Below are 57,671 nucleotides of genomic sequence, written 5' to 3'. Positions count from 1 at the left end.
CGCAAAAAGGCCATGGATAATCGGATGCAATGATGTCACATTCAAACAGGTAATGGTCATCAAATTCAAATAGCTTAGCGACTGAAGCACCGTTTTGGCTGCTGTCAGTGATAATATATTCTGGAAAACTGCTGTTTACATCAATTAGCAAGCTTTTGTTGAGGAAATATCGATGCAAAAACAGCACGCTAATCGTTATCAAGATTAACAAGACAATAACCAGATTATCTTTACCTTCTCTTTGCATAAAACTCACCTATATCGCAGGTAACCGCCACGATAGTAACAATGCAATTAGCTTAAGCTTAGTTGAGCATGCTCAAAGCGACAAAATGTGTTCTTAGCTGCGGCTGAATTTTTTTGTGGGCAATTATAGTGATGAAAATGATATCAATGGTTAAGCACAATTCTCATGGATGATGCTTAAAATGCCGCTTCCCGACAGCGAGTTAATAAGTGTTGGTGCGTTAGTGGTTATTTGAGTTTAGTGGGTAGTAGTGAATAACAACATCACTAAGGTTCAAGGCAAAGCGGCGATAAAGCTAGGCCTTCATGATATAGAGGAGCTATTTTGTCCATTAGCTTGACATTCTCACCTTATTTTCAAGCTGTTAGGTCGACGAATCAGAGTGTTATTTTTCGTAAATCATTGTTTATCTACGACTAATGTCTGAGTCCTAAAATGCGTTTATTGGTCGCTATGCCTGCGTCCTTCAGTTAAGGTGCCTCTAATCTATTTTGTAGTCCACTCGGTTGCGGGTGAGTAATAGGGTTGATATGAGCAGTACTTCTGAGTCAGTAGGTGCGCCAAATGGTGCAGCGAATAGCGCGGGTGACGATCATAGCGCGGGTGACGATCAAAGTTATCAGCAGCAACATCGTGCCAGTTCAACATTTGAATCCCGTGAGGCGTACTTAGAGCATGAGCTAACTATCATGCAGCCTAAGCGTTGGCGAGCTAACCTGCCTGGGCGAGATTATCGCTTTGAGCCTGAAGACTCGATTGCGGCGATGGCGGCCACCATTGGTAAAGTGGTAATGGTTGGGGCAATTGCGACGACCTTTGCGACATCGCTAGGGCTACAAGAAAGCTTTATTTTAGAAAATGTCCGTTATGAGTTGATCATTGCTGCATTTTTTATCGTGGTGTTTTCTGGTTTTATCCTACCCACTGCTAACTTAGCCGGTACCCACGGCCCGCTTATTCCGATTATTCCGATTGTGGTTGCCGCTGGTGGCCACCCGATGGCATTTGGCCTGCTGATTGGTGCGCTTGGGTTAATACTGGCCATTAGTAAGGGGGGCAGTTTACTGGCTAATTTGACCAGTAAAGGGGTATGTGGAGGCTTACTGCTTTACCTCGGCTTTGTGGGGACGGCCTCACAGGTGAAAAAGCTGTATGCGTGGGCTGAAAGCATTGAGATGGCGCATATCGCCTTTGTCGTGATATTTTGCACTATCATTTTGTATGCCTTGCTTGAACACTGGCGTAAACGTTGGCTGGCTGTGCCATTGAGCTGTTTGCTCGGCGGCACCTTAGCATTTGCTATGGGCGCTCCCTTTGAGTTTCAAACCGCGCCGGGTTTACCAAACATGAATCCGATGTATTGGTGGGGGGAAGACTCAGGTTGGATGTTAGGCTTACCCACGATTGAGAGTTTTATGGTGGTGTTGCCGTTTGCGATTTTAGCCGTTGCTATGTGGTCACCTGACTTTCTAGGCCATCAGGTGTTTCAAAAAATCAATTATCCACCGCGCACTGAGCGAGTGCATATGAGTATTGATGACACTATGACCAGTGCATCGTTCCGTCAAACTGTCGGCTCTTTACTTGGTGGGGCTAACTTCACTTCGTCATGGGGCACCTATATTGTGCCAGCGGCAATTGCTAAGCGACCCATTCCAGCTGGCGCCTTATTAACGGCACTGTTTTGTGTTATCGCTGCACTGTGGGGATATCCAATGGACTTGGCTATCTGGGAGCCGGTGTTATGTGTTGCGCTGGTGGTGGGGGTGTTTATTCCGCTACTTGAAGCGGGGATGGAGATGACCCGCGAGGGCAAAACGACGCAGTCTGCCGCGATTGTGGTGTTCTCATCGGTGTTGGTTAACCCTGCTTTTGGCTGGTCATTGACCATGCTGTTAGACAATTTAGGCTTAATTGGTTGTAAAGACCGGAGTGCAAAACTGACCAAGATGAATCGTTGGATAGTGCCGAGTATTATGTTTGTCATCCTCACTAGCGTGATGGCGATGGTGGGCTTATTACCCGGCATACCTGCGCTGATCTCAGGCTTAAATTAGTAATGATGATCCACGGTTAACCTGTTGGGTTTACTTCAAGTTATAAAATGTAACTTTATAAAATATAAGTAGTAAAGCCTTACTGTTATTTATTGCTGTTAGAATAATTGTTTGAATTTAATAAGCATTGGTTTAGGTTTTATTGTTCTTGTTTTGTAGCCGTGGTGGTTATTTTTATAATTTTTTCCTAATTTAGCTTGTTTTTAAGGTGTAGGTAGCTAGGTTATTAACGCTTTAAAAAGGCCGTTGGCAATATTCTTATTACCATTGGCCTTTTAAAAGAGATTTAAACAGATTTGTAAATTAACTTGTTCAGAATTTATACTATTTCAATGTCGCCATGGCTACAAAAGAAAGGTTTCTATCACTTGCGGAACCATTTCCACCGCCAGTTTTTATTTTACATTTAGTATTGTTTATCGCAATTAAGGTACAGTTGTCTTCGGTACTGCCACCTGAGCTTGAAAAATCAGACCAGCCAGGATAATTTTGTGTTGCAATGACTGCAGGTGATGAACTAAATGTACCTGAGTTAAACGCGCAACTATATTCACCTGTATCATCGTGAATTGCGATAAAACCATCACCTGAGTGTATGGTGCCGTCAGCATTGATATCACCTGTTGCCATTTTTCTTGTCGTGCTCGTTGACGCAAAGGATGGGTCGCAAGCAATAAAGCAAAAATTTCTATCTGATGCTGAACCATTGCCGCCACCTGTTTTAATCAGCACTTGTTGTTTTTTTACTGCAACAACGACAGCGTTATCATGGGTGCTGCCACCATCACTATTAAACTGGTCCCACTCTGGGTAATTCTGCAATACTGTAATCACCGGAGGCTCACTAAAAGGTTGGCTGAAGGTGATTAAATAAAGCCCTGTGTCAATTTTGGTTGTGAAAAAGTCCGGGTAATCATCAACATTGGTGCCATCAGCATTAACAAGACCTGAGACTAAACCGACATCAGTTTCAGTTTCTCGAGAGTCGATTGCTAGGATAGAGAAATTTCTATTAGAGACCTCCCCACTGCTATTACCAGTTTTGACTTTAACTTTGGTTTTATCGACGGCTATAATTGTGCAGTTATCTATGGTGCTTCCCCCTTTGGAGCTAAAATCACCCCAGCTGGGGTGGTTTTGTGTTAACAAAATACTTGGTACTTTTGAAAATGCTTCGGCGAAAGTAATCTCGTATATCCCAGTGCTTTCTTTAATTACCGAGACGTAGTTACCTGAGTAGAGTGTTCCATCAGCATTAATGTTACCACCAATAATAGTATTCATAATTTAGTGCTCTCCTTTTCAGTTTTATTTAAGCCACTTTGATTTTTATTCAATGTAGCCGTCGGGATCCTGTGTTAAATTTTTTAGCCTTGTTAAAGTATGGCTTGTAAATTTTCTTGATTAACTTTTTGTGGGCGTCATTTTAAAGTAGATTGTCAATTTTGTTATTACAAGTTTTTAATGTTTTAATGTTTTAATGTTTTAATGTTTTATGATTGGTGGAAGTTGGTGTTTTTGTTATTTATATTTTTTCTGTGATGATGATGTTGTCTGGTTATATTGGTTTTGGTTTAAAACTTTTTTGTTAGCTGTAACGGATTTTGTTGGTCTTTAGTCTTATCCCATTTAATATATGCTTCAATATGTTCTCGCATTGTTTCGTATTATTAGTGGGTTTCTACTTGGCCACTTGTCAACATTGCTTAACATTGAGATTCGGCTAAAAAGTCAGTTTATTTGAACAGTTTCCATCGAATACTGGTTGCGGGCTAGTTTTATTTTTCCCTTATAGAGTGAAAAACTGAAGAAGTACATGCTATATCCACTATTAGTCGTCTCTAATAGTGTTATGGCCAAAGATAATATTGAACCCGTCCCAGAAGTGACCGATGACATTGAGCGTATTCAAGTTAAACGCTTATGGTAACCCTATCGTGATAGTGAGCCACTGATTGATACACCGCAAGCGATAGATAGAATGCCCGCTGATACGCTAGATAAAGAAGGTATTATCCGCGCTATAAATGCACTGGATAGCTTACCGACGAGTACTGTCAGCTAGAATAGTTAAACCCCTGTGTTTGACTATTACTAACGGCGCTATGGCGATAGCTGTTTTACTCGCATAGCATCAGTGCCGATCCTTTGCAGTTGTTACTCACTGCACACTCAATTAAAGAAATGCGCTTACTGATATCGATGTGATATGTTATAACGTATTGTGTTGGGGTGTAGCTTGATCTTTTGGCGGATGCTACTTAGGTAATGAAAGCGCTAATTGGGAGGAATTATGGGGGTTGTGTTAACTAAGCCGACAAAGCAAGTAGCAGTGATGGCGCAAAGCCAACTGCAAACATGCAGCAAGGCAAAGCTGCCGAAGGTGTTGACCGATATTTATCAAGACAAAATTAATATTGCATTATGGCAACGCAGCTTTAGTGATGACATGGCCGCTGCCATTACTGAGTTTGTCGCCGGCAATCCGCGATTTAGCAAATCAATGACAGTCAGTGCTGACAGCGTCTACCAGCTGTTGGATGAAGCCACTGATGGCAGCGCACCGGAATCGTTGCTCGCTGATATTACTGAGTTAGTTGATATGTTCTGTTGCTTGTTTGAACTCAACCAAGTTGGCCTTCGCATTGCGGTTATTGAGGGGGTGATGTGCCCTCGTTTTCATGTTGATAAAGTGCCTTGTCGGTTAGTGACGACTTATCATGGAGTTGCCACTGAATGGTTGCCAAATCACGCTGTAGATAGAAGTAAGCTAGGTCATGGCAGTAACGGTTTAGCCGATGCAGAATCGGGTCTCTATGGCGCGGATTGTCAGATTGAGCAACTGAGTTATGGTGATGTGGCCTTGCTTAAGGGGCAATCTTGGTTAGGCAATGAAGATACCGCTCTAGTGCATCGCTCACCAATTAATACAGCTGGTGGCGCAAGGCTATTGATGACACTCGATTTTGCTTAAAGCTCAAAATATAAAAAAAACGCGGCCCAGTGTCCTGAGCCGCGTTTTTATTGGTTAGGTGTATGGTTATTTTATAAAGCCAATAAACAGGTAGGCTGCCAGAATTACAGCGACCCATAGAACCATGTTACCTGAAGGGTAGGCGCTGGAGATAAAGCTGCCATTGCCTTTATGTTGGCGGGCCAAAAATGCTTGGCATTGGCTCAGTTTACCCAATGCAGCTTGGCGTAGTTGACCATCAACTTTCCAGATACCGGCAAATATACGCTGCACGATATTAGGCACTAGACGACGGTATACCCAGTCCACATCCAAATGGGTTGAGCGCAGCTCTGGTGGATACATGTTCTTTAAGTTTAACCATACAAACGCCAACGCTGAGAACAGTAACAGCTGAGTCTGTGCCAGCACGTGTGTCGCATCGTAAGGGTTGTATCCGGTATCGTAGGGGAGCAGCGAGTAGAGTGCTGCTGGATAGATACCAATACCAATACATAAACACGCCGCAATAAACATCGCCCACAGCATATTGCTTGGGGGATCATTCGCCCGAATACCTGAGTCATGGGCGAAGAAAGCAAAGTAAGGGATCTTGATTCCTGCGTGGTGGAATACACCGGCAGAAGCAAATAGCAGCATCAACCAAACCCAATCATGTCCACCTTCAATGGCGGCTGACATCACCATCGATTTACTGACGAAGCCACTAAATAGCGGGAAGGCGGAAATGGAGGCCGCGCCGACAATACATAAAATGGTGGTTTTGGGCATGGTCTTATACAGACCGCCAAGATCAGAGCCATTAATACGGCCGGTCATATGCAGTACCGCCCCCATGCTCATAAACAGTAAGCCTTTAAATATCACATCGTTAAATGCGTGAGATACCGCGCCGTTAAGTGCAAGAGCAGTACCAATACCAATCCCTACCACCATAAAGCCAACTTGGTTAATTAAGCTGTAGGCAAGTACGCGACGAAGATCGTTCTCGATAACCGCAAAGAAGATCGGGAAACAGGTCATTGCCGCGCCGATGTAGATGAGTAGCTCAGTACCGGGATAGCCGCGAGCTAATGCATAAACTGCCACCTTGGTGGTGAATGCGCTTAGCAGCACAGTACCGGTAGGGGTTGATTCCGGGTAGGCGTCGGTAAGCCAAGTGTGAGCGAAAGGAAACGCACATTTGATACCAAATGCGATAAAGATTAACCAGCCCGCAACGCCCTCTAAGCCAATAAAGTCAAAGCTGATGCTGCCGGTTTCGCCCACATAGAAAAGCGCGCCAATTAACAAAATGACACCGGAAAGCACTTGCATGATGAGGTATCGCATACCGGCGCTATATGCACGCTGAGTGCGGCGAGCCCAAATCAAAAATACTGAGGTAAAGGCAAGCAATTCCCAAAACACGAATAGGGTGATCAGATCACCAGCAAACACTGCACCAATAGCGCTACCAGCATAAAGCATGGCAGCGACTTGCTGTACAGTATCTTTCACATGCAAAGAGTAGATAATCGCGATTAGCGCGGCAATATGGAAAATATAACCGAACATCAAGCTAAGCTTGTCAGCGCGGTAGGGGACTAACTCATAGTCCAAGAACATCATCTGTAGATGGATACCTTCAGGTACGGTCCACAGATGTAAGCCACTTAGAATAGGAATTGCGATCATCAATGCGCCACGCAGTTTGCCACGTGTTGTCGCTGCAATCAGGCCGCCGATTAAAAACAGTACAAATGGCGGTAGCTCAAGCATCCACATTGCGGTCACCTATATGAGTAGAGTTAACTTGGTTAACGTTAGCGTTATCTGAATCGGTCGTAGAGTTAGAGTTTGTTGTATCTAGCTCTTCAACGTCATCGTAATAATCTTCCGGGCGCATTAAGAAGGTACGCATCCATTTGGCGATTAACACCAAGATGACGCAGCCGACGAAACCATAAATGGGATAGAAAATCGGTAGATTTTCCCAGCTATGGTAAACGTGACGGTGGATGACAAAATCAAGTACCACAAGCAGGCCACAGCAGGCGTATAGCAAATATAAAATACGCTGAATATTTTTGGGGTTATCAAAGAAGTATTGCTTCTCATTGTCCATGGCTGACTCCTGATACAGTCAAGATAGCTTTCGCCAGTTCATAAAAGGGCTGTGGATGAATGAACATAATCAAGCAGCCTAGCGTGGTAATGGTTAGCGCAATTAGCGAAGGCAATGGCGCTTCTTTTATGCCGCCAGCGGGCGGAGTGAAGCCTTTACCTGGGAAAAACGCATGATATGGAATGGGTAACAGGTAGGCGATGTTGAGCAAAGAGCTCAGCATTAGTGTTGCCATAATCACCCAGTGGCCAGTTTCCATGGTGCCCATCAGTAAGAACCATTTGCTCCAGGTACCGCCAGTAGGGGGCACGCCAATAATGCTCAGGCTGGCAATGAAAAAGGCCGCCATGGTGATTGGCATGGTGTAGCCAAGGCCACGCATTTCACTGATTTTTGATTTGTGGGCGGCAACTAAGATTGCGCCGGCACAAAAGAACAAGGTGATTTTGCCAAAGGCATGTGAGGCAATGTGCATTGAGCTGCCAATCACCCCTGACGAATTGGCCAGCAGTGCGCCAATGGTGATATATCCAAGTTGACTCACTGTTGAATAAGCTAATCGGGCTTTCAAATTATCCTGTTGCATGGCAACAACCGATGCCATTAGCACTGAAAATGCTGCTAAATACAGTAAAAAGTCGGTGGTTGGCAGTTTAGGTAGTAAGTCTAGACCAAAGATAAAGATACAGACTTTGAGTACCGTAAATACCCCGGCTTTTACAACGGCAACCGCATGAAGTAATGCACTGACTGGTGTTGGCGCGACCATCGCAGCTGGCAACCAACGGTGAAAGGGCATAATGGCGGCTTTACCAATACCAAATATAAACAGCACCAATATCGCCCCTGCAATAGTCGGGCTGACATTGGCATCAAATACCCCGCCGGCTTTAAATTCTAGGCTGCCACCGACTATCCAAGTCAGGATAATAGCGAGTAAGAAAAAGGCGATTGAAGTGCTGAGCAAGATCCCGAGGTAAACGCGTCCACCTTGCTTGGCTTTATCGCTACCTGCATGGGTGACTAGCGGGTAGGTTGATAGGGTCAATACTTCATAAAACACAAACAGAGTAAACAGGTTCGCAGAAAAGGCCAACGCCATTACCGCACTGATGGCCAGTGCGAAACAGATATAGAAGCGGGTTTGGTTATCTTCATTATGACCACGCATATAGCCTATGGCGTAAATGGTGGTAATGATCCAAAGAAAGCTGGCGATTAACGCAAATAGCATTCCTAGTGGCTCAACAACAAAGCTTATCTCTAAGCCTGGCATAAGCTCCCACCAGGATACTTCAATGCTCGCACCCGCTTGCAGTGCTTGGTAAAGATTGATCACGCAGTATAGCACCACAAGACTGATACTTATGGTTACCGCTTCTCGAAGGTTAGGTTTGCTTCCTGTTACGGCAATGGCTGCTGTGGCAAGCAAAGGTAATAGGATCGTTAGCTGTAACATCAGCGTCAAAGAAAGATTCATGGGTTAATTCCAAACAAACTTTGAGAAGCCGCCTGTGCTACTTGCACACTCAGGCGAGTATCAATACCAAAATAGATATTAGCGATGACCAGAGCCCAAATTGGACCGAGGAAAGACCAAGGCGCCTCTTTGACTTCACGTCCAGGAATTGGTGGTCTGAAGTAGGCGGTTTCGACGATTCGCCAAATGTAGACCACAGCTAATAAAGAACCGAGCAAGATCAGCGCAGCCACAGGCCACATGCCTGCTTCAACGGTGGCAATAAGTAAGTACCACTTACTGACAAAGCCCACAGTTAATGGCACACCAATCAAGCTTAATCCACCAACAACAATGGCTGACATGGTGAGTGGCATCTGTTTTCCTAAGCCTTGGAACTGACTTAGCTGAACGGTGCCGATGCGATACATCACCGCACCTAGGGCTAAAAACAATGCGCCTTTCATTAACGCGTGGTTAAACAGGTGCAGCAAGGTGGCCATCACGCCTGTACTGGTATTGATGGAGTAACCAATGATCATATAGCCCACTTGCGCGATACTGGAGTAGGCTAAAATATGCTTCACATTCTTTTGATAAATGGCGGCGATTGAAGCGGCAAACACGCCGACTAATCCCAATACCATCAAGATACTTTGCAGTGGCAAACTCGAGAATGAGAATGAAATGCCAAATACGGTAAAGGTGAAGCGAATCAGCAAGTACACCGCAACTTTGGTGGCGGTTGCTGCTAAAAATGCGGTGACAATCGATGGTGCGTAAGCATAGGCATTAGGTAACCACAGGTGCAGTGGAAACAGTGCCAGTTTTAAACAGATCCCCACAATTAGGAAGGCAAATGCAGCAAAGACAGTACGGGTTTGGCCAACGTCCACAAGTCGCATGGCCAAATCGTTCATGTTGAGTGTACCGGTCATTTGATACAACATACCGATACCAATCAAAATAAAGGTCGCACCAATAGTCCCCATGATCAGGTATTGGTAGGCCGCCCACAGTGCACGTCTGTCACGCCCAAGGGCGATTAATGCGTAGGCCGACAGTGATGATATTTCCAAAAATACAAACACATTGAATGCATCACCGGTCGCGACAATACCAAACATACCGGTTAACGATAGCAGGTATAGACTATAAAACAGGGCGTGACGGTCTTCGCTGAGTTCTTTATGGATACTCTTATTGGCGGCAAACAACACCACTGCGCCGATAGTCGAGATAATCAGCAGTAGGAAAGCGTTAAGCTTGTCAATGCGATATTCAATCCCCCAAGGTGCTTCCCAGCCCCCGAGCTCATAGATGATAGTGCCGGTTTTCATTACCTCGGCAAGTAGCAGAATACTGTTTACACAGGCCGCAACACTCACCAATAAGGCAAAAATCCACACCAATTTTGAACGATTGATAAACAAGCATAACGGGGCTGCAATCAGTGGCAGCACAACTTGTAAAATAGGCAGGTGAGCTAGCACTATGATTGGTCCTCGTTAAGCTGATCTTGTTTTTGGATCTCATCCTCTTCAACACAGCCATAAGCTTCTTTAATTCTCACGGCCAACGCCAAACCAAGGGCGGTTGTTGCAATACCCACAACAATGGCAGTTAGAATAAGCACATGGGGAAGCGGGTTTGAGTAGTCGCTAATCCCTTCAGCCAAAATTGGCGCGCTGCCGCGCTCAACCATGCCGACACTGATGTAGAAAATAAATACCGAGGTTTGGAAAATCGTTAGTCCAACCAATTTTTTAATCAAGTTACCGTGGGCGATAACGATGTAGAAACCTATCATCATTAACAGCACCACAATCCAATAGTTATAGAGTCCGAGAAACATCGTGCTCCCCTTTTTGTTCGCTGCCGTTTTGTTGTGCTTGTCGGCGTCCAGCAAAGCTGAAGAAGATAATTAGCATCACCGATGTCACCGTGATACCTACGCCAAGCTCAATAAGTAGAATCCCTAAGTGCTGACCTGCGACCGCATCGTCAGCCAATACGTTATAGTCGAGGAAATTGGCACCATTAAGCATGGAAACCACCCCAACACAGGCATAAAGCAGTAACCCTATTGCGGCAAGTAGCCTAATTAACCCTTGGTTGAATACGCGCTTGGCGGTGTCTAAGCCAAACAACATGGTGTAGAGAATAATTGCAGCGGCAAAGATCACCCCCGCCTGGAAGCCACCGCCAGGTCCAAAGTCACCGTGGAATTGCACATAGAGTGCAAACAGTAAGATAAACGGAATGAGTGCCTTACTGACAATACGCAATACCATGTGGCGTTCATGCATTTGCTCTTCAGTGGCTTCATCTGATTTGGCTTGCTTATTGCGTCTTGGCAAGGCAAGTAGTGACAGCACACCGATGCCAGCGGTAAAGATAACCGCAACTTCGCCTAAGGTATCAAAGGCTCGATAGCTGCCTAATACCGCAGTAACGATGTTTGGCACACCGACTTCTTGCATGGAGTCATGAATGTAGCGCGGTGCCACATGCATATGTACAGGAGCATCAACGGCGCCGAAGTAGGGCATATCTAAGGTGCCGTAAATCAACATGCCACCAGTAACCAAAACCACAAACAAGGCAAGAAAGGGCTTGTGACGCCCAGACTGTTCTTTACGACCTGTCATGGTGATGGCGGTTAACATCAAGAGCCCAGATATGCCGGCACCGACAGAAGCTTCAGTAAAGGCGACATCGACAGCGTCGAGTACCACAAAGAAGCTGGCTGATAGTAGGCCATAAATACCGGTTAACATGACGACTGCTAGCAAGTCTCTGGTGCGCACGATTGCGATTGCAATTACCACCAAAAAGCTGAGCAGTACAATATCAACTAAAGTTTCGATGATGTGTTTCCTCCCTCATCGGCGTCTTTGTGTTGCTTAGGCGCTAAGCCATTGTGAAGCGCCGCTTTCGCTAAGGCGTGGCTGGCAGACGGGTTGATAAATAGGGTAAATAGCAAAATTAAGATGAGTTTAATCAGCACCATACCGCTCGGGGTTTGTAGCATTAAGCCCAATAGGATTAAGCCTGCGCCTAATGTATCGGTAACACTTACTGCGTGCATGCGGGTGTAGAAGTCGGGAAAGCGTAAGATGCCGACTCCACCAGATAGACATAGGAAGCAGCCTACCAGTAGGCATATGCCGCTGCTGATTTCCAGAAAGAGACTCATTTCTCATCTCCTTTTGATGACTCGTGTTCATAGGGAGTGACCTTGAACTCAGCTGAGTCTGAAAAACGTAGCACGCCGATAACGCTGATAAAGTTAATCAGTGCATAGACGAGCGCGATGTCGAGAAACTCTGGGCGGCCCATTAAGAAGCCCAATACAGAGATCAGCAGTACGGTTTTAGTACCAAACATATTGAAGGCCAATATGCGATCGTAGAGGGTTGGACCGACGATGCAGCGAAGTATCGCTAGCAACATCACGACGAGAATGGCAATGGTGGCTGCAGCTAACATTATTTTTCTAGCTCTCTTACACGGCGGTCCATCTCGCCGGCTTTTAGTGTGTCGATATCAGCCTTGTGTAAGGCATGAACGGTGAGTTGATCGTCAACTAAGTCGATGGCTACGGTACCTGGGGTCAACGTAATGGAGTTGGCATAAATGACTTTGTTGATGTCGGTACGCTGACGAGTATCAATCGTGGTTAAGGTCGGCGCGATACTGCTATTGCCTAGCCAAATACGTTTGACCACACTGATGTTAGATAAGATAACTTCTTTAGATAGCCACAAGGTGTAGCCTGGCAAACTCGTAGAAAGGTGGATGGGTTGAGACTCATGGTCAATCACATCCATTTTTTGAGAAATATACAACACAAGCATGATGGATGCCGCGCCAAGAGATAGCAGCAGCGGGTTGCTGTAGTTGGAGTTTATCCACCAAAACAGCGCTAATGTTAGCAGTAGACTCAGCTTGTGGCTTGGCACAAAGCTGTTGTTATTTTCTTGTGTCATAGTATTTCACGTCTTTTATTGGCTCGATTAAGTTGGCCGTATTTTATAGTCAGGCAATATTCGCAGTGAGTTCAGTTGGTACACACTGCCGTTTATGTTGAGATTGTTTATCCACCTTCATTACACGCTGATTCGGCAGCCAGTGCTTGGTAGATTTGTTTGTGTAACAGCTGTATTGAGTCGGTTGTTGCTGGCAGCTGAGTTAGGGTTCGATTGACCACATTATCAAGTAGCTGTTGTTTACTTTGATTCGATGGAATGCATACGCCCGCAGCATATTTTTTCGATGTTTGGTTGCCCACTCGGGTTCGGTACGCTCTGTCTTCAAACCCGCTAGAAGCGGATCTCAGTTCATATTGTTGACTGGAGTTTAATGAACCAGCCAGAAAGCCTTGAATATAATAGGCGCAGGGTGAATTTGCCGTGTCGGTTGGCGAAGCTTTTTGAGACAAGCAAGATGACAGCAATAACTGTTCGTCTTGCACATTATTTGCTGCAGCAGAAAATGGAAAAGAAAGAGTTAATATTACTAGTACTAAGCGCTGTATCATCTTCATATAAACACCTTGGTTTTATGTTGACTTTATTATTGATTAGTAATCAGTAGGGCTAAGATTCTTCATTGCTATTACAGCCAGTTTGTTATGTAGGTTAAAAGTATTAAAACTAATTTATTTAACCTAGTAATTTGGCGTAAGCGCCTTTTTTTGCTGTGTAATGTCAATACTACCTCGTTGGTATGTATTGATTGGTAGCCATGTTGCCACTTGTTAATGTGCTTACTTAAATCAACATGAAATCAATGTGAAACCAACTCCTTTCGCTCTACCTAGTTATTTATAACACAAAATATTTAAGTTTAAATACTTAGCGGGTGTAAACTCGGATTTTGTTTCTTAAAGCTAAGAAATTTCCGAGTTGATGAGTCAAACCCTTATTGCCTTTGCGCTGTAGCCCCCTTATGGCAAGGGTGTAGAGCGAGTTGCTCAAAAAATTAAGCTTTTATTTATGTTAAGTTAAGCTTCTTTTCACTTTGGTTTAATTTAAAATTAAGGTTATTTTAAGGTTTGTCGCTAATTAACCCTAGTTCATTGTCAGCGATTTTGCTGAGTTAATTACGGCTGTTGGGGCGTATATTTGTTGGCTAGCGATTGTTTTGTTTGAGGCTGTAAGCTTGTACTGGTGTTTGTTATTCACGGCGAGAAAGTCGGCTTAACTAGCTGTCAGCACGCCATCTATCAGCATGTTATTTATCGGGCTGCTCGTTACTTGGTGGTTGTTAGTTATAAAACTTGGTTTATCGCGATAAGAAGTTGCTAGGTGCTAGTCATGATTGAGTGGTAATAGGAATTACAATCGCGATAATAAAAATAAGTTAAAACGCCAGTTCTATAATGTCTCTTATTGAAGTGTTAACTTGTTTTCTAAACTTATTCTTTTAACTTGTTTCTTCACTAATCTTATAAATAAGTTTGAATAAAAGCTCTAGTTTATATTATTGTTATAGCTTAACTTTATGACTTGTTTCAGCTCTACTTTAAGGGAAGTTGCTTAGGGAATAGTTAAAAGTAGCAGCTAAAAAGGAGAAGCTAAAAAAGTCGCTAAAAAGAGCCGTCGAATTGGTCTTCATCGTTTTAGCCTCACTAGTGGAGCAACAGTCATTAAAGCCGGGATATGCCAAGCTGAGTCTGTCAACATGAGCGCGCAGTTCATTCAGTGTGAGCCCTAGAAAGGATAAATGATGGGGTGTTAGTGATTAATCTGTTATGTTGTGGACTCTATTCATATATCTTTTGTTCGTACTATAGCGTTTGCTGATAAGGTTGATATGCAACAAGATTTTCCAATGACAATAGTGGCCGATGGCCACTTTTCTGATTCACTAAAGCCATTGCTTGTTGAGCTTGAAATGTGGCTTAACTTCCAAGCGCTCAAAACCGATTGGTTTGCCAATGAAGCGTCTATTCTTAGCTTTGAATTTACCTTAGTGAGAACGTTGCAAGAAAAACAGTCTCAACTACAAAATGAAAACTGGGTTACCGAGCCAGGCTATGCTTACCACTACCAAAGCGACACGCAATTGACCCTTGCCTACATAGCTATCAACGATATTGCTGCTGCAGGCTCAGGGATTGAAAAAGCAATAAAAGCGAGATTGTTGGCGGTTGCTAACATTGTCGGTAAGCAGCATGGTTTAATACCATTAAGTTAGACGCTATATATTACGGACTAAATACTTACCAGCAAACACTTACCAGCAAATGCTAACCAAGCAATGTTAAGTTTGGCCGCTGTTAGCGCCATCGTTGTTGTGCTTTTAGCCCACAAACACATTGCGGGCAGACCCCTTTGACTGTCTTTGGACTTCAACAGTGCTGTTTAATCCCTTGCTAGCTTGCCATTATCGCTTGATTCAACGAGTTAATATCGAGCGGCTTTTGTAAATAGTGTATCTGTTTGGTTTTGCTTGCATCAGGTATTTCATCCTCTGAGTTTGCTGACAAAATAAAGTATTGGGCATGGTGATAACCTTGCTCTTTCAACCTGGCGATTAGGGTTAATCCATCCGTGTTATCTAACATGTAATCCATGAGCACAATCAATTGGCTGTTATTATTGATGGCTTGCTGATAGCAATGCGGCATCACTGTCAGGGCTTGCGGCTCATCTTTTGCGGTATAAACCCGATAACCTACGCTCTCCAGCATCGATTTACACACTTCTAAGTTGAAACAGTTGTCATCAACAACCAGTGCTATCTGCTGCACGTTAGTGCGAGCGGCCAGACTTGGTTGTTGCGCAGATATTGTCGGCGTTGTTACCTTGTTTGGTTTGCTGAGGCTCGAAGCTTCGTCATTGTTACCAGCACTATCGCGATCAGCCATGATGGTTTTTGATTGGCTTATTTTATAGGGAAAGCGAAATATCACTAAAGTTCCGCGTCCCTTTTGGCTGCGGATTTTAATACTACCGCCAACGCTTTCTAGAACACATTTACAGGTATAAAGGCCAATTCCGATGCCGGATTTTAGTGCAGTGTCAGAATGCGTATCTATGGTAAAGGGGCGCTTAATTGCATCCATGGAATGTTTTGACATCCCTTTGCCAAAGTCTTTAATGGCAACGCGAATGAAGCCGGGCGTATCTGGTTGTGTTGAAGGCAAAGGTAGTACTTTGACATCGTATATGACTTTGTCACCTGAGCTGTATTTAAAGGCATTATTGATAAAATTAGTCGATAGCTGAAACAACTTAGTGCTGTCCAGGAACAGCTCTGCTGGCATCGGTGTTGGCAATCGCATCAGCAATTGCTTTTTGTGGGTGTCAGCGAATGCGTGGTAGTAATCATTGATTTGAGTAAGTAGCCCATGCAAATCGGTTGGTTCATAATGCAGAGAAAGCGTGCCTGCACTTGCCTTGCTATAGGTCAGCGTGTTTTGCGCCACATTATTGAGGAGATTGGCTGACCAGATCATTTTATCTAATGTTTGGCTTTCATCGTCACTGCAGCAAGCATGCTGTTTGAGCATATTGGCATAGCCCAAAACGGCATTGATTGGGGTACGAATTTCATGGTTGAGGGTAGAAAGTAACGCGAGCTTGGAGTTTGTTTCGATTTTTGATTTTTCTTTATCCACTCGATGCTGCACGATGCTTGCAAGTAAAATTGAAAAGGAAAGACCAATCAAACTAAATATTATCAATATCTTAACTGTAGATAAGATCTCTTGTTCTGTGGGGATGTAATCAAGGGCCAAACTGTAGCTGGTGTTGTATTCTGGTAAATCGATAAATACTTCTGAATGGTGCCCAAATACCGATTTGAATTGCCGTGAATTTAACTTTTGGCATTCTTGGTTAATTAATGTGTCGGAGCCTAGGGTAAATTTTTCACAAATTCCCACCATTTCGTTGATGCGCTCTTGTATACGCTGGTGAGAGACTGCGTAGACAAGGTAGGGGTGTTTGGGCTCATCAATCTCTATGACAATAGTGGCAAAATCCTTTACTTGGTAGGTAATGCTACCATCTGTCGCTCGGCCTATTTGGCCGTTTTCTACCGCTTGCTGAAAATTGGGATCCGACAGGTATTTAGGCCGCAACTCAGTATCTAAAGTAAACGCGACTGCTGATTTTATTTTTAATAGATCTTTAGCAAATAGCGTGAACTCAGCTTTTGTCACTTCCGTTGAGGCATTAAAAAACGATCGCAATGCATCCATCATGATCCTATGCTGCATTAACATCTCTTTAGAGGCGTTAAACACTGAGTTAGCTTTGTTCTCATAGAACTTATCAAACTTATCTTGTGAGTTTTGCCAAAGCGTCACATTGATCAACAGGGTGATAATTAACCCAAATGCAAAGGCGATGTAGGTAAGAGGGCTAAATTTCACGTGCAACTTCCTGTAGTGAGCTTTGCAGTGCATTGATATTGGCGAGCAGTGTCATTTTTTCCTGCACTATTGGCTTGGCAGGTATTGCAAGATAACGGCATACACCAAAATATTTGTGATTCACGCTTTGTAGTGTTTGTTCGCCATTGGCGGTTAAGTTCTCCACGTCATTTTGCAGTTGATTAAGCTCAGAGGCTAAAACCTGTGACAGATGCTGTTGTGTCGGGGTGTCAAACTGAGCAAAGAAGGTGACTAGTTTTTGCTGCAGACCGGGCTCAACTATAGGCATATTGTTGTTCTCGCTTGTGGTTATATTCGTGTATCCAGGCCATAAGATAGCGCCCTTCAATGGGAGGGCTAATAAAATAACCTTGAGCACAATGACAGCCCATGGTTTGTAAACGGTTTTGAATGGCTAAGGTTTCCACCCCTTCAGCGACCACTTTTACATTGAGCTTTTTCGCAAGCGCGATAATGGACTCGACAATGGCTTGGTGTTGAGGGTTAAAGTCGAGATCAGAGACGAAGTCTTTATCAATTTTGATTTCATCAAAGGGAATCGAGTCTAATCTATCTAAGGTGGAGTAGCTCTTGCCAAAGTCATCTAGTGAGATGGGGATATCGTTGATAATAAGTTTGGCAATGGCTTGCAACGCTCTATCTTCGTTGATTGTTTGCTGCGATTCGGTGAGCTCGAGCATCAAATCAACGTCAGAGTTGGTAAGATGTTCGTTGATGACATAATCAATAAAGTCGTCTGAAAGTAAATCTGCCGCACTGATATTGATCGATAACCGATAGCCTTTTAATGCTTCAAACAAGTGCCACTGGGATAACGCTTGGCTTAAGACCAATTTAGCCAGTTGGCAATTAAGGCCATTCTCCTCGACGATAGGGATAAACTTATCAGGATAGATAAAGCCGTCACCTTGAATGCATAGCCGCGATAACACTTCAAAACCGACAATCTTACCAGTAGATATTTCTATTTTCGGCTGGTAACAAAGAAACAGATTATCTTCATTGATGAGTGAAGCGATATTACCTGCATGGCACGCAGGAGTTGGATGTGGTTGAGAGGTTTGTTCGGGAACGATGGCTTTTTTAGCGGTGATAGCCTTGTAGATATTGTCGATATTTAGCGGCTTTTGGAATACACCAACCAGATTTAAACTAAAACTATTGGTGATATTGCTAACCAGCTCCAATGTGCGTTTATCTGAAGAGCTGACAATAGCTAAGGGGATCTCTCGGCTTCCTGTGGTGGCCATGTGGTTGATGATGGCCAATCCGTCGCCATTTTCCATTTTTAAATCGGCAATCACCAGATCGATTTGTGCAGCAGGATCAATGGGTCGGTTATTCAAGATATTAATGGCGGTGTTGCCACAGTTGGCCTCTTGAAAGTGAAACTGTTTTTCTGGATCAATTTTGCAAAACTCTTGTTTAATAACTTCTCGTATAAAGGCTTGATCGTCAACAATTAATATATTCATGAGTTATCCCCTTTCTCATCTGAGGCTAAGAAGTTCATTAGTTGCTTGGGTGTAATGACAGCGAGCTGTAGTAGGAAGCGGTTTGCCATAAGTTCAGAGCGGCTTAGTAGAAATGAATGAATGTCGACAGACTTGCCATTTCTGTTCATGCTGCGCACTTTGAAAGGTTCAAGTTTGGCGGTGTTAAGCTTTTTGATGAAGTTTTCATCGCAGACACTAAAGCACAAATAGCGTAAGTCGATTTTTTGAGAGAATTTATTGATGTAGGTAGACATCACACTGTTCTCAACCTGTTTAGTGGCACCGGCAGAAGAAAGCACTAGCATGGTGTCATGATTAGCAGCATTATTGTTGATGATTTGATCTAGGTTGCGATTAATATTTAATAGCTCTAATACCTGCTGCGCTGTGGTTTCTATGTACAAGCTATGACCGATAATTTGGCCGTTATAAGCGCTGGCGATAGAGATTTTTGCATCACTTAGGCCGACGAAATCCTCAATGGGTAAGGTTAAATCTAGGCTAGGGTTGCCTTCATACCTTAAGATCATTTTTAAGGTTAAATAAAAGCAGTCATCGTCAACATCGATTGTCTCTATGGTATAATCATCATTTTTGTAATAGGGGTGATTGGACTTTTGTTTGTGCGAATCTTTGCTGGCGACCAGTTGACCACATTCCTCTAAGAACTGTTGATCATTGCCGTAGATATTAGTGAGTTCTTTGTCGTAGAGTTCAACAATTTCAGCTTGTTTAGCGAGCGAGGGGATGTTGACGCCTCGTTCCCAACGGCTGACGGTAATTGAGTCTAGGTTGTAAAACAGGCTGCTATGTTGCCGCAGGTGCAAGCAAAGCTGTTCTTGTGATAGTTCGTTATTCTGGCGTATGGTTTTTAGGAATGTCGAAAAGACATGATTTTGTTTGCCTTTTGAGTAGGAGTAGTTGGTAAAGGTCATAACGTGTTCCATTGGTTTTGCTTAAGTCTGTCAATAATCCCATAAATTGTGGTTGATCAATTTCATCGATGCGTTCGGGGTATAGCTCGGTATACATGATCCACACGCTACGGTTTATTTCATTGAAATAAAGTCCAGTCACCTTTTCATTTGTCATGTAACTCACCAGTAGAACAGTCGATAGATTGTGCTAGTGAGCCAGTGTATGACATTAGAATTTTTAACAACATGGCAAGTTTGCAATGTTGTTGTAGTGAGAATGCCTAGATTGTATGTGTGATAACCGTATCATTTAATTTTGGGGGATATGTGTGGTTATTATTATTTAAGTAATTGAATATTAATAATTATTGCATTTTATTTGTGAGCAATTTTTGAAAACGCGCTGCCAGTGGGCGTAGCCGACAGCTACTTAAGTTAACTGCTTGTAGTAGCAGTGTTATTAGCTCGGGATTGTAGCACTCTTCAAAGCCAAATAAGGTTGTATTTGATGGTCATGTAACTAGGCTGTTTTTATTGTGTATATGCCTCTTAAATTCGGGTTGTTGCAATGTTGCTTTGAGAGCTGGATTGGTGATCTAGGTCGACAATATCAAGACTCGCTAATATTTAGCCTTGTGTCAGATGCCGATTGCTTTATGGTCTTGGGTTTGTCGTTGCTCACGTGTATTCCCTATGACCGATATTATCCCGACTAAGCAGCTCTCGTCGTACTCCATTGCCGCCTTATTGCATCAATGGGGAATTACGCCAAGGGTAGAAAGTGCCGTTAAGCTTGATTTCTCATTTGAGCGTTATCGTTTCAGTTGTGTGCTAGAGCAGCAAGTGTTACTGGTACACTTTGGGGATGTGGTGTTTCGTCAACGCAGTGATATTGCACTGATAGAGCTGCAGTCTGAGTTAGCAACGCTTAATAAGCACTTCAATAATAGTTTTGTTTGCCATAGTGCTTTTCATACTAAAAAGCATGAAATCGGCGTCGAGTTGATTTATGCATTGCCGATCGTAGCAGGATTGGTGGTTGATCAATTACATTTTGCTTTAAAGCACTTCTTAAATGGCTGCGTGGATATTCTAAATACGCTTAAACAGCGTGATTACCTCACTTTAGTTCACTACTTACTCGACGAAAACCCGACTCATGCTACTGCAGAAGCGGCATTAAATCGCCAATCAAGGGGCACTCATTGTTATTCAGGCTCTGACTCGGTGAAAACACCTGCTTTAGCTGCGGCCGCCGCGGCTTCTAATGTTGTTATGCCTAATCGTGTTTGCAATGATAGTAACACTAAGCTCAATGGCGATGATTATTACGACGGCAATGATGTGGCCGATGGTGGCGGGTTAGAGTCGACTGAAAGTTGGCAGGAAAGTAACACCATGCTCGATACCATGCACAGTGAGTTCTCAGCTGAAATGGGTCATGACGGTGACGATAATTAAGCGTGCTCTATTTGATTTGCGCTCGCCAATATAGCGAGCACTTATCGATAGGGGCGGTCATTGCCGCTCACTTATTTAGCGTTTGTCGACTTGCAACCAATCAACGGTGACACCAGCTTGATCAAACATGTCTTGGCTAATTTTTATCTTATCTCCCCAACGCGACAAGAAATCATCACTGGGCTGTGGACTGTGAACCGTACTTAAGCCTGTTTGAATAATTTTGGCGGCACAATTTGGGCAAGGGAAGTGTGTCACCCAGATTTCACAACCGCTGAGATCGCGCTTGGCATATAAAATGGCGTTCTCTTCTGCATGTAGGGTTTTAAGTAATTTCATTTCGCGGTTATCGGTTTCAGCGCTATCTGAAATGCCGTGGGGATAACCATTAAAGCCAAGTGAGACAATACGGTTATCTTCGGTGATCACCGCGCCGACTTGAGTGGAGGGATCCTTGCTCCAAGATGCAACGAGCTCGGCCATCTGTAAAAAACGTATCGCCCATTTAGTCATCATTCGTATGAAACTCCTAAATTTATGCTTTTCAATAAAATTCGCTTATCTAAGCGCTATTTTGAGTGGTTTTCCACTTAGCAGTAAAGCTTTATTTGTTAAAAACAGATTTTATCGACAGTAGACTCATCAGTGTGTCAGTGTCGTTGCAATCAAGCTGTTAAGGAGAGTGCTGCGATTGTTGAATTAGATTGAAGATCCTTATGCATTACTTTAGTTAGCTGGACAAGCAACTCATTGAGCATAAAGCGGCCGTTATTATGTGCTCAAATATGCTGCCGCGGGTTTTACGCACAAACTATTGAAACACTTTGAAACACTTTGAAACAAGATATGTTGTAACATTCAATTGTTTGTCGAGGCAATTGTGATATATATCACTTTTATGCCTTGGTCTACTGTGATTGTTTAATCGTTTAGGGTAGATGTAAAGGGTTACATTCATAATAATAAATAGGAACAAGTATGTTAAGAACGACGTTGGCTATAGGGATTTGTGTCGCCCTATCAGGTTGTGCTGGCGGTGCGATGACAAGCACGCAAAATGATAATTCAGCGGTACAAACACAAGCTGTTACGGCAAATCCATTGATGACGGCGAGCACGCTGCAATATCAAACTCCTGATTTTACCAAAATTGAATTTGCCCACTTCCGTCCCGCAATCATGGCGGGCATTGCGGAACAAAAACAACAAATTACCGCTATTGCCAATAACCGTGCAGTGCCAAGCTTTGACAATACTATTGTCGCGATGGAAAAAAGTGGCGCATTATTAAAGCGTGCTTCTGGCGTGTTTTATAACCTTGCTGGTACAGATTCCAATGAGCAAATGCGAGCGCTACAAACTGAGTTAGCGCCAATGTTGTCCAGTCATCGGGACGATATCTATCTCAATCCGCAATTATTTGCCAAGGTAAAAAACCTTGTTAACCAACAGGCATCTCTTAATCTAGACGGTGAGTCTGCACGTCTGTTGCAAATCACTTATGAGCGTTTTATTAGCGCAGGCGCTGCATTGGATGATGCAGGCAAAGCTAAAGTTCGCGAGCTGAATAAAGACTTAGCTAGCCTGCAGAACGAGTTTGGCCAAAAGCAGTTGGCGATTTTGTCTGAGCAGTTTGTGTATTTCGATAATAAGCAAGCGCTTGCAGGGCTTTCTGAGGGGGCGCTAGCCAATGCGGCTGCGTTGGCAGCAAAGCAGGGCAAAGAGGGGCAATATGCCCTGAAACTGACCAATACCACTCGTCAGCCAGTGCTGGCTTCTTTAGACAATCGCGATAGCCGTGAAAAGGTGTTTAAAGCCTCGTTTAATCGCGCCAACCAAGGTGACAACGATACTCGTCAAATTGTCGCCAAGCTGGCCAAAAAGCGTGCTGAAAAAGCTCATGTGCTCGGGTTTAAAAACTGGGCTGAGTATCGTTTACAAAATACCTTAGCTCAGACGCCAGATGCTGTGATTGATATGTTCTCAGCAATGGTGCCAAAAGTCGTCGCCAATACTGAGAAAGAAGCGGAAGCGATTAAAGCGATGATCCGTCGTTCAGGTGCTGACTTTGAAGTTCAGCCATGGGATTGGGCATACTATGCAGAGAAAGTTCGCCAAGATAAATACGCGATTGACTCTGTCCAGCTTCAGCAGTACTTCCAGTTTGATAACGTGTTAGATAAAGGTGTGTTCTACACCATGAACCAGTTGTTTGGCATTACGTTTAAGCCACGTCCTGATCTACCAGTTTATCATCCAGATGTAAAAGCTTACGAGATCTTCGATGAAGATGGCACCTCGCTAGCAATATTCTTTGCCGATTACTTTGCCCGTGAAGGTAAGCGCGGTGGTGCATGGATGAGTTCATTTGTTGGTCAAAGTCACTTGCTTGAGCAAAAGCCTGTGGTCGTTAACGTAATGAATATTCCAAAAGCAGCTGAAGGCCAGCCACAATTGGTGAGCTTTGATAATGTCAGTACTATGTTCCATGAAATGGGCCATGGCTTACATGGGGCACTATCGGATGTTAAATATCCATCACTTGCAGGTACTGCTGTATCAAGAGATATGGTTGAGTTCCCGTCTACGTTCCAAGAAGACTGGTCAATCGATCCACAGGTACTCAGCAATTATGCTAAGCATCACGAAACCGGTGAGCCGATCCCGCAGGCTTTATTAGATAAAGCGATTGCAGCAGCTCAGTTCAACCAAGGTTTTGATACCTTAGAGTATATGGCTGCATCGTTATTGGATCAGCAATGGCATAGCTTAAGCCACGATGCACCGCTGCAAGACGTTGAAGCGTTTGAAGCTCAAGCGCTTAAAAATACCGGAGTGGACATCGCATTAGTACCACCACGTTATCGCTCAACTTTCTTCTCACATACATTTGCGGGCGGCTACTCGGCTAGCTACTACGCCTATATGTGGAGTGAAATCATGGCGGCTGATGCATTTGAGTATGTGCAGCAAAATGGCGGACTGAACCGTGCCAATGGTGAAAAGTTCCGTCGTACCATATTAGAGGTGGGTAACAGCGTTGATGGTATGGAGGCATACAGCAACTTTAAAGGTGGCGCACCAACCACTGATGCGTTGCTTAAACGCCGTGGCATCAACTAAAGATATTAAGTCGCTAGGCATCGACTGAATGGCTTAGCGATTATGTATCCATGCCGTAAACCTCTGCGATTAAAAAGTGGGGGTTGATAAAAAAAGCGAACCATAAAGGTTCGCTTTTTATTTGAGAAGGAAGCTTTAGTTATGTTGGCGTTATAGCCTGATTTTTACTCCCGCATAATATTTTCTGCCGACACCATCATAGAGTAGGCTGCCGGTATTTAACCCCGGTAGTGCTGGTGGTGTTTCATTGGTTAAGTTGTCTACGCCAGCATACACACTGATATTATCATTGGCGCGATAGTTGAGGTTAAGACTGTGATAAGTATAGGCACTGACTTTATTGTCGAACCATTCCGGATACTCGCCTTCTGCAGGGTCATTGTCAAAATCACTTTCGCCAATATAGTTCATCGTCCAACTCGCAGTGAAGTCTTCAATGCGATAGACAGTTGTGAATAAGCCGCGAATGTGTGGGGTACCGACTTCGCCAGCTTGTTCATCGACATCTTCAGGAAATTCGACATTGGTTTGGAACTGGCGTTTATTGAGGTAGGTACCTTTTAGGTTAAAGTTAAGCTCACCAAACTCTGCCAGTGGTAAACGGTAGTTGGCGTCGATATCTGTTCCAGATGCAGAAAAGTTGGCGACGTTGATAGATTGGGTTGCAACATTAATGATCTGATTGTTTGCATCGCGAGTCACTAAACGACAATACTTGTCATCAAGGGCGCTGCCATCCACACAGTTGCCTAAAATATCTGTGGCTGAGTAGGTAGTGATAGCATCATCAATACTGATGTCCCAATAGTCGATAGCAAAACTAAGATTTGGGGTAGGGTTGAACACCACACCCACGGTTAGGGTATCAGCCGTTTCAGGTTTCAGATCTTTGTTACCGCTGGTTTTAATACCACGGGTACCGAACTCGGCACTGGATTGGAAATCACTGCCCATGCCCAAGGCGGCGCAGTTTGCCATCCGGTTAGCTGGATTGGGGCCTTTGCTTTGATTATCAGCGTGACAAGGGTCGACCATATTACCGCCACCGACTTCTTCGGGCGAGAACAGCTCGCTGATGTTTGGTGCTCGCACGGCGTGTGAGTAGGTCGTACGTAGGCGCACCTCTTCAACAATGCCCCAGTTTAGCCCTGTTTTCCAAGTGGTAGCACCGCCGGTAATGCTGTTGTCGCTGTATCGAGCTGCAAGATCTAGCTCTAAACTATCAATACCTGTGACATTGTCGATAAGTGGGATCAGAGTTTCAGCAAAGATTTCCGCAACATTAAAGCCGCCATCAGTGACGCCCAAATAGGAGTAACTTTCTACGTTCACGCCAGAAGTTGACCCCACTTGGCCGGTACCGACGACAGTGCCATCGGGTAAGGTTTGTGTGGTTTGAGTGAGTTCATCTGGGGTACTTTTTACTGATTCATCACGGTACTCGATTCCCACTGCAAAATCGACAGGGCCAGCGTCGAGTTCCATTAGCTGACCATCTAAGACGAAGTTAGCCACAAACTGGTCAATTTTTTCTTCGGTATGCAGATTAACCGCAACAAAATCCAGGGCTTCCTGTGAGGCTAAATTATTGATTGGGTTAAATGCTACACAGCCGTCACTGCTATCGCGGCACACTGCGTTACCATTGCCGTCATCAACTGCATCGAGTGCTTGATAGTATTTAGATAGCAACAGGTCTTGGTTGTAAATGTCGCCATTAGTTTGGCCATATTGTAAGTAAAAGCTATAGCCGTAATCGCCTAGCTCACCTTCACCACCAAACATAAACTGGGTGGTTTCCCTTGATGTTGTTGAGCGAACGCCCATGCCGACGACTGCTAAGGCGGCTTCGGTGTGCCCTGCGGCACTCAATGCATCAACTACCACTTGTGGGGCAAATGGGTTATCGATTGAAATGGGGATGAGTGGGCCAAAGTTGTCGTCATGAAAGACACTAGCTTGTCCTGAAGCGGCTGATTCTACCTTGCCGTATTTGGCTTCAGCAAAGATGCGGTGTTGATCGTTAATATCATAGCGGCCCGCGAGGTTGACCATTAGGCGCTCGTTTGGTGTTAGCAGGGTACTCGACTCCGACGTTCTAAAGCCGTCACCGCCATCACAAGGTACTGTGGTACAGTTTTTACCGGCGATAAAGGCGCGTGTTTCACCGCTATCACGGTCAACGGTATAGGTGTCATAACCATTCGGGCCGAATGGCTGGATAGGATCATCAGCAAAGATGGGATAAAACGCACCGCTTACTTGGGTGATGGGGATGGCAGGAAAGTTGCCTCCCCAAGGTGCCGCATGGTTGCCATCAAATAAGTAATCTTGGTTTGGAACATAAAATAACCCTTCTTCACTGAGGGCTTGATAGCGCTCGTCTTCGCGTAATATGCCTTGGCCTTCAAACGTGGCAAAAGCGGGGTTCTTATTGGCATAATCACGGGCGGTCATGGCGATCTCTTCTTGGTCAGAATAAGATGCACTGACACTAATGTTACCGCGATTTTCATTAAAGTTGGTTCCCCAACTTAGGGATAAATCTGTTTTATCGCCGTCGCCTTCAGCAGTTTGACCGTAGGAAGCATCCAGTTCAAAACCGTCAAAATCCTTTTTCATGATGAAGTTGACGACACCGGTGACCGCATCGGCACCGTAGATTGCGGATGCACCGCCAGTGATGATTTCCATTCTTTCTATCAGGGCTACCGGGATCATACCCATATTGACCGCAGCGGTATCAGCCGCACCAGCAACATGGCGGCGACCATCGACCAAAACCAGCGTTCTATTAACGCCTAGACCACGAAGGTTGGCTAAATCTAATCCGGCATTGTCGGTATTTCCACCATTTTGGAAGTTAGTGTTGCCACCGCCGATACCGTCCATAAGTGCAGGTAATTTATTCATTAGCTCAGCAATATTTTTTACCCCGAACTGAGCAATTTCTTCAGCGCCAATAATTGTGGTGGGAGTCGCCATTTGAGCGCTGTCGTGTTTAATCCTGGAGCCGGTAACCGCGATTCGTTCAACTTTGGCTTCGGCATCGTTTGATGACTGGGCAGCAATGAGTGTGGACGGAAAGGCAAAGCTGGCGGTTGCGAGCGCCAAACTCAGCTTAGATAGTGAAGACTGCATAACTTTTCTTCCTTTGTATTTATATTTTTTGTTATCCATTTCTTTGGGTAGAGAATCTGCCTAAAGACAATAATCTCAGTACAGCCTTAAAAATCTGAGAGTTAATCTCAGATTACACGTTGTTAAATAAATGTAAAGGTCATAGTGGCTTGACCAGCGTAATTTCTTGTTATTCAGCTTTTGGTTAAGCAAGTTTTTTTAGCACTAACTTATTGGTATTAATTAATTTGTTGCTGTTTTTGGTAGCATTTTTTAATAGCTATGGCATGCGAGGGGGAGGTATTGCAGCCACTTAAGGTGGCGAATGGCGTGTTTTTCTGCGTGAGACTAGGATATATTGTTTAGTTATCAGAGCATTGAATATTCTATCGTTTATGTTATTAGATTCTGCGGATATGGCCCGCTTAAATGAGCTTGGTGATGAGCTAAAGTCGACGCTTGGCGACGTTGTACAAACTTTTCCTGAGCGCTCTCAGTCAATCAGTGGCTTGAGTGAATTGTTGCAATATAATCGCTCAAATAGCCAACGTTTAATCAATGCGCTGAATAATAGCCAAAATGGTTTAGACGTGATTTGCCTATTACCTGGCGTATCCAGTTTAAACGACTTTTGTGCTAAGGCTGCGCAGCATCTTGATGGGACTAAGCTTGATGAGTTAACAAGGCTAATTGAGCTGTTTCAAACCAAGATAAAGCGTTATGCCCGCAGTCACTCTGAGCTAAAGCGATTAATAAGCGCAAGTACTGAGGCTAAGGATGATAAACCTAACCTGTCGCCTGCCAATAAACGAGCCGATCTGTTTAATGCGGCGAAGTCGCTGATTGGTGCGTCAGTCGACACGCTGTTTTGTAGTTATATTCTGTCCCATAACGCCAGTAATGATGAGTATTTACAAGAGACGGCTATGATTGCCAAACTGGGCAATGTTCATCAAAGTTTCGCGCCGCCTTTCGTACAATTTTATACTCATCCTCACCCCAATGACTTTACTAAACCAAGCCTAGTGACAGCAGATAGTGTGACGCAAAATGCCGGCTTTAGTATTGGTGTGGTAGATGAATACTCCACGCCAGGATTATTTGATGCCTATGCGAGTTATTCACCGAGTAACTCTGGTATCGTGTTTGAGCGCTTTAGCGACAACCGTCCATTTGATGCGACCTTTGTCTTTGATAATCCAGACGAGTTAGCTAACCCCATTACCCATAAGAGTCATTGTAGTTCCACTAGTATTTCAATCAAAACGCCAACCCGTAAGCTGGTGATGCTAGTGTTTTTAGAAAAGCACATTGATATGCGCAGTACGGTGAATGTCGGTTGTTATCAAGGCAATCAAAAAGTGGATGATGGTCATCTAAAAGCCACTGATATGTGGACAGAGCGGCTTCCGCAATTTCCTGATTTAAAAATAGTTAACTTGTTATCACCACAGATAAGCTCTGCAAGCGGTGTCGATGTGGTCGCGTTAACTGATTACCTGTTTCGTTATGCGCAGCGCGATAAACAGGGTTATATCTGTTATATGATGGAAGTCGACTATCCAATTTGGTCATCAACGTACCGGATATATTTTGAACATGAGTAATGGCAGCTGTTGATCTAGCAGCCATGGTTGCACGCTCAAGGCTGCTTGGAGCTTTGTGATAAACTATTGAGCAAGTGTGGCTGATTGCCTACAATAGCCGACGTTTATTGTTAACTATTAGAGCATGCTCATGAATGACACGACTGCACAACCGGCTTTACCTGATAGACTTTCTGTTAATCCACGAAGCAAGTTCCATGTTGCTGAGATTTTCGAGTTTGACATCGGTATCAAGGTCAATGGTAAAGAGCGTTACGATGTTGAAGAATATTGCATTAGCGAAGGTTGGGTGAAAGTGCCGGCTGGCAAAGCATTAGACCGTCGCGGTCAACCTTTGCTTATGACCGTTAAAGGCACCATCGAAGCTTTTTATAAATAACAGGTTTCTGTGTGTGATTAAAAAGCCGCTTTTAAAGCGGCTTTTTTTATGAGAAAGAGCTATTTGTGCATTTTTTCAATCAGTGCAGCTCGTTCATCGTAGTCTTCATGGCAACTACCGCAGCTATCTTTGGCAACATTCCATGGTTGCACATACATACCGTCTTTTGAAAAGTTCTCAGGGCTATCAGAAGCAAACTCTAAGTTGATTCTAAAGAAATGTTGGCTCTTTGGCATATGACAGGTGGTACACTTGGCCTCGTACTGATGCACTTCAAGTCCTGACCCAAACTGTTTTTCTCCGTGACAATCTAGACAAGTTTTTAGTAATGCATCTTCATGACCAGGCTGGTTTTCATTGGCTTTAGAACGGTGCGGGTTATGGCAGGTATGACAGGCCATTGCGTGTTTCTTGCCCGTTCTTTCGCCAGTATTGGCATCTAAACCTAACATCGCATCACCAGCGACTCGACCACCATCAAAATAAGGAATTGTGCGACCACCAATACTGTCGCCACCGAAGTCCTTATTGTGCTCGCTGACGAAGTCTGGGTAGTGACGATTGGTTTTTTTACTGTGGCATTCCGAGCAGGTGATGGCTAAACCGTAGCCCATGTCATCTTCTGTTAAATCAGCTGTAAGTCGACCTTTTGCTACGCGAGATATATCGCTCGCTGATTGTGTTTGAATATGTTTGCTACCTGCACCATGGCAAGCTTCACATTGAATACCAGGTTGGTTATAGGTACCACCAAAGCCTTTTAGACCATCTTGGCGGTGTGGATTAAGGTCTGAATCAGGCGTGAAATCTTTCCAGCCTGTTGAGTGGCAGATACCACAATCAAACTCTTGCGAGTCTGGCGCTGCAGTTGGCATGTATCCTTGCATATGATTAATAGAGATGTCTTCACCATTTTGCGGCATAGATACCGCGATTCCTGTGCCGGTGAAAATATAGCCATCTTTATCTAAAAAGTTCGCCCACGTATCGTAACCACCGATAACATAGCTAATGTCGTTCCAATCCTGTGGTGTCCCAGCACTATTGTTGGCGCCATACATCAATTCTACAGCCCCTTCTAAAGAGCTAAATGGGTATTCAGGTGCTTTACCATCTACAACTTTATTCAGTTTGAAGTTGTGCCCCGTTTCAAAGAATGTTTGCTTGTCACTGTGACATGATACGCAGGTTTGGGAACCTACATATTCAGCAATGCCTTCATCTGGTGCATTTACGGTAACTGTAACGGTGGTTGAGTCGCTGTTACCATGCGGATCGATGATGCTGTAATTAATTACTGTGGTGCCAGCTGTGTCTGCTAAATATAACAGTTGGTCGCCTTGTTGATTAACTTCACCACTACCTTCGGAAATTCGGTATTCACTGATTGTGAGCGCTTGTCCTTTAGGGTGATAGTCGTTGGCAAGCACATCAATGCGCACTTCGGTACCAACCCAAGCAATTGCCTTATCGGCGACCGCAACGGGGGCTGTGTTGTCTGATGAATCATCACTGCCGCAAGCAGTGACAGTTAACCCTAGTATTATGGCTAATGGAGCCGCTTTGTATAATCCCATTTCATCACTCTCTTTGTTATATATGCCGTTCTATGACGACATTGATTAAGTCAGTCGGAGACAATGGCTTTGTGGCCAACTGACGGGTCTAGGTTGCTGCAAAACTAGGTGTATAAAACCATCCAATACGGTTATCAGTTGTTTGCAGCAATGAGTATTTCTAGACCCAAAGAGTGCGGTGCATTCAATTACTGGGTTACTGGTTATAAGACTGATGGATAGCTTTAGTTGTAGTCGCTTATTGCTGACTCCATGCTGGTAAAAATCTGCGCTACTTGGTAACCACACATGTGAGCTATCACACATTTTTCTAGACTAGCCGACATTTTTTTCGTTATGCGATTGTCTTGTTTATCGACCTTATAGCCACTAAAAAAGTAAGGTTATTGGAACTCATCTTTTGTTAAAGGAAGTTTTTATTATTCCAATTATCCAAAAACCTCTGATTTTTAACATTAAGTTCTATTGCTGCACGGAAACAATCTAGAGAAGTGGCTTGCTATTGCTGAGCAAGTTCTGGTCATAAACCGCTAAAATGCCTTTCTAGAAAGTTTCTTTCTAGAAAGATAGTAGATGGCGTTCATCTTTCTAGCAAGATATAATCTAACGCTTAGGTAAAAAGTGAGAGGTAGAGCAAGTGGAAAAGTGCATGGAAGACATTTTGCAGTTAAATGAAGCGAACTGGCCCGAGTGTGCACAAACTTCATACCCTGCTTTATTAAGATTGACTCAAGTAAATAATATCTTTATCCAAATAATCAAAGAGTGTGTGGAGTCATTTGGCATACAAAGCTCTGATTTTAATTTATTGTGTTGCTTACGGCGCAACCCGGCTCCGCATACGTTGTCTCCGACAGATCTGTATCAAAGTATGCTTTTTAGTTCTGGCGGTCTGACTAAAGTGCTTACTCGACTACAACAGCAAGGCTACATTTCACGTTTGGATAACCCTGATGATAAACGCAGTAAGTTGGTGGTTTTGACTGATGAGGGTAAGTCTTTAGTAGAAACCATCATGCCAGTGTTACACCAAAGAGAAAAACAGATGCTGGCGAGCTTGTCGGCTTCTGATTTACAACAGCTAGACGGAATGATGCAACGCATCATGAATACCATGAATAGCGGCGAGCAACCATTTCCGCATAGAGTGCAGTTTATGGGGCCTAGCCGTAGTTAGTAAATTATTATATTCGTATAAAAAGCCGCTTTTAAAGCGGCTTTTTTTATGGATTAACGTTTACTGGGGACCACCACAATATTACTTCGCACTTTAGATAAAATGGCTTCTGATGTGTTGCCAATGATATGACCAAATATGCCTTGTTTCTGGTGGATCCCCATGACTAGGTATTGTGCTTTTAGTCGGCAGCTCAGCTCGAACAAACACATATCGGCATTGCCCGCTAAAATATGCACATTCTCGTTGTCTATCCCTATCTTGGCGATGGCCTCTTGGTGCTTATTGTAGGCATCTTTTACTAAGGTACGTATGTTGAGGATATCCATATCGCGAAGTATTTTCGGCACCCTAACCACATAACCTAAATGTAGCTCAAACCCGGTGACCTCAGCTAAGCGTTTGGCTTGGGCAATCACTTGCTCATTAAGGTGTTGTTTTTCCAGTTTGTTGGTGCCTAAATCTATCGCCATTAGTACTGAGCGCGCCTTATTCAATGGATTATTGCTCATTAACATCAATGGAACTTGAGTATGGCGGATCAGTTGCCAGTCGGCGGGTAAGAACTGATCGGAGTCATGAATTGATTTGACCATGAAGCTATGGCTTTCTGGGCGTACGTGTTGGCACGCATGCTCAGCAAGATTTTTACACCAGTTTTGAACAACTGGGGTGTCCATCGCAGCTAAGGTGTGTAATTGCTCTTGAATTGAGGCGAGTTCGTCGGCAAGGATTTGTGCCTGAGCTTTGCTGGCAATTTCATTGTCGTAGTAGCTTTCGCCGCTTAATGACTCATAACTATAGCAGCCAATTTCCGCTTGTAGATTGAGCTGTTTGGCTAAAGCTAGACCTGCGCTTATTGCATCGGTTTGATGCTGATCCTTCTGGGCGATGATGTAGAGCTTATCCATGCTAACCTCCTTACTTTGCTTACTAATTAACATAGCAAAACGATAAATATACAGCTTGATCTTTATCACTAAATCGCACGATAATTAGGCAGTATCCGCATGCGGGTGAGGTGTGTATGGCAGCCGACCAGTTTATTATCTCGTTATGCTTGATGTTGTTACTTGGCAAACTCTTTGCCAGCCTATTTGAACGCGTTCAGTTCCCAGCCGTGGTGGGAGAGATCACCGCAGGTTTAGTATTAGGCCCTACCTTATTAAATTGGATTTCCCCCAATCCGACCTTAGCGGTATTGGCTGAGCTCGGCGTTATTCTGCTGCTGTTTGCCATTGGCTGTGAAACCTCGATTAAACATTTAGCACGCGCCGGCCGTCCCGCCGTTGCGGTTGCAACTTTGGGGATTGCGGTGCCGTTTATTGCGGTGTCGTTGGCGGCATCGGTGTGGCTGACTGAGTCGGTATTTACTGCCATTTATCTGGGGTGTGCATTAACGGCCACGAGTATTGGTATTTCTTTGCGCGTATTGAGTCAGGCGGGGCAGTCACAAACGCCGGTTGGGCATATTATTCTTGGTGCGGCGGTTATTGATGATGTCGCCGGCGTGATTTTGTTGAGCTTGCTATTTAATTTTGCCAGCCAAGGCGAATTTAGCTTGCTGGCTGCGCTTGTGTTAATCGCTAAGTTACTGCTGTTTTTGCTGCTCGCCCCGCCGCTCGCCCGCGCTATGATGTATGTGGCTCGCGCAGTTCGGCCATTGGCCGATAAATCAGGTTATGAAGTTATCATTACTTTATCACTAATTTGCCTGTTTGCTTGGTTGGCACATCTTTTTGGCGCGCCCGCTTTACTGGGTGGTTTTGCCGTAGGCCTTGCCTTGAGTCGTCAATTTGTCTCCCCAGTTAACCGCTATCTGGTGAACCCATTTAAGTTCAGTCAAAGCATGGAGCTTTCTACTAAATCCTTAGTGGAGGTGTTTGGTCCACTGTTCTTTGTTTATGTAGGAATAAGACTGGATTTAAGCCAACTTGATTTCACCGTAGCAGGCATGATGCTGTTGCTGTGTTTCTCTTTGCTGGCCATAGTCTCTAAGCTTGTGAGTGGTTATGTTGCCGGGAAAAACTGGCCAGCCAAAGCCGTGATTGGCAGCGCGATGGTACCCCGTGGCGAAGTTGGTTTGGTGTTCGCAGAACTAGGCCGGCAAATGGGGGTGATTGATATTAAATTGTTTACTGAACTTGTGGTGATTATTGCCATTACCACGTTGGTAGGGCCGATTTTATTGAAGTGGAGTTTACAGCGTTTATCACAAATCCAATAGCTGATTAATTAGTAAGCAATGAATTAGTTTCAGGTCATATTTGCACATCACTGTGTTAAGGTAGAAAATCGCTAAAAAGTGCTGCAAAAATAGCCATTCAGAGGTGGTTAACTATCACTTTTTAAGTAATAAATCATATTCATGTTGTAGGATGTTGTCAGCAGGTAAAAAAGTGTGTGCCACCGCAGCATTTTTGTCAGATTTTATCGCTATCATCTGCACCAGGCTACATATGGTTAATTTATCACAAGGAGTATCTATGTCCCTTAGCCATCAGCAAAAAGTGTACATACCCAAGGACGTTCGCAGCAATCAGTACATTACTGCAGAAATTAAAGTAACGGATGCATTACTAGCTCATTATCCTGATTACAAAACATGTTACCAAACCTTGAGCCAAGCTATTTTCGCGCTTGCTGATCAAGAAGAAATTCGCAACATTCACGTTATCACTAACGACAAATTGCCCGTGGTACGCTTTCATACTGAAGCCTATTGTTTCCCCACTGCTGAGCAGATCATCTTTTTCTATAATCCTGAATACCACGAGTCACAAACTCTGCACAGCAAAGATGATTACCGTGCGAGAAAGATCCGTATCGTATTTTTAGCTACTGGCGATGAAATTCGCAGTAACTCAGCGACTTTCCATGCTAAAGCGCGGGATTTTGTGGCCAAATTAATGCCGCAATTACCTGAAAAAGATTTGGTTGTGAAGGTGCGCGACCATCAGCATTTATCCTATGATTTGTTTGCGAAAGCTAAGGGCAACAAAGAAACTCACGCTTATAAGTTACGTGCCATTGATCGCCGTTATAAAGCCCGTAATTGCCCGCTGCCTGAAGGTCATGGATCTATCTGTTATGTCACGGTCAAACTGCCACTAAGCCGCATGCTAAAGCAGGCCATTTTACCGGCCAATACTGATGATTTTGCACCGCTATATCAAAAGCTTGAAGACAGTTTTGTTGAAGCGGCGGCCTCCAAGCAGCTTAAGCGGATTGCTATGGTTGCCAATGGCTTAACTCCCTTGGTTCGTAACAGTAAATACGATCAAGTAGACGGTACCGATGAGGTGCAGATGTTAGGTTTCGACCCTAATATCGATGAGCAGCAATTTATTCGTCATTGGGATGCCAATAAACTGGTAGAAATGGTGAGTTTCACTATCGTTGCAGGGCAAAAAGATAGCAAAGATGCCGGCTATGGCCGCTTTATGAATAATGTTGAAGACGCGCTGAAGCGCTTTACTGCTCAGTTAGAGCTAGATAAATCTCGACAAGATTTGATTGTACGCTTCCATCAGCATATTAGTTATCAAGCACCGGCTCAATTAACTGAATAATCGATAGTTGAATCGGCAAGCCCTTTTACCTTGTGTAGGTAAAAGGGCTTTTTATTTGCAGCTATTTAATCGCACAAGTAGCGCTTGTACGGTATTTAGTATAATGACATGTGTCAGTGACGACAGCTCATGAAAACAGTTACTATTTAGCATTTTGGTGCTTGAGTTAGCAACGCTAGAGGGGCTGCAGCAATATGAATAAACAACGCGCTATAGCGGCAGAGAATGGCATTACGGTTAGATTGCCGTCGCTCATTCATCGAATTGGCCGAGATGGCGTCAATCAAGCCAGAGTATTGGCAACCCAGTACCGATGTCAGCTTCAACGTGTTAGGCGTTCGCGACACTGGCAACTCATGGGGGAAGCTTGTGAAGTGCAATCTTTGTGTTTGTATCTAAAGCTGCAACCTGAATCATGGGGCTATTTAATCGCTAAGCTTGATGCAGAACTTGCCTTACACGGTGACAAACTTGTCTCCATTGAACAGCGACTAAACCAGTTAGTGTTGGCGAATCCAAGCATTACATTGGCAGAATTGATGCTGCAAACGGATTGCACGCTGGCGCAAGCTCGAATGGCAAGGATGAATACAGAGATATGATGTACCACATAGTGGTACATCATTTTAGTTCATTTATTGCTGAGACTGACCTATGGCAGTGCAATATAAACGGCCACCGTACTGGTCAAAACTGATGCGATGCTGCACTGTGGTGACATCGGAATATTGAGCACGCAATTGATTTTCAGCATTAGCGCAAAGCTGATTATGATCAGCAGGAACGCTTTGTGATAGGGTGACAGATACCGTTCGCCACCAATCTCCCGCTGTAGCGAAACCTGCAAATAGCATAGATGAGGTAAGTACAGCAGCGGCGACCTTTGATGAATGTTTCATTTTATATTCCTTTATTTTTGTCTTGTAATATTTTTCAGGCAGTACTCCTTTATCTGCCTGGTAATTAACCTAACGTTAATATGACAGCGCTGTCAACACCGTTGTTAGCATCAATGATTTTGGGGCCGTTGACGTATTGGCTTGTGTATTTAGTCTACATAGCCCTGATTATTTCAGTGCTCGCTTAAGCGCATTACGCCAATTTTGATGTAATGCATATTAGAGAGACTCACAGCCATTGTAACCCGTCGAAAAGTTGGCACGTGGCAATGGGGTGTTCTCTGGATTAGGACTACCGAGTTTGAATGAGGCTTCATGGTCAGTGGTTTCAATAGCTACATGACCTGGAATAATGAAGCAGAAAGACGGCCAATTGTCGCGAGTGTCTGCTTGTAAACTCGCGCCCACCAACGCAAAGGACAAATTAGTTTGGCCAACGGTTGCTTTAAATTTTTGTAATAATAGGTTTCTATCTTGCTCTCGTTCTAGATCAATTCCTTCATCATCATGGTTATAGTAGGGCTCGATTAACACACTTTCGCCAGTGCAGGTGTCTGGGTCGTTAAAGTTAAAAATCACCCTAAGTGGAGGCAGTGGCGCAGATGCGACTTCAATAGGGCTCGGTTGGTCTGGAACACCAATGAGGTAAAATGTGATGCGACTAGTCTCATCTGCCGCTTGATACTTTCCGGCAATGGAAAAGTTACCGGCATGAACGAGTGCATTTGGGTAACCGATCGCCTCGCTATTGTCCGTCGTGGTTAATTGACTTTCACCAAACTTTACCATTAACTCGATGGCGTTTCCCGCTTCACCATATTGCTCTTTGAGCTGTTGTAGCGCAGTTAGCGAGTTTGGAAAAGACTCGCCGTCTTGCTCATTAATCACAATTGCGGAACCTGCATCGCTGCTGCGAAGCGTTTTTACCATGTTTAATGAACCAATACTGGTTGAGTGGCAGGTGCCGATTGTGTCTTCATCATTACTGTAGATAAAAACGCTATTGGTAAGGCGCTCTGGTGTATTTTTCTGATTGACTTGCTGCTGGCCTGTGAGTGACAAGTTACTGATTGGTGCTGAAAAATTTGCGCCTACAACGCCCATACCGAGATGGTGTTCACTGTTGCTTGAAACTTTCAAAACTTGCCGCTCTGGGACATTAATGCATGCCGAAGTGAATAATATAAAGCTTAGATATAAGAGGTGTTTAGCTTGAGATAATTGAATGTCCATATTCGTATCCTAAATAGTGAGTTAGTGATAATAGATTTAAATCGCGAAAGTCGACCTAAATGGGCTATTCACAATGTTCAGCGACTCCTTTCGCTGCCAGAAATGTAGTTATGTATTTGCTCAATTTCAAATCAGTGATCTTGCTTTTATGCACTAAAAGGAGGGCGTGAAGCGCAATTATCAAAGTCAGCATTCATACTCTTGACTGAACCTCTACTGTAAATTTTAACCCATTTGGCTATGAAAACACGATATGGCCTATTTAGTGTCGACCATATGGCTGATTTTGTTTAAACCTTGCAAAGTTATGCTGGCGAACATGGACGTTTGTACTAGTTTTATCCCCAAGCCAGAAAAGCCTAGCAGCTTATTGGTGGTATACCGAATCAAGGATTAAAGCATGCCAGTTAGTGGTGTGTGGAAGCTAAAAACAAAGTCATTAGGGAAGATAAATCATGCAGTTCAAAACAGTAGCGTCGCTAAGTCTGATAGCGGCATTCGCCTCCTCCAGTCTCATGGCTGAGCAAGCCGAAATAAGATCAGCCAAATACCAACAAAGTAACCAAACCTTGACGGTGAAAGGCCGGCTGGAACGGGATAGAGGCTCAAGCTCGCCTAATAGAGGTAACAAGCTGGTAGAAGTGGTTGATGGTGCCAACCCCAATGTCGTGTTGGCCAGCATCCAGGCAAAGCGTTCGTTTAGGGCGAGAATAGATCAAAGTGACTTGGCTTATATGCCCTGTGAAATTGGTGTCGTAGTCGAGGGAAATATAGATGATATTGTTTATGCACCCATCGTCGATGCCCCAGCTCAGTGTGGGGGCTATGCAACGACATTAACAGGTCTTATTACCGATGAGCCGATCCCCTATGCCACTGTGAGTGTCACCATTGGCGGGCAAACTTATACCACCACGGCTGATGCCAATGGTGCCTACAGTTTAGATATTGTCACCGCTAATTTAGACGAGTTGTTGGTGATTGAATCATCGGCAATCAATGAGCAGACTGGTGATGAAATTAACTTTGTGAATATGGTCGGTAGTTTTTCGCGAGTATTATCAGATCCCGATCCCGTCAATGTGACTAACGTGACCACTGCCAGTTATGCGTTAGTGGTGGAAGCTAATGGTGGCAGTGCACCTACCACTGCAGAGGAACTCGCAACAGCAGAAACCGCGGTGGATGCGACAGAACTCTTTGAGTTAGCGGCCGTGATCAAGCTCATCGTTGATGACCCAAATTACAGCTTACCGGACGGTTACGACAGTGTATTGGATTTAGTCAGCGATGAAGCGGCAGTTGATGCCTATATTGCTGCAACGCCACAAGAGGACTTAAACGCGGCAGTGGAAGACATTTTATCTGATAGTGAACTTGTCGCCGGGTTTGATTTGCAAGATATTCCTTCTCTTTACTACGCCATTGCGGTAACTACGCCTGGTTACATAGCACGAGCAGGGTCTGCGTTAGAGTTCGATACTGTTAATGCCACGGGTAATGCTTTGAGTTTTAGCTCTCCCACAGGCCAACCGCTTAATCAAGCTTTCACTTGGCAATTAAATAATGGCCGTATTGAGGTTGTTTACACCTCTCCTGAGGCGGTAGAAGAACTGGTGTCAGAGATTGAAGATGTTACAGACGATGCGCAGGAGATTACTGCATTTTACGCCGCTGGTGGTGTGAACGAAGACTTTTTTACCGAACGTACAACGACACAACGTGCCTATACGCGAGTTGTGGATGGTAATTTGGTCGATGTGGTGTCTGTCGAGGTGCGCAGCACCTTAGTCACTCCGCCAATTACGTTGGCCGATGGCAGCGTATTAACTATCGCTGCGCCTAAGTTGGTTATAGGTAATGAAAATGAAACCTTTAGATCGAGTCTAGATATTACACCTATTGCTTTTGAAGCTAGTTGCACTAGCGGTGTGACCTGTATTCAAGGGGATTGGGGCGGCGTGTACCATTATTCAGAAGGGCCACGTGTTTATGATGATTATATCTTCCCAGAGTCTGCCTATGCGGAGTTAATTACCTTTGCAGCAGATAATACCACAGAGGGTGAAATCTCCGGTGTAAGTGCAAATTGGGCGCTCGATAATGAAGGTCGCTTAGTGATTACTTACGCAAATGGCATGGTGCAGACAAGTCAGATATTGGACCAAAATGCACTAGAGTTTGGCGTATTCTCAAGCTTTGAAAATGGTAGCGAGCGATTTGCTAGTTATGATATTTGGGTTAGAGGTGACGATAACTTTGCGCTAGATACCAACTACTTGTTACCTACAGCGGTAACGCGTTTCTGGGCTGGTGAGGTTAATACTTGGATTCCAGGATCAATTGAAGCTAATGGTTTAGTCATTCCTAGCCGCTTATGGGGGTGGGCGTTCACCGTGACCGATGTTTCCAATACCTTTGCTACGCAATGGAGTGATCCCGATAGTAACGGTGAAAGTACCTTAGCGTTTGTTTCTCAGCCCCCTGTGAGCTTTATTGAAAATGCCAATTCAATCGTTATCAATCGATTTGATTTTGCTAAGCGCTACTGGTTCCCAATTGCCAGTACAGTGATTGATGGTGAGCGGGTGTTTTACGTGATTGAACGCGAGGAGCGAGATGCTGAGATTTGGTATGGCGGTGAGCCTGGATTTAAGACTTTCATTCCTTCGAGAATGAACATCGAACGTGAGCGTGATATGGCTGATTATACCAATATCGTACGTTAGCCTTAATTAAATTATTACATCTTAATTGAAGCACCTTTAAATTACGTTGAAGGTGCTTTTTATTTGGTTGTTAGTTTTGAGTTTCTTTTTTATGTTGTTGGTATTTTATTTTTATTGGATTGGGTTTTGTTTTATTTTGTTAACTATTTAATGTTCGTTAAATACTGTTTTAATATTATTTTAAGGTTGATTTTAAAATGCTTGGTTTTGTTTTTTGTTGTTTAAATTTGACCTTGTTTATAGTGTGATTGACTTCAAATAAATAGCTTAAAAAATAAACGCTTTATGATTGGGTGATGAATTAGCCTTGCATGTATTAGCAGTGATTCCTATGGAAAGTACCTTTAAGTATTTAATTGATTTTGTTTGTTATATTTGTTCTTTTCTCTCCTGTTCTCTGTTTGGTAGCTATATTTATCATAGTTTTTATTCAATTCTGTTATATGTACGCTTACTGAATTAATAGCTTGTTTAAATGATTTTTACCCCTAAGGGGGTAGAGGTATTTTGGCGGTTTTTGATCGGTGGCAAATTATTGTTTCTGGTTAGATCTAGATCACGCCTGTTTAGTGTATTACTAGGTTTGGTTATTGGTTGTGATAATAATTTAGTTAGTTCAAAGCGGCTTTTTGAATTTTTAGTAATGAAGTGTTATTTGCTAAATATAAAAATAATCCCATCGAGGAGTGATGTATGAAATTGAATAAACTAACTGCTGCTATTATTGTTTCAGCTGTATTCTCAGGAAATGCAATTGCTAAAGATAAAGATGTTGATCTTTATAATAGCGACAATTGGAAGTCGAGCTTCCCATCTCAGTATGAGACATGGGCTGAGACCGAGCAGAGTAATCCCGCATCTGGTCAACCAGACGACTTACTTGAAGCTAACCCTAATTTAGTTTCTGCATGGGCAGGTTATGGATTTGCTAAAGATTATAATCGAGCTCGAGGCCATCACTTCGCGTTGACAGATATTATTGAAACCTTGAGAACTGGCCACCCTACCGTTGCTCACGGAGAGGTTGTAGGTGAAGCGATGCCAGCGAGTTGTTGGTCTTGTAAAACACCAGATACCGCACGTATGTATGACAAAGTGGGAGAAGCTAACTTCTCTGACAATAGCTGGTCTACTTGGGGCCACGAAATGTCAAATACCATTGGTTGCGCTGACTGTCACGAGCTAGGTAGTGCAGATTTGCGTCTAAGCCGTCCTTATACCGATCGTGCTATGAAAGCGATTGGCTTGGATTTCTCGCAGCAAAATGCAGATATGCAAGCAAGCCAAACCTGTGCTCAGTGCCACGTAGAATATTACTTTGATGGCAAAGACAGTAAGAAAGTGCGCTTCCCATGGGATCACTGGGTTCCTGGTGTGAAAACTGATTACAAGAAAATTGTTAATTACAAAGGCAACGATGGCTTGTATGAAGGCTTCGCCGCAGAAGCGCAACTTGCCTATTATGATCTGATTAAATTTAATGATTGGACCAACGCGATTTCAGGCGCACCCATGTTGAAAGCTCAGCATCCAGAATTTGAAAACATGTTAGACCGTACTTCCCATGAAATGGACAGCCATATGGAATTTAGCTGTACCACTTGTCATATGCCTAAAGCTAAAAATGACCAAGGTGCGAAATACTCAAATCACAAAGTGACTTTCGAAGCTGAACAACTACCTAAAACCTGTTTAGGTTGTCACGATGGCGGTGATTTCAAAACGATTCTTAGTGAGCGTAAAGCGGAAATCAATAAACTCCGTTTTGAGCCAAATGGCACCGATCCTCGCCTAACTGAAGTGCATTTCAAAGCACAGGCGATTTGGGCTGCAAATGGCGTTAAAGGCTTAGATGCTGGCAAAAATATTGCTCAAGCTAAAGCTAACTATGAAGCTGCGCTAAAAGCAAACACGCCGTTGGCGAAAGAGATGAACAGCCTGCTAGTTAAAGTGCGTAATGCTCAGTGGTTCTGGGACAGTGCAACGGCTTCTCACGGTATCCATGCTCATAACCCAGCAGAAGCAATTCGTTTGCTAGAAAAATCAAACGGTATCCTTGATGCTGCGCTTAAAGAAGCTGATGCATTACTTGCGAAATATGCGCCTAACTACAAGTACGATGCAAGTAAATACGATACTAAAGCCAAGCTACAACCTTTAGCCGGCCTTAACTTAGAAGGTATGGAAAAAGCCAAGCAAAACTTTATTGAGCAACGTGTAGAGAAGGAGTGGCCAGCCGACCTGAAATAGTCAATCAGTAGCGTTAACCAACATCCCACCTCCATGTAAAAGTGCCAGTTAACTGAGTTAGCTGGCACTTTTTTCAGTTATTGGGCCGTTAATGATATTTCTTTTATGATTCTTTTTAAGTCTCAATTGTGAGCCTGATCTTTGTCAGTAATGCATTGTTAGTCGCGCTATCGTTTGCTCAATCGCTTAGTTGTTAAGCCCAGTTTAGATTGACTCAATGAGGAAACGCTTATGAAAAACTTGACCATTATTGCAACCATGATTGCTACTGCCCTATGCGTTCAACCAGCTATGGCTCATGAACTAGGTGACCATTTACCTAAGAAAGGTCAGCCGACGGCGGTTCAACTGCAGTTTGGTGGTGACAAAGAGGTAAACAAAGATAACTTTATTGCTGCAGAGTCTGATAAGTATTTCTTTGAACAACAGCAAAAATCAGGCATCAACCATTTTACCCATGATCGGGTGTTACTCACTATGGAAACACAAACGGTAGTGAGGCAGAACCGCGATACCTTGTATTCAAAGTCAATTTGGGACACACAAGGCGGGGTCACGTTTACTTTACCGATCTTACAGAGTTATCAATCGTTGCAAGTGATAGATGAAAATCACAGAACGGTGGCAGTGTTATATGCCCAAGCGGGTAAGAACCAAATTACCATTACTCCAGATATGCTTAGCTACGGCCAGCATGTTTGGGTTATTGCCCGAACCCAAGTGGCATCGGATACCCCCGCTGCTATTGCAGAGGGGAATCGCAAGCAAGATTTAATCAAGGCTGATGCATCTTCAGCTAACCGTTATCAAGCGAAAGGGTTTAATCAGTATCAACGTGAGCAGGTACGACTGGATCTAGAAAAGCAGGTGATGGCATTAGATTTTACCCAAGCGATGGGGGCGCCTGAAGGTAAGCCTCTGCATGCGAAACAAAATGTACGAGCACGCAAAGTGACTCACTTCCATGCGTTGGGATTAACGGCCATGGGCTTTGGTGGGTTACCCAGTGAACATGCGTTTTATAAAGTCTTGTTAGCTGATAATCGCACTGGCCAGTGTCAGGTGATGAACTTTGATGCGCCGCCATTGCAAGCTAATGGCTTTTTCTCCATCACCACTTACGGACAAGATGCCTATGTGCACACCAATAACTTTGCACTATCGAGTCGACAAGGCGAGTTAACAGCAAATGAAGATGGCAGTTACACAGTCCATTTTAACTGCGGCGATAATGCGATTAACAATATTGATGTTGAAGCAAATTGGACAGGGATTTTACGTATGTATAAACCCATTGATGAACAGCAGATTGTTGACTATGCCGATGGTGTGATGCTGCCGCATTAAGCAAATTTATCCTAAGGCGTCGCGCGCCCTTGGTGATGATAAATAGATAATTACATTGAATATAAAGCGAATAGGCCGGTGACTATTCGCTTTTTCTAAGGCTTTTTACAATGACAGTTTCAATGGTTTTAATCAGCGGATGTTGATATACCAAGCGATGATGGTGAATGCCAACATCATAGGTTAATGGCATATCATTGGCGTATAAGGGGATGACAGTGATGTCACTGGGTAACTCAGTGCTGGGTATGGCTGTACAGACAAACAAATACTGTTTTGTTGCTACGCACGCAAGTGCTGCTGTGATACTCGATACCGTTAGTGATTGCTTTAGATGACAACCTGTTTGATTACGTACTTGCTCATAGTAGGCACTGCCATCGTGAGCCCCCAAGGAGATCCGAACCATATGTTCATCGAGCATATTATCGATGTTGATTCTGCTTTCGTTGCTAAGGCGATGATTTCGAGGAAGGTAAACAAATAGTGGAACTGAGGCGAGCTTTCGCTCAACTAGGTGCTCACTAAACTGGTTGGGGTAACCGGCGATGCCAACTGCGAGTGCCCCGACTTCTGGTTGCTCAACACCATGGAGTGACCAATCAACAAATGTCAGTTGGTTCGGGTTGTCTTGGGTTACCAGGGCATCTATTAAAGGCAGGGTGAGAGTGCTCGTTAACGGGCTAATGATGTTAATGGTGCATTTGATATTGTGATGGTCATCGGCAAACAATCGTGCAGCATGATGGCTTTGTTCCAAACTCGACAGGGGCGCTTCAATATACTGGGCTAGCTGGCTCATCATTAGGGTGGGGGTATAGGCTCCCTTGTTAACCACAAATAACTCGTTTGCGAATAAATCGCGACATTGAGCCAGATGTCGATTGAAAGTGGCGCGACTAATATCAAGCTCATGACAGGTTTTACTCAAGGATTTTAACTTCACTAAGCTCATCATAAATCGATATAAATTTAAATCGATACGGGTGTCCACATTCACCTCTGCTACGTTGCCGGTCGGCCTATTACGTTACTAAAAAAACAGTGTGGTGACCATGTGGTACCAAGAGGTGAACTTAAATTGGCTTTGCTGCGTATTGATCCATGTTGAGATCAATCTGTTGTGTGACGTTTATGGCATCGTCAATGCAAAGGAGTCCCGTATGAACAAATCATCACTGCCGTGGAAACTATGTCCTGTTTGTGTTCGCCCTTTTACTTGGCGTAAGAAATGGCGCAAAGACTGGGATCAGGTTAAGTATTGTTCCAAGCGCTGTGCGGGCAAAGGTCATCAACATTGCCAAGATGAAAATAGCGAAACCTTAAGCCAATGGAGTAATATTTTTGGCTAATTTTAATAGGCTTAGGCTGATATTGGGAGACCAACTCAATCCCGCGCACTCTTGGTTTAGTGACAAATGTGATAGCACTTTATACCTCATTGCTGAATTACATCAAGAGGCGACTTACACGCGTCATCATGGACAAAAACTGTGTGCTTTTTTTGCTGCGATGTCCGAATTTGCTAACGCTTTAGGCAAAGCTGGCCATCAAGTATTGCACCTGACTCTAGATGAAACCCGTGCGCATCATGATTTACCTGAGTTACTAAATGAATTGATAGCCCGTTACGGCATCGCCGAATTTGAGTATCAACTCCCCGATGAGTATCGGCTTCGGTACCAGTTAGCTGAGTTTTGTCAGCGGTTACCCATATTAAGTTGTGTATATGAGTCGGAGCATTTTTATCTAACGGATGCCGAGCTCAGTGACTATTTTACCGCGAGCAAACATCATCGCTTAGAGCATTTTTACCGCAAAATGCGCAAGCGCTTTAATGTGTTGATGACGGGGGAGCAGCCTGAAGGTGGGCAGTGGAATTATGATGCTGACAATCGTCATAAGCTAAAAAATAAAGATCTACTCGAGGTGCCGGAGCCACTGATATTTGCTAATGATGTTAGCGAGATCGCAAGTCGTGTTGCCCGTCATAATTTGCCTGTTATCGGTGAACTGCCGGAACAACTCATATGGCCAATTAATCGCAAACAGGCGCTTGATTTATTAGCGCACTTTTGTCGTCACTGTCTTGTTCACTTCGGTCGATTTCAAGACGCGTTGACGTGTCGTTTAGATATTTTGGGTGACCAGCGCCAGTGGTCTTTGTATCACTCACGGCTGTCCTTCGCTATCAATACCAAAATGCTCAGTCCTCAGCGCGTCATTGATGCCGCGATTAATCAATACCATATAGCAAATGGTGAGATTGGCATCGCGCAGGTTGAAGGTTTTGTCCGACAAATATTGGGTTGGAGAGAGTTTATCCGCGGCCTTTACTGGGGCAATATGCCTGAGTATGCCCAGCTCAATCACTTGCAAGCGCATCGCAGTTTACCTCCATGGTTTTGGACTGGTGAAACTAAAATGCATTGTTTGCACCATGCTATTAAGCAATCCATTGAGTATTCCTATGCCCACCATATTCAACGCCTCATGGTGACGGGTAACTTTTGTTTGATAGCAGGGATTAATCCCGACCAAGTTGATGACTGGTATTTGGGGATTTATATCGATGCCATTGAGTGGGTGGAAATGCCCAACACACGCGGGATGAGCCAATTTGCTGACGGTGGGATTGTTGGCTCTAAAGCTTATGCCGCCAGTGGTAATTACATTAACAAAATGAGTGATTATTGCGGCGATTGCGCTTATCAGGTGCGTCAAAGCGACAGCGATGATGCCTGTCCATTGAATGCCCTTTATTGGCATTTTATGTTGCAGCATCAACAAGGTTTTAGCAACAATCCTCGCAATAAAATGGTGTATGCCAATTGGCAAAAAAAGTCTGCGTTGCAGCAACAGGCAATTTTACAGCGTGCAAAGTGGTTACTTGCCAATCTCGACTCGATCTAGTTTTTAATAGGTAGGATTTAGCATGACGTCTCATTTAACCCAAGCAGATATCGCGGCCATGGAGCAGCGATATCGAGCGCGATTTATTAACAGCTTGTCAGGGTTTAAAAGTGCCAACCTGGTGGGGTCTATTGATCATGGTGGTAATACAAACCTAGCCATAGTCAGTTCGGTGTTTCATATCGGTGCTGATCCTGCGTTGATGGGCATGATCATGCGACCTGATAGCGTGCCTAGAGATACCCTTAGCAACTTAAAAGCGAATGGCAGCTATACTTTGAACCAGGTCAATGCCAACACGTTTAGGCGCGCTCACCAGACCTCTGCTCGTTACGATGCGGATGTGTCGGAGTTCACCGAAGTCGGATTAACAGAAACCTTTATTGAAGGCGTTGCCGCTCCTTTTGTTGCAGAAAGTCAGTTAAAAATCGCCCTTGAGGTTAGAGAAATTTCTAAGTTATCGCTAAATGACACCTTAATGGTGATAGGTGAAGTAGTACACGTGATTTTGCCAGATGTGGCGCTTCAGCAAGACGGTTACATCGATATTGAAGCGCTTGAGGCCGTCGCGGTATCGGGATTGGATAGCTACCATAGCTGTCAACGCCTGGCTCGCTTGAGCTACGCTAAACCGCAAACCTTGCCAAAACGTTTGGCGGTAGATGGTACCTTAAAACCTAAGGCTTAAGTGATTAATAGCGTAAAAGTAGTTAATTGAATGGCCCATATTAGCTTGATCTAAATCAATACCGTTTGCTGGGTTTTTCGCCATGATAGAGGCAGATGCTGTTATCTGTCATCTATCAGGTGTGTTGGTTATGTCCATTTCTGATAAAAAGCTCATTTTGTTACTTAAGTCTTGCATTGCGCTAGGGCTTTGCTTGATTGCGCTAGGGATTTATCTACACAATTTTAGTCAAGCTATGGAAGCAATGGGGGTCACAGGCATTATTATCAGTGCGGTATGCGTGGCTGTCGGCATGGCACTATCACTGCCAACCAAAATGTACCTGACTTTTATTCTAGTCAGACGAGAATCTGAGTCCTCCTCAAAATAGCCTTGGTTGAGTGCCGAGTAAGATTGTCATTTTACGGTAACATTTACCACCTCTGTAGTGGTTGAAAGCGCTAACCTCTGCTTTACTTAACAAGTCTTGGTATTAGCAAAGGATGGCGTCCATGTCGGTATTATTTCAGCGTAGGTGGCAGTATTTGCCTGTTGTTATGATGTTACTGTCTATGCTCGCAGGGTTGTTTTTCATAAATGCAGGCTTAGGCTCTTGGGTGTCTAAAACGATTAAAGGTCACCTGTCTGGATTAACCAATGATGTGGCTTTGCATTTGGCTAGCGACCAACAACATATCGCCAATTTATCCCCCAAAGCGCTACAAAATTACCTCAGTAATCTCTCACAAGCGACTAAAGATAAACGTATTACACTCATTGACAGTGATGGAATTGTGCTGGCTGACACCTCACTCAGCTATCTTGAGATGATAGCGATGGACAACCATTTATCACGACCTGAAATCTCGAGCGCCTTTAAGGATGGTAAAGGTGAGAACATCCATTTTAGCACAGCACTGGAAGTGGACATGCTGTATGTCGCTCAAAGAGTGTCGCTACAGCGTGGGCCTGTGGTGGTGAGAATGGCGATGTCGATGGATGAATTAGAATCTATGTCGCGAGAGCTGATGTGGATTTTCATTGCGTTACTATCAATATCGGTGCTGGCGTTCGCTGCGACTAGTGTGTTAAGTGCCAAGCAGGTTAATTATCGCATCAATAAAGAGCGAGAGCGACAAGAAGAGCGTATTATCAACCGGACACAGGAAATTGAACTGCTACACCGCTTGGCCAATATGCTTGCAGCTTGTACCTCGATAGGTGAGACCCAAAAAGTAGTGGAAGACATTGTGCCAAGAATTTTAGGTGATATTAATGGCAGTGTGGCAATGATGCGATCGTCTCGGAACCAATTAGAAGTCAAGCTTGATTGGGGCAAGCCCTGGCCTGCTGCAATGCGTTATTCTCCCAGTGATTGTTGGGCACTACGAAAGGGCAAGTATCACTTAGCCAACGATGATTACCACAGCTTGCCATGCCATCATATGCAGGAGCTAGGGCATGATCAATCGTTGTGCATTCCGTTAACGGCCCATGGAAATACCATAGGCATGTTGCACCTCTACTTTGGCGAGTCCAGTGTCAAAGTAGAACAATCCACTTTACGGTTGGCATTTACTATCGCGGAACACCTTGGTTTGGCGCTGGCGAATTTGAGCTTGCAAGAAAAATTGCGCTCTCAAGCGCTCAGCGATCCACTAACGGGATTATACAACCGCCGCTATTTTGATGAGTCATTTGAGCAAGCGCTGATTCACCGCAGTGAGAAACACAGTGTTGCCTTGCTGATGTTAGATTTAGATTTCTTTAAACGATTCAATGACAATTTTGGTCATGACGCTGGGGATTATGTCTTGAAAGAAGTCAGTGCCTTGATTGTGCGTATGATAGGCAGTGATGATATTGCATGCCGATTAGGAGGCGAAGAGCTCGGTGTGATTTTGAGCCATGCTGATCAGAGTCAAGCTATGGAGATGGCGACACGCATCTGTCGCCAAGTGAGCCAATTACATTTACAACTAAAAGGAATTTCCCTCGGTAAAGTGACGGTTTCTATTGGTGTTGTCAGCTATCCGCAGGTTGAGGGAGACAAAGAGCAGCTAGTTAAGTTTGCCGATATGGCGTTGTACCGAGCCAAAGAGCAAGGGCGCGATCGTGCGCTCCTTTATCAAGTCGAGCTGCGTGACTCACAGGAGAAAGCCGCTACACATTCCATCCCAGACTCGAGTCAGCCAACTGCCAAGCCGCATACCGATAAGGTTGTTACGAATATCATTCAATCCAATAAACTCGAAGGCTAGCCCGTCAAATTTGCCATTGGTCTGGATATGCGCCTTGATGCCTTAGCAGTCATGAACCGCATCCATAAACACTGTTGATAAATAAAATTTATCAAATTAAGAATTATTGATAATTATCTTGTTATGGATATCAGGCGTATTATTTAATCCATTCTCATTGCTAAGGTGAATCGCATCACTACTGACCTAATGTTATCGAGGCGAAAATGAAATTCTTACACACCATGTTGCGAGTTGCTGATCTAGATAAATCCATTGCTTTTTATACCCAGGTTTTGGGGATGAAAGAGTTACAGCGCTCTGAAAATAACGAGTATCGCTATACCTTAGTTTTTGTTGGTTATGACAATGGCCCTGACTGTGCAACGATAGAACTGACCTATAACTGGGATACCCATGAATATGAGATGGGTACGGCGTTTGGCCATGTTGCTCTCGGGGTTGAAGATATTTATCAAGTTTGTGAAAAGATCAGCCAGTTAGGTGGCAATGTAACCCGCGCTCCAGGGCCGGTAAAAGGTGGAGAAACCCATATTGCGTTTATCACCGATCCAGATGGTTACCAGATTGAGTTAATTCAACATAGCTAACAAATTGAGCAGCTAAAGCAAGCATTGTGGTGCTTGCTTTCGACGAGGGTTTTATTATGACAAATGCACTATTTACTGCCGTTAACTTAGGGCAGCACACCTTAAACAACCGCATCGTAATGCCACCAATGACCCGTTCGCGGGCGAGCCAACCAGGCAATGAGGCTAATGAATTAATGGCTGAGTACTATGCCCAGCGCGCTTCAGCTGGCTTGATTGTTGCCGAAGGTACGCAGATTTCAGCTATGGGGCAGGGTTATGCATGGACACCAGGCATCTACACGCAACAGCAGATAGATGGTTGGAAGCTGACCACTGATGCCGTCCACGCTAAAGGTGGGGTGATATTTGCTCAATTATGGCATGTGGGCCGAGTGACACATCCAGATAATATTGGCGGACAACAACCTATATCATCGTCAGCAATCAAAGCCGAAAATGTCAAAGTTTTTATTGATAACGGTACAGATGAGCCTGGATTTGTTGATGTGGTTGAGCCACGAGCAATGACCAAAGCTGACATCGATATGGTTATTGAGCAATATCGTCAAGCGGCACTGAATGCTGTTGAAGCAGGGTTTGATGGTATTGAACTGCATGCGGCTAATGGTTATTTAATTAATCAGTTCATTGATTCTGAAGCGAATGATCGAACCGATGAATACGGTGGCAGTGTCGAAAATAGATTACGTTTTCTAAGCGAAGTTGTTGCAGCGATGGTGGATGCAATAGGTGCAGAGCGCGTCGGTGTGCGTTTAGCTCCTTTTACTTCGCTAAACGGTACTGTGGATGCCAACCCGGAAGAAACTTATACCGCAGCCGCAGCCATGTTAAATCAGCATAGTATTGTCTATTTGCATATTGCTGAAGTTGATTGGGACGATGCACCAGACACGCCAGCATCTTTCAAGCAAGCAGTAAGGCAAGCCTATGACGGTGTATTAATTTACGCCGGTAAATATGACGCTGAAAAAGCGGCACAAACCATTGAAGCAGGCTTGGCAGATATGATTGGTTTTGGTCGTCCATTTGTGGCCAATCCTGATTTACCAAATCGCATTAAACAGGGTTATCCATTAGCTAGCCATGACCCAGCGACATTATTTGGCGGTGCAGCCAAAGGTTTAACCGATTATTGTGAGTATACCCAGTAGTCTACCCGCACACATATACGCTAAAATCTAAATTCATTTATCAAATAGCAACGCTCTCCATGGCGTTGCTATTTGCTTTTCTGCTGAAGTTACATCTTTTCAATTGAGAGCCAATCACAATTTTAAAGGTGGATAGACATAGAGCTTATAATATGCGCGGTATTATTTACCTGCTAATCTCAACATTGCTTGCAGCACTGGGGTGGGTGGCATCCAAGTTTGTGGTCAACCATATGCCTGGCGATCTGTTTTTGGGGATCCGGTTTTTGTTGGCAGCCCTGATTCTATTGCCGTTTTGTTTTAAGCGGCTGCTGCAGTTACCGTGGCGACAGACCATGACCATTTTTGGTGTTGGCGTCTTTTTGGGGCTGGCTCTGCAAGTTTGGGTGCATGCGGTGACTATCAGCGATAGCTTATCTGAGGGGGCTTTTATCATGAGCTTGGCGATGATCATCGCACCGCTGGTGTCATGGTTGCTGTTTCAAGTTAAGCCCAACCGTTCCTTCTGGTTTGCGTTACCTGTAAGTATGCTTGGTATGGCGCTATTGACCCTCAGTGGCGGCTGGCAGATGGAAGCAAGCCAAGTGTATTTCTTATTGGCTGCTGCGTTGTTGTCGATCCATTTTGTGCTTAATAAAAATGTCGCCAGCCGATTACCTGCTTTGCTGTCTATCTGTATTCAGCTGTTTGCAGTTGGTCTGGTGGGGTTTGTGGTCGCTGGTTATAGCGAACCTGCGGTGATTGATTATTCATTCGATTTATTGTTTTGGTTTATTATTTCTACCGTGCTTGCGACTTCTGCACGTTATTTATTACAAACCATGGGGCAGTTTACCGTTAAGCTAGAAACCGCAGCGCTAATTATGATTTTAGAGCCAGTGTGGACCATGTTGCTCAGCATTACGATGCTGGGTGAGCAGCTAGCATGGCAGAAACTCTTGGGTGCGGGACTGATTATGCTGTCGCTGGTGTCGTACATAAAACTGTCTCGCCGAGAAGCGAAAAAAGCTGAAGCACAACGCAGCTGTGCTGCGCAGTTGGCAACACAGCAGCAAAGTTAGCAGTTAGCCGAGTAGTCTTTCAATATAGGGCCTGACGGCATCGACACTATCGCAGTGATTCGGAATGGAGATACTGCGGTAACCGTCGCCAATGAATGCGCGGTCTATTTCTATCAATACCCCGGTTTCTTGGCCGTTGTCGACAAAGGTGACTTCAAGTTCTTTGGCACCAAAAAAGGAGCGCGACTCTGGTTTAAATTCGTATTCTTGATAGCAGGGCAGGTGAGATGAGAACTCCCGTGTTCGAATGCCGCCGGCTTCAATATCGCTCTTAAACAGTCGATAGCCACTGTTTTCAATCATCTCTAGCACTGCCAGCTGAGTATTTGAGGGGACAATGGTCAGTGGGTCTTTGTCGCTACCATCAATGCCGTTTTTGATATCAAGCCCTGTTTGCAGCCATACCTTAGCAATTCGTTGACCAAACAGGCTGGTGGCAGGAACTTCTGGATGTAAGTGCAATTTGAATTGGCGGGTTAAGGTTTCATTGGCGCCAATGGTTTGTTTCAACATCGGCTTCCAGCTCTGCAGCACCACACTTTTATTGTACTTAACCTCATCATCTCCGAGTTTCTGCTCGGCTTTGGCTTGGGCCATAATGGCAAACTCTAAGCCGTTTAACGCTTGCTCGACTTCGCCGCCTTTTATGACTACTTCTACGGTAAAGTCGTCCCCAGCTCTAAGTTGATCATCGAGTAAGATGGCATCGACTGTGGCTTTTCCTATCCCTACGCTGGCTAAGATTTTCTTTAACATCCTGCTTTCCTTAGTCTTGTTTAGCATTTGTCATAGACACTAGCACTGACTTTCAGCTGATTCAAACATCAGTTTGTAACGGGATACGTGAAGATTAACTATACTTATTGGTCTGCGCCATCTGTTGGTGAACCACAGGAGCTTAGCGTATGCGATTCATTTGGATTTTTTTGATTGCTTGCTGCGTGACATCGTTTTCGCTTTACGGGAAAACCTGGCGTTTTGCGCTTGTTCCTAAAGAAACCAATAATCCTTTTTTTATCGCTACCGCCGAGGGATGCCGTGTCGCCGCTGCTGAGCTTGGCAATGTTGAGTGCCTGTTTCGAGGGCATCAACATGTTGATGTCAGAATGCAAGATAAGATTATATCTGAGCTGCTTGATGAAGGCGTCGATGGCATTGCTATTGCGGTAACTCAATCAGAGTTTCTGGCAAGTCGTAGTGTTGCCAAAGCAAATCGTCTCGGCGTGCCATTGATCACTTATGATGCAGACTTTAGTGCAGCGACACTGGCCAATAACCCACAGATAAGAGCGGCGTATGTTGGATCTGATAACCTAGCCATTGGCCAGGCACTGGGTGAGCAGCTGCAAAGACTACGGCCAAACGGTGGCCAACTCATTATCCAAAGTGGTCGTCCAGACTCGCCAAATTTAAACCTTAGGGTTATGGGGATCAGAATGGCGTTGTCGGGTAAACAGTACAGTACGCCGCCTGGACAAGCGTTAGTTGGGGAAAATGGCTGGCGAGAGTTTCGAGCACCTATGTATAACTTTGGCCACAATACCAACGCGCTTATTGATTTGAAAACCGTGCTCAAACTCTTTGATGAACAATTAGTGGATGCTTTTGTGGCGGTGGGTGGATGGGCACAGCTTGCTGATGCGTTTAGCCTCACAGTTGCACCATATCGTTCAGCATTAAAAGCCAATGATATGGTGCTGGTTATCGGTGATACGTCGCCGCAACAGATGTTATTTTTAGATGATGGCGTCACTCATGCTAATGTCGGACAAAACCCATTTGAAATGGGTAAACAAACCATTAATACCCTGTATCGCATTGCTAATAACCTGCCTTATCAGCGCCGCTTAGAAATTCCATTAAATTTTTGTGATCAGTTAAATTTCCATACCTGCCTTGGTAATTGATTGTGCTTGATTGCTTCTTCTAGTTAATTGTCTTGTTTTTAAATATGTTAGTGATTAGCAGTTTTTATAATTATCACCTGACCGTATAGGTTTGGTTTTGGTATTTTATATTAATCAATTTCATTGCAACTTTTGTTTTATTCCCATTATCCTTAAGACTTGCTTATATTAGTAAGTTGTTAGCTAAGTTGATATTGTTTTGGCTAATATTTTTAACATTATTAGTTTGATAATTTTTAACATCAATGAATACAAGGAGGTTGTATGAGTAGGTATATCGCTACTTTTTTAGTATTAGTGTCCACATTACTATTATCTGCATGTAAATTGACATTAGTACAACCCTATGATGAAAAGCTGCTCAGTGGAACAGAAGCATTTTATAAATCAACCGCATTAGCGATTGAGCAGGCAAGAGAAAAGTCCCCTAAGACTCGTAAGCTAGAACCAGGCCAGTCAGCAGAGCAAAATAGTGGCTATATTGGGCATTACCAATCCACTTACGCCAAGATGAGAGTTGATGCTAATGCATTGATATTACGTGCAATGGTAAACAGTGGTGAAGTAGACTCATGGGCAAAAACGACTCAAGCAAAAATTGATGAGTTAATCACAAGCGCTATTCCATCGAACTGCGCATCGGGTAAGTCAAACATCAATGATATTACGCTAACAGTTAGTAATTATTTAGATTTGAAATGTTTAGTGAGTTATTGGCAGCAGCAGCACGAAGAAGCACCAAATAAGATTTTAACCAGTGTGAACTGGGAAAGTCGACAAAAAAGTTTAATGGATATGATTATTGCATTGCAGAAAACCGAGTCTTTTAAAAAGAGTACTACCGCTGACTAGTTATTCAAGGAGGAATTATGGAAAAAGTTAATGGTGTAGACATAGGTAATGTTGTAAAAGAAGCGCTAGCAGCTGCGAAAGCGGTGGGAACCGAAAATTGGGCAGATGCAAAGGATATTGTTGACAATATTGCTCAAGGGTTTCTTAACGACTTAAAGTTTATAGCGAAGAAGAAGGCCAAAGGCGAATATGATGAATACGATGCTAAGATCTTTTTAGAAGATCAAAAAATGGTTGCTCGGGTTCGATTACGTTCTTTGGCGATTGTTACGTTGCAAATTGCAGAAAGGATGCTTAACGCCGTCATCGAGGTGTTTAAAAACGCTGCGACAGCAGCATTCAACTGGGCGTTGTTTTAGTTAGTTCTTGTTTTTAAAGCCAATATAGTCAGGCATATAGTAGGGCAGATAAGCGGTCATTGTGCTTATCTGCCCTCCTATTTTTATTAGCGGTTAACCCATAAGCATTATTAAGTTAGACTGGGATATAGCTTCGCAGAAATATTTAACTATTTGTTATGGATGACAATACCAAAAATCATAGTCGCGTAAAGCATGACGCATCTCGTACCTCTCGTGACCATCAATATGATCAACATGACTTTCTGTACTCTCGTAAAGGGCCATGGCCACAGCCGTCGCCGGTACACCCATGGGGAGAAAGCCCTGCTGTTATTCATGTGCCGTTAAGAGAAAGGCTAGACTGGTGGTTTTGGATCGGCAGCCGCTATCTGATCTATTTACTTTTAACCCCCTATTATGCTGTAAAGGCGCTAATGCTGAGAGGCTTAAAGCCTGTATCTGACTCTGAGTTTGAACAGTTTTTTAACCAATCTATGTTGGTAAAATTTATCACATCGCAGTTAGATGACGTTGACCGTGATGTGTTTAATGGGATTTTGCAGCAAGAGCAACAAAATTGGCATATTGTCGATTTTCAAGCGGTGGAATCGGTCAAACCTTTCAAAGGTATACATGTTAGCGCGACCAAGACATTGCTTTATCAACAAGGCGATCGTTTTAAAGTTCGCGCAATCTATATCGATGCGACGGCCAGTGTTATCAGCCCTGATGATTCAGGTTGGGCGTTAGCCAAGTATTTTGTACTTCAAGGCGGCGCACTTTGCAGTACCTTGGTGACCCACCCGTTACAGCATTTTCCGTTTGATAGCATTAACGCCATCACTAAAACCGCTTTACCTAAAACCCACGTGCTGCATCAATTGCTCACGCCTCATATGCGATTCACGTTACCGTTGGAAAATGCGGTACTCAATTACAAGTCGTCATTGCTGCAATCAAAATGGTACATGGTTTATGCCCCATACCCTGGTGGGCCTTCGGGACTACGCGATTTATTGGTTGATGGTTATAAGGGGATTAAAGGGAATCTGTCCTATCCTCCTTTTTCTTATCAAATGGACGCTCCGAATGTCGAGGGGCCGTACGGTATCTATCTAACGCGCTATTACGAAGTGATTTTTGCTTTTGTGAAACGGGTTTTACATCATGTTGAGCCTGATGATTTTTGGGTCGCAAAATGGGCAGATTATTGTCATCAACATGTCAAAGCGTTTCCTGCAAGCGATAAGATATTTGAGGGTGATACGTTGGCACGTGCTGTGGCGACCTATATTTTTACCGTTAGTGTGAGTCACTCTGTTGATCATTACAGCTATGGAAAATTTAATAAGCGCCAAATCCCGCTGCGTATTCGGCAGTCGCCACCCACGGCCAGCACGAGTATGAAGCCAAGGTCTCAACTAGTCACTTGGTATGACATGATGAAGTACTTTATGGCTGACAGGTTGTTTTTCTCTCCAACCACCATTACCACATTAGCCGAGAGTCAATACGCGTTTATGGACAGCGAACAACAACAAGCGGTTGAAGAATTTAAGACGGCTTTATTGATTGCAGAAAACGAGCTTATCGAGCGAGGAGTTAACTATATGCCTTTGGATGAGATAGCTGCCAGTATTCAGTTTTAGTCTATTGTGGATGTTTTTGTCCATAATGATTGGCTTAATTGGCTATTCTATTGATAGATTGTTGACATTAGTATGGCGGTATCAACTTTGTTAATGAGGAATCCATCATGTCTCATCCAATTATTCGCGATTTAA

The 57,671-nt window shown here is 43.9% G+C and carries 51 protein-coding genes (2 of these 51 cut by a window edge); 27 read left to right on the top strand and 24 right to left on the bottom strand.

What is annotated here, in order from left to right; genetic code table 11:
• Positions 1-247, bottom strand: the beginning of a protein-coding gene (locus ACHUFW_RS11120) for a GGDEF domain-containing protein (protein WP_394203066.1). It extends 1,064 nt beyond the left edge of the window; only the first 247 of its 1,311 coding nucleotides appear in the window; the start codon lies at positions 245-247; its stop codon lies off the left edge, out of view.
• A 530-nt stretch (positions 248-777) separates the two neighbouring features.
• Here ACHUFW_RS11120 and ACHUFW_RS11115 point away from each other — a divergent pair.
• Positions 778-2,304: a DUF3360 family protein gene (locus tag ACHUFW_RS11115; protein ID WP_394203064.1), complete on the top strand. Its 1,527-nt coding sequence runs from the start codon at positions 778-780 to the stop codon at positions 2,302-2,304.
• A 324-nt stretch (positions 2,305-2,628) separates the two neighbouring features.
• Here the strand turns inward: ACHUFW_RS11115 and ACHUFW_RS11110 are convergent, their stop codons facing one another.
• Positions 2,629-3,588 (bottom strand): hypothetical protein, encoded by a 960-nt coding sequence (locus ACHUFW_RS11110; RefSeq protein ID WP_394203062.1) that lies wholly within the window; start codon positions 3,586-3,588, stop codon positions 2,629-2,631.
• A 1,009-nt stretch (positions 3,589-4,597) separates the two neighbouring features.
• Here ACHUFW_RS11110 and ACHUFW_RS11105 point away from each other — a divergent pair.
• Positions 4,598-5,278: a DUF1826 domain-containing protein gene (locus ACHUFW_RS11105; protein WP_394203060.1), complete on the top strand. Its 681-nt coding sequence runs from the start codon at positions 4,598-4,600 to the stop codon at positions 5,276-5,278.
• Positions 5,279-5,344: 66 nt separating this feature from the next.
• On the opposite strand, the gene ACHUFW_RS11100 is transcribed toward ACHUFW_RS11105, so the two are convergent.
• The 10 genes from ACHUFW_RS11100 to ACHUFW_RS11055 all read right to left on the bottom strand — a co-directional run bounded on the left by ACHUFW_RS11100 (position 5,345) and on the right by ACHUFW_RS11055 (position 13,393).
• The gene (locus tag ACHUFW_RS11100; protein ID WP_394203058.1) at positions 5,345-7,045 is read right to left on the bottom strand and encodes a Na(+)/H(+) antiporter subunit D; all 1,701 of its coding nucleotides are present in this window, start codon (positions 7,043-7,045) and stop codon (positions 5,345-5,347) included.
• Entirely contained in the window at positions 7,032-7,385 is a 354-nt protein-coding gene (locus ACHUFW_RS11095; protein ID WP_394203057.1) for a hypothetical protein, read from the bottom strand. Before ACHUFW_RS11095 ends, ACHUFW_RS11100 begins: the two co-directional genes overlap by 14 nt.
• Positions 7,375-8,865 (bottom strand): monovalent cation/H+ antiporter subunit D family protein, encoded by a 1,491-nt coding sequence (locus tag ACHUFW_RS11090; RefSeq protein ID WP_394203056.1) that lies wholly within the window; start codon positions 8,863-8,865, stop codon positions 7,375-7,377. Before ACHUFW_RS11090 ends, ACHUFW_RS11095 begins: the two co-directional genes overlap by 11 nt.
• The gene (locus ACHUFW_RS11085; RefSeq protein ID WP_394203054.1) at positions 8,862-10,337 is read right to left on the bottom strand and encodes a monovalent cation/H+ antiporter subunit D family protein; all 1,476 of its coding nucleotides are present in this window, start codon (positions 10,335-10,337) and stop codon (positions 8,862-8,864) included. The genes ACHUFW_RS11090 and ACHUFW_RS11085 overlap by 4 nt, the downstream gene beginning before the upstream one ends.
• Positions 10,337-10,699 carry a cation:proton antiporter subunit C gene (locus ACHUFW_RS11080; RefSeq protein WP_394203052.1) on the bottom strand — a complete coding sequence of 121 codons (363 nt, stop codon included), beginning with the start codon at positions 10,697-10,699 and terminating at the stop codon, positions 10,337-10,339. The genes ACHUFW_RS11085 and ACHUFW_RS11080 overlap by 1 nt, the downstream gene beginning before the upstream one ends.
• Positions 10,680-11,675, bottom strand: a complete 996-nt coding sequence (locus ACHUFW_RS11075) for a Na(+)/H(+) antiporter subunit B (protein ID WP_394203050.1) — start codon at positions 11,673-11,675, stop codon at positions 10,680-10,682. Before ACHUFW_RS11075 ends, ACHUFW_RS11080 begins: the two co-directional genes overlap by 20 nt.
• Positions 11,676-11,701: 26 nt before the next feature.
• Entirely contained in the window at positions 11,702-12,043 is a 342-nt protein-coding gene (gene mnhG, locus ACHUFW_RS11070) for a monovalent cation/H(+) antiporter subunit G (protein WP_394203048.1), read from the bottom strand.
• The gene (locus ACHUFW_RS11065) at positions 12,040-12,336 is read right to left on the bottom strand and encodes an MrpF/PhaF family protein (RefSeq protein ID WP_130601257.1); all 297 of its coding nucleotides are present in this window, start codon (positions 12,334-12,336) and stop codon (positions 12,040-12,042) included. The genes mnhG and ACHUFW_RS11065 overlap by 4 nt, the downstream gene beginning before the upstream one ends.
• The gene (locus ACHUFW_RS11060) at positions 12,336-12,836 is read right to left on the bottom strand and encodes a Na+/H+ antiporter subunit E (RefSeq protein WP_394203047.1); all 501 of its coding nucleotides are present in this window, start codon (positions 12,834-12,836) and stop codon (positions 12,336-12,338) included. Before ACHUFW_RS11060 ends, ACHUFW_RS11065 begins: the two co-directional genes overlap by 1 nt.
• A gap of 107 nt (positions 12,837-12,943) precedes the next feature.
• The gene (locus tag ACHUFW_RS11055) at positions 12,944-13,393 is read right to left on the bottom strand and encodes a hypothetical protein (protein WP_394203045.1); all 450 of its coding nucleotides are present in this window, start codon (positions 13,391-13,393) and stop codon (positions 12,944-12,946) included.
• A 1,271-nt stretch (positions 13,394-14,664) separates the two neighbouring features.
• On the opposite strand from ACHUFW_RS11055, the gene ACHUFW_RS11050 reads away from it, so the two are divergent.
• Positions 14,665-15,048 (top strand): hypothetical protein, encoded by a 384-nt coding sequence (locus ACHUFW_RS11050; protein ID WP_394203043.1) that lies wholly within the window; start codon positions 14,665-14,667, stop codon positions 15,046-15,048.
• Positions 15,049-15,226: 178 nt separating this feature from the next.
• On the opposite strand, the gene ACHUFW_RS11045 is transcribed toward ACHUFW_RS11050, so the two are convergent.
• The 4 genes from ACHUFW_RS11045 to ACHUFW_RS11030 are packed head-to-tail and all read right to left on the bottom strand — an operon-like array spanning position 15,227 to position 19,685.
• A complete protein-coding gene (locus ACHUFW_RS11045; protein ID WP_394203041.1) occupies positions 15,227-17,233 on the bottom strand; it encodes a hybrid sensor histidine kinase/response regulator in 2,007 nt (668 codons plus the stop codon).
• Complete coding sequence (locus ACHUFW_RS11040) at positions 17,223-17,522, bottom strand: hypothetical protein (protein ID WP_394203039.1); 300 nt, start codon at positions 17,520-17,522, stop codon at positions 17,223-17,225. The genes ACHUFW_RS11045 and ACHUFW_RS11040 overlap by 11 nt, the downstream gene beginning before the upstream one ends.
• Complete coding sequence (locus tag ACHUFW_RS11035; protein WP_394203038.1) at positions 17,509-18,729, bottom strand: EAL domain-containing response regulator; 1,221 nt, start codon at positions 18,727-18,729, stop codon at positions 17,509-17,511. Before ACHUFW_RS11035 ends, ACHUFW_RS11040 begins: the two co-directional genes overlap by 14 nt.
• Positions 18,726-19,685 (bottom strand): helix-turn-helix transcriptional regulator, encoded by a 960-nt coding sequence (locus ACHUFW_RS11030; RefSeq protein ID WP_394203036.1) that lies wholly within the window; start codon positions 19,683-19,685, stop codon positions 18,726-18,728. The genes ACHUFW_RS11035 and ACHUFW_RS11030 overlap by 4 nt, the downstream gene beginning before the upstream one ends.
• A 675-nt stretch (positions 19,686-20,360) precedes the next feature.
• On the opposite strand from ACHUFW_RS11030, the gene ACHUFW_RS11025 reads away from it, so the two are divergent.
• Positions 20,361-21,128 carry a hypothetical protein gene (locus ACHUFW_RS11025; protein ID WP_394203035.1) on the top strand — a complete coding sequence of 256 codons (768 nt, stop codon included), beginning with the start codon at positions 20,361-20,363 and terminating at the stop codon, positions 21,126-21,128.
• Between the two features lie 75 nt (positions 21,129-21,203).
• Here the strand turns inward: ACHUFW_RS11025 and ACHUFW_RS11020 are convergent, their stop codons facing one another.
• A complete protein-coding gene (locus tag ACHUFW_RS11020) occupies positions 21,204-21,644 on the bottom strand; it encodes a dCMP deaminase family protein (protein WP_394203033.1) in 441 nt (146 codons plus the stop codon).
• A gap of 462 nt (positions 21,645-22,106) precedes the next feature.
• Between ACHUFW_RS11020 and ACHUFW_RS11015 the strand changes: the two genes are divergently transcribed.
• Entirely contained in the window at positions 22,107-24,251 is a 2,145-nt protein-coding gene (locus ACHUFW_RS11015; RefSeq protein ID WP_394203031.1) for a M3 family metallopeptidase, read from the top strand.
• Positions 24,252-24,401: 150 nt separating this feature from the next.
• Here the strand turns inward: ACHUFW_RS11015 and ACHUFW_RS11010 are convergent, their stop codons facing one another.
• On the bottom strand, positions 24,402-27,392 hold the full coding sequence (locus ACHUFW_RS11010; protein ID WP_394203030.1) for a TonB-dependent receptor domain-containing protein: 2,991 nt from the start codon (positions 27,390-27,392) through the stop codon (positions 24,402-24,404).
• 374 nt (positions 27,393-27,766) lie between these two features.
• Here ACHUFW_RS11010 and ACHUFW_RS11005 point away from each other — a divergent pair, with 374 nt between their 5' ends.
• Together ACHUFW_RS11005 and ACHUFW_RS11000 are read left to right on the top strand one after the other, a co-directional pair.
• Positions 27,767-28,978, top strand: coding sequence for a hypothetical protein (locus ACHUFW_RS11005; protein ID WP_394203028.1), 1,212 nt, complete (start codon positions 27,767-27,769; stop codon positions 28,976-28,978).
• Between the two features lie 130 nt (positions 28,979-29,108).
• The gene (locus ACHUFW_RS11000; RefSeq protein ID WP_394203027.1) at positions 29,109-29,357 is read left to right on the top strand and encodes a DUF3297 family protein; all 249 of its coding nucleotides are present in this window, start codon (positions 29,109-29,111) and stop codon (positions 29,355-29,357) included.
• A 59-nt stretch (positions 29,358-29,416) separates the two neighbouring features.
• On the opposite strand, the gene ACHUFW_RS10995 is transcribed toward ACHUFW_RS11000, so the two are convergent.
• Positions 29,417-30,934, bottom strand: a complete 1,518-nt coding sequence (locus tag ACHUFW_RS10995; protein WP_394203025.1) for an Ig-like domain-containing protein — start codon at positions 30,932-30,934, stop codon at positions 29,417-29,419.
• Between the two features lie 649 nt (positions 30,935-31,583).
• Between ACHUFW_RS10995 and ACHUFW_RS10990 the strand changes: the two genes are divergently transcribed.
• Positions 31,584-32,111 (top strand): MarR family winged helix-turn-helix transcriptional regulator, encoded by a 528-nt coding sequence (locus tag ACHUFW_RS10990; protein WP_394203023.1) that lies wholly within the window; start codon positions 31,584-31,586, stop codon positions 32,109-32,111.
• 53 nt (positions 32,112-32,164) lie between these two features.
• On the opposite strand, the gene ACHUFW_RS10985 is transcribed toward ACHUFW_RS10990, so the two are convergent.
• Positions 32,165-33,022 (bottom strand): universal stress protein, encoded by an 858-nt coding sequence (locus ACHUFW_RS10985; RefSeq protein WP_394203022.1) that lies wholly within the window; start codon positions 33,020-33,022, stop codon positions 32,165-32,167.
• A gap of 116 nt (positions 33,023-33,138) precedes the next feature.
• Here ACHUFW_RS10985 and ACHUFW_RS10980 point away from each other — a divergent pair, with 116 nt between their 5' ends.
• From ACHUFW_RS10980 to ACHUFW_RS10970, 3 genes are all read left to right on the top strand, one after another.
• Complete coding sequence (locus ACHUFW_RS10980; protein ID WP_394203020.1) at positions 33,139-34,338, top strand: cation:proton antiporter; 1,200 nt, start codon at positions 33,139-33,141, stop codon at positions 34,336-34,338.
• 259 nt (positions 34,339-34,597) lie between these two features.
• Positions 34,598-35,683: a DUF3083 family protein gene (locus ACHUFW_RS10975; RefSeq protein ID WP_394203019.1), complete on the top strand. Its 1,086-nt coding sequence runs from the start codon at positions 34,598-34,600 to the stop codon at positions 35,681-35,683.
• 194 nt (positions 35,684-35,877) lie between these two features.
• Positions 35,878-36,285: a ribosome recycling factor family protein gene (locus ACHUFW_RS10970; protein WP_394203018.1), complete on the top strand. Its 408-nt coding sequence runs from the start codon at positions 35,878-35,880 to the stop codon at positions 36,283-36,285.
• Positions 36,286-36,318: 33 nt separating this feature from the next.
• Here the strand turns inward: ACHUFW_RS10970 and ACHUFW_RS10965 are convergent, their stop codons facing one another.
• Together ACHUFW_RS10965 and ACHUFW_RS10960 are read right to left on the bottom strand one after the other, a co-directional pair.
• Positions 36,319-36,582 carry a hypothetical protein gene (locus ACHUFW_RS10965; RefSeq protein WP_394203016.1) on the bottom strand — a complete coding sequence of 88 codons (264 nt, stop codon included), beginning with the start codon at positions 36,580-36,582 and terminating at the stop codon, positions 36,319-36,321.
• Between the two features lie 219 nt (positions 36,583-36,801).
• Entirely contained in the window at positions 36,802-37,815 is a 1,014-nt protein-coding gene (locus ACHUFW_RS10960) for a hypothetical protein (RefSeq protein ID WP_394203014.1), read from the bottom strand.
• A 455-nt stretch (positions 37,816-38,270) separates the two neighbouring features.
• Between ACHUFW_RS10960 and ACHUFW_RS10955 the strand changes: the two genes are divergently transcribed.
• From ACHUFW_RS10955 to ACHUFW_RS10945, 3 genes are all read left to right on the top strand, one after another.
• Entirely contained in the window at positions 38,271-40,544 is a 2,274-nt protein-coding gene (locus ACHUFW_RS10955; protein WP_394203012.1) for a carboxypeptidase-like regulatory domain-containing protein, read from the top strand.
• Positions 40,545-41,237: 693 nt separating this feature from the next.
• Positions 41,238-42,794, top strand: coding sequence for an ammonia-forming cytochrome c nitrite reductase subunit c552 (locus tag ACHUFW_RS10950; RefSeq protein ID WP_394203010.1), 1,557 nt, complete (start codon positions 41,238-41,240; stop codon positions 42,792-42,794).
• 231 nt (positions 42,795-43,025) lie between these two features.
• A complete protein-coding gene (locus tag ACHUFW_RS10945; protein ID WP_394203008.1) occupies positions 43,026-44,141 on the top strand; it encodes a DUF1254 domain-containing protein in 1,116 nt (371 codons plus the stop codon).
• An 82-nt stretch (positions 44,142-44,223) separates the two neighbouring features.
• Here ACHUFW_RS10945 and ACHUFW_RS10940 read toward each other — a convergent pair whose 3' ends face one another.
• Complete coding sequence (locus tag ACHUFW_RS10940; RefSeq protein WP_394203006.1) at positions 44,224-45,135, bottom strand: LysR substrate-binding domain-containing protein; 912 nt, start codon at positions 45,133-45,135, stop codon at positions 44,224-44,226.
• Positions 45,136-45,304: 169 nt separating this feature from the next.
• Between ACHUFW_RS10940 and ACHUFW_RS10935 the strand changes: the two genes are divergently transcribed.
• From ACHUFW_RS10935 to ACHUFW_RS10900, 8 genes are all read left to right on the top strand, one after another.
• Positions 45,305-45,493, top strand: coding sequence for a DUF2256 domain-containing protein (locus ACHUFW_RS10935; protein WP_394203005.1), 189 nt, complete (start codon positions 45,305-45,307; stop codon positions 45,491-45,493).
• The gene (locus ACHUFW_RS10930; protein ID WP_394203004.1) at positions 45,486-47,054 is read left to right on the top strand and encodes a cryptochrome/photolyase family protein; all 1,569 of its coding nucleotides are present in this window, start codon (positions 45,486-45,488) and stop codon (positions 47,052-47,054) included. The genes ACHUFW_RS10935 and ACHUFW_RS10930 overlap by 8 nt, the downstream gene beginning before the upstream one ends.
• A 22-nt stretch (positions 47,055-47,076) precedes the next feature.
• Complete coding sequence (locus ACHUFW_RS10925) at positions 47,077-47,742, top strand: flavin reductase family protein (RefSeq protein WP_394203003.1); 666 nt, start codon at positions 47,077-47,079, stop codon at positions 47,740-47,742.
• Between the two features lie 136 nt (positions 47,743-47,878).
• Entirely contained in the window at positions 47,879-48,112 is a 234-nt protein-coding gene (locus ACHUFW_RS10920) for a hypothetical protein (protein ID WP_394203395.1), read from the top strand.
• Positions 48,113-48,233: 121 nt separating this feature from the next.
• Positions 48,234-49,982 carry a sensor domain-containing diguanylate cyclase gene (locus ACHUFW_RS10915; RefSeq protein ID WP_394203002.1) on the top strand — a complete coding sequence of 583 codons (1,749 nt, stop codon included), beginning with the start codon at positions 48,234-48,236 and terminating at the stop codon, positions 49,980-49,982.
• A 206-nt stretch (positions 49,983-50,188) separates the two neighbouring features.
• A complete protein-coding gene (gene gloA / locus ACHUFW_RS10910) occupies positions 50,189-50,572 on the top strand; it encodes a lactoylglutathione lyase (RefSeq protein WP_394203000.1) in 384 nt (127 codons plus the stop codon).
• Between the two features lie 56 nt (positions 50,573-50,628).
• Positions 50,629-51,726, top strand: coding sequence for an alkene reductase (locus ACHUFW_RS10905; protein ID WP_394202998.1), 1,098 nt, complete (start codon positions 50,629-50,631; stop codon positions 51,724-51,726).
• Positions 51,727-51,878: 152 nt separating this feature from the next.
• Positions 51,879-52,787 carry a DMT family transporter gene (locus tag ACHUFW_RS10900; protein ID WP_394202996.1) on the top strand — a complete coding sequence of 303 codons (909 nt, stop codon included), beginning with the start codon at positions 51,879-51,881 and terminating at the stop codon, positions 52,785-52,787.
• A 3-nt stretch (positions 52,788-52,790) separates the two neighbouring features.
• Here the strand turns inward: ACHUFW_RS10900 and ACHUFW_RS10895 are convergent, their stop codons facing one another.
• Complete coding sequence (locus ACHUFW_RS10895; protein WP_394202994.1) at positions 52,791-53,543, bottom strand: sporulation protein; 753 nt, start codon at positions 53,541-53,543, stop codon at positions 52,791-52,793.
• A 149-nt stretch (positions 53,544-53,692) separates the two neighbouring features.
• Here ACHUFW_RS10895 and ACHUFW_RS10890 point away from each other — a divergent pair, with 149 nt between their 5' ends.
• The 5 genes from ACHUFW_RS10890 to ACHUFW_RS10870 all read left to right on the top strand — a co-directional run.
• Positions 53,693-54,694 (top strand): substrate-binding domain-containing protein, encoded by a 1,002-nt coding sequence (locus tag ACHUFW_RS10890; RefSeq protein WP_394202992.1) that lies wholly within the window; start codon positions 53,693-53,695, stop codon positions 54,692-54,694.
• A gap of 264 nt (positions 54,695-54,958) precedes the next feature.
• Complete coding sequence (locus tag ACHUFW_RS10885; RefSeq protein WP_394202990.1) at positions 54,959-55,546, top strand: hypothetical protein; 588 nt, start codon at positions 54,959-54,961, stop codon at positions 55,544-55,546.
• A 17-nt stretch (positions 55,547-55,563) separates the two neighbouring features.
• Entirely contained in the window at positions 55,564-55,905 is a 342-nt protein-coding gene (locus tag ACHUFW_RS10880; RefSeq protein ID WP_394202989.1) for a hypothetical protein, read from the top strand.
• A gap of 158 nt (positions 55,906-56,063) precedes the next feature.
• Complete coding sequence (locus tag ACHUFW_RS10875) at positions 56,064-57,536, top strand: hypothetical protein (protein WP_394202987.1); 1,473 nt, start codon at positions 56,064-56,066, stop codon at positions 57,534-57,536.
• A 107-nt stretch (positions 57,537-57,643) separates the two neighbouring features.
• Positions 57,644-57,671: the start of an NAD(P)H-dependent oxidoreductase gene (locus tag ACHUFW_RS10870; protein WP_394202986.1), read on the top strand. The gene runs 632 nt beyond the window's last position; the window shows 28 of its 660 coding nt (coding positions 1-28); its start codon is at positions 57,644-57,646; its stop codon lies off the right edge, out of view.

This window comes from Shewanella waksmanii, from assembly GCF_043643685.1.
Taxonomy (GTDB): Bacteria; Pseudomonadota; Gammaproteobacteria; order Enterobacterales; family Shewanellaceae; genus Shewanella; species Shewanella waksmanii_A.
The sequence above is the reverse complement of the archived record's forward strand: the minus strand, read 5'-3'. Positions and strand labels throughout refer to the sequence as shown.

What these genes read in the sequence shown, in the direction of transcription:
- ACHUFW_RS11115 (WP_394203064.1), top strand. Translation starts at nt 778, where the DNA reads ATGAGCAGTACTTCTGAGTCAGTAGGTGCGCCAAATGGTGCAGCGAAT.
- ACHUFW_RS11110 (WP_394203062.1), bottom strand. Translation starts at nt 3,588, where the DNA reads ATGAATACTATTATTGGTGGTAACATTAATGCTGATGGAACACTCTAC.
- ACHUFW_RS11105 (WP_394203060.1), top strand. Translation starts at nt 4,598, where the DNA reads ATGGGGGTTGTGTTAACTAAGCCGACAAAGCAAGTAGCAGTGATGGCG.
- ACHUFW_RS11100 (WP_394203058.1), bottom strand. Translation starts at nt 7,045, where the DNA reads ATGTGGATGCTTGAGCTACCGCCATTTGTACTGTTTTTAATCGGCGGC.
- ACHUFW_RS11095 (WP_394203057.1), bottom strand. Translation starts at nt 7,385, where the DNA reads ATGGACAATGAGAAGCAATACTTCTTTGATAACCCCAAAAATATTCAG.
- ACHUFW_RS11090 (WP_394203056.1), bottom strand. Translation starts at nt 8,865, where the DNA reads ATGAATCTTTCTTTGACGCTGATGTTACAGCTAACGATCCTATTACCT.
- ACHUFW_RS11080 (WP_394203052.1), bottom strand. Translation starts at nt 10,699, where the DNA reads ATGTTTCTCGGACTCTATAACTATTGGATTGTGGTGCTGTTAATGATG.
- mnhG (WP_394203048.1), bottom strand. Translation starts at nt 12,043, where the DNA reads ATGAGTCTCTTTCTGGAAATCAGCAGCGGCATATGCCTACTGGTAGGC.
- ACHUFW_RS11065 (WP_130601257.1), bottom strand. Translation starts at nt 12,336, where the DNA reads ATGTTAGCTGCAGCCACCATTGCCATTCTCGTCGTGATGTTGCTAGCG.
- ACHUFW_RS11060 (WP_394203047.1), bottom strand. Translation starts at nt 12,836, where the DNA reads ATGACACAAGAAAATAACAACAGCTTTGTGCCAAGCCACAAGCTGAGT.
- ACHUFW_RS11055 (WP_394203045.1), bottom strand. Translation starts at nt 13,393, where the DNA reads ATGAAGATGATACAGCGCTTAGTACTAGTAATATTAACTCTTTCTTTT.
- ACHUFW_RS11050 (WP_394203043.1), top strand. Translation starts at nt 14,665, where the DNA reads ATGCAACAAGATTTTCCAATGACAATAGTGGCCGATGGCCACTTTTCT.
- ACHUFW_RS11040 (WP_394203039.1), bottom strand. Translation starts at nt 17,522, where the DNA reads ATGCCTATAGTTGAGCCCGGTCTGCAGCAAAAACTAGTCACCTTCTTT.
- ACHUFW_RS11035 (WP_394203038.1), bottom strand. Translation starts at nt 18,729, where the DNA reads ATGAATATATTAATTGTTGACGATCAAGCCTTTATACGAGAAGTTATT.
- ACHUFW_RS11030 (WP_394203036.1), bottom strand. Translation starts at nt 19,685, where the DNA reads ATGACCTTTACCAACTACTCCTACTCAAAAGGCAAACAAAATCATGTC.
- ACHUFW_RS11025 (WP_394203035.1), top strand. Translation starts at nt 20,361, where the DNA reads ATGACCGATATTATCCCGACTAAGCAGCTCTCGTCGTACTCCATTGCC.
- ACHUFW_RS11020 (WP_394203033.1), bottom strand. Translation starts at nt 21,644, where the DNA reads ATGATGACTAAATGGGCGATACGTTTTTTACAGATGGCCGAGCTCGTT.
- ACHUFW_RS11015 (WP_394203031.1), top strand. Translation starts at nt 22,107, where the DNA reads ATGTTAAGAACGACGTTGGCTATAGGGATTTGTGTCGCCCTATCAGGT.
- ACHUFW_RS11010 (WP_394203030.1), bottom strand. Translation starts at nt 27,392, where the DNA reads ATGCAGTCTTCACTATCTAAGCTGAGTTTGGCGCTCGCAACCGCCAGC.
- ACHUFW_RS11005 (WP_394203028.1), top strand. Translation starts at nt 27,767, where the DNA reads ATGTTATTAGATTCTGCGGATATGGCCCGCTTAAATGAGCTTGGTGAT.
- ACHUFW_RS11000 (WP_394203027.1), top strand. Translation starts at nt 29,109, where the DNA reads ATGAATGACACGACTGCACAACCGGCTTTACCTGATAGACTTTCTGTT.
- ACHUFW_RS10995 (WP_394203025.1), bottom strand. Translation starts at nt 30,934, where the DNA reads ATGGGATTATACAAAGCGGCTCCATTAGCCATAATACTAGGGTTAACT.
- ACHUFW_RS10990 (WP_394203023.1), top strand. Translation starts at nt 31,584, where the DNA reads ATGGAAGACATTTTGCAGTTAAATGAAGCGAACTGGCCCGAGTGTGCA.
- ACHUFW_RS10985 (WP_394203022.1), bottom strand. Translation starts at nt 33,022, where the DNA reads ATGGATAAGCTCTACATCATCGCCCAGAAGGATCAGCATCAAACCGAT.
- ACHUFW_RS10980 (WP_394203020.1), top strand. Translation starts at nt 33,139, where the DNA reads ATGGCAGCCGACCAGTTTATTATCTCGTTATGCTTGATGTTGTTACTT.
- ACHUFW_RS10975 (WP_394203019.1), top strand. Translation starts at nt 34,598, where the DNA reads ATGTCCCTTAGCCATCAGCAAAAAGTGTACATACCCAAGGACGTTCGC.
- ACHUFW_RS10970 (WP_394203018.1), top strand. Translation starts at nt 35,878, where the DNA reads ATGAATAAACAACGCGCTATAGCGGCAGAGAATGGCATTACGGTTAGA.
- ACHUFW_RS10965 (WP_394203016.1), bottom strand. Translation starts at nt 36,582, where the DNA reads ATGAAACATTCATCAAAGGTCGCCGCTGCTGTACTTACCTCATCTATG.
- ACHUFW_RS10960 (WP_394203014.1), bottom strand. Translation starts at nt 37,815, where the DNA reads ATGGACATTCAATTATCTCAAGCTAAACACCTCTTATATCTAAGCTTT.
- ACHUFW_RS10955 (WP_394203012.1), top strand. Translation starts at nt 38,271, where the DNA reads ATGCAGTTCAAAACAGTAGCGTCGCTAAGTCTGATAGCGGCATTCGCC.
- ACHUFW_RS10950 (WP_394203010.1), top strand. Translation starts at nt 41,238, where the DNA reads ATGAAATTGAATAAACTAACTGCTGCTATTATTGTTTCAGCTGTATTC.
- ACHUFW_RS10945 (WP_394203008.1), top strand. Translation starts at nt 43,026, where the DNA reads ATGAAAAACTTGACCATTATTGCAACCATGATTGCTACTGCCCTATGC.
- ACHUFW_RS10935 (WP_394203005.1), top strand. Translation starts at nt 45,305, where the DNA reads ATGAACAAATCATCACTGCCGTGGAAACTATGTCCTGTTTGTGTTCGC.
- ACHUFW_RS10925 (WP_394203003.1), top strand. Translation starts at nt 47,077, where the DNA reads ATGACGTCTCATTTAACCCAAGCAGATATCGCGGCCATGGAGCAGCGA.
- ACHUFW_RS10915 (WP_394203002.1), top strand. Translation starts at nt 48,234, where the DNA reads ATGTCGGTATTATTTCAGCGTAGGTGGCAGTATTTGCCTGTTGTTATG.
- gloA (WP_394203000.1), top strand. Translation starts at nt 50,189, where the DNA reads ATGAAATTCTTACACACCATGTTGCGAGTTGCTGATCTAGATAAATCC.
- ACHUFW_RS10905 (WP_394202998.1), top strand. Translation starts at nt 50,629, where the DNA reads ATGACAAATGCACTATTTACTGCCGTTAACTTAGGGCAGCACACCTTA.
- ACHUFW_RS10900 (WP_394202996.1), top strand. Translation starts at nt 51,879, where the DNA reads ATGCGCGGTATTATTTACCTGCTAATCTCAACATTGCTTGCAGCACTG.
- ACHUFW_RS10895 (WP_394202994.1), bottom strand. Translation starts at nt 53,543, where the DNA reads ATGTTAAAGAAAATCTTAGCCAGCGTAGGGATAGGAAAAGCCACAGTC.
- ACHUFW_RS10890 (WP_394202992.1), top strand. Translation starts at nt 53,693, where the DNA reads ATGCGATTCATTTGGATTTTTTTGATTGCTTGCTGCGTGACATCGTTT.
- ACHUFW_RS10885 (WP_394202990.1), top strand. Translation starts at nt 54,959, where the DNA reads ATGAGTAGGTATATCGCTACTTTTTTAGTATTAGTGTCCACATTACTA.
- ACHUFW_RS10880 (WP_394202989.1), top strand. Translation starts at nt 55,564, where the DNA reads ATGGAAAAAGTTAATGGTGTAGACATAGGTAATGTTGTAAAAGAAGCG.
- ACHUFW_RS10875 (WP_394202987.1), top strand. Translation starts at nt 56,064, where the DNA reads ATGGATGACAATACCAAAAATCATAGTCGCGTAAAGCATGACGCATCT.